Origin of the sequence: Zoogloea sp., from assembly GCF_041908905.1 — a bacterium.
Classification (GTDB): domain Bacteria; phylum Pseudomonadota; class Gammaproteobacteria; order Burkholderiales; family Rhodocyclaceae; genus Zoogloea.
In genome coordinates this window covers 224,211-277,126 of sequence record NZ_JAYREK010000001.1, presented here as the reverse complement: position 1 = coordinate 277,126, position 52,916 = coordinate 224,211, and the positions used below count along the sequence as shown (strand labels likewise).

At 68.2% G+C, this 52,916-nt stretch carries 59 protein-coding genes, 1 tRNA gene, 4 pseudogenes and 1 riboswitch (2 of these 65 cut by a window edge); of the genes and pseudogenes, 31 read left to right on the top strand and 33 right to left on the bottom strand.

The genetic code is table 11. From position 1 onward, the window contains the following. The 4 genes from ACE3OU_RS01365 to ACE3OU_RS01350 all read right to left on the bottom strand — a co-directional run. Positions 1-130: the 5' portion of an FAD:protein FMN transferase gene (locus tag ACE3OU_RS01365; RefSeq protein WP_374239733.1), read on the bottom strand. It extends 929 nt beyond the left edge of the window; the window shows 130 of its 1,059 coding nt (coding positions 1-130); the start codon lies at positions 128-130; the stop codon falls past the left edge of the window. Beyond that, positions 121-1,062, bottom strand: coding sequence for a glutathione synthase (gene gshB / locus ACE3OU_RS01360; protein WP_374239732.1), 942 nt, complete (start codon positions 1,060-1,062; stop codon positions 121-123). Before gshB ends, ACE3OU_RS01365 begins: the two co-directional genes overlap by 10 nt. A gap of 14 nt (positions 1,063-1,076) precedes the next feature. Then, entirely contained in the window at positions 1,077-2,369 is a 1,293-nt protein-coding gene (gshA, locus tag ACE3OU_RS01355; RefSeq protein WP_374239731.1) for a glutamate--cysteine ligase, read from the bottom strand. A 147-nt stretch (positions 2,370-2,516) separates the two neighbouring features. After that, on the bottom strand, positions 2,517-3,758 hold the full coding sequence (locus tag ACE3OU_RS01350; RefSeq protein ID WP_374239730.1) for an Eco57I restriction-modification methylase domain-containing protein: 1,242 nt from the start codon (positions 3,756-3,758) through the stop codon (positions 2,517-2,519). Positions 3,759-4,026: 268 nt separating this feature from the next. Here ACE3OU_RS01350 and ACE3OU_RS01345 point away from each other — a divergent pair, with 268 nt between their 5' ends. Further along, on the top strand, positions 4,027-4,923 hold the full coding sequence (locus ACE3OU_RS01345) for a GNAT family N-acetyltransferase (protein ID WP_374239729.1): 897 nt from the start codon (positions 4,027-4,029) through the stop codon (positions 4,921-4,923). Positions 4,924-5,925: 1,002 nt separating this feature from the next. Here ACE3OU_RS01345 and ACE3OU_RS01340 read toward each other — a convergent pair. Further along, positions 5,926-6,402, bottom strand: a complete 477-nt coding sequence (locus ACE3OU_RS01340; protein ID WP_374239728.1) for a hypothetical protein — start codon at positions 6,400-6,402, stop codon at positions 5,926-5,928. Between the two features lie 604 nt (positions 6,403-7,006). Here ACE3OU_RS01340 and ACE3OU_RS01335 point away from each other — a divergent pair. From ACE3OU_RS01335 to ACE3OU_RS01315, 5 genes and pseudogenes are all read left to right on the top strand, one after another. Beyond that, positions 7,007-7,417 (top strand): TIR domain-containing protein, encoded by a 411-nt coding sequence (locus ACE3OU_RS01335; protein WP_374239727.1) that lies wholly within the window; start codon positions 7,007-7,009, stop codon positions 7,415-7,417. After that, entirely contained in the window at positions 7,414-7,851 is a 438-nt protein-coding gene (locus ACE3OU_RS01330; protein WP_374239726.1) for a DUF4231 domain-containing protein, read from the top strand. The genes ACE3OU_RS01335 and ACE3OU_RS01330 overlap by 4 nt, the downstream gene beginning before the upstream one ends. A gap of 107 nt (positions 7,852-7,958) precedes the next feature. Continuing rightward, positions 7,959-8,330: a hypothetical protein gene (locus ACE3OU_RS01325; protein WP_374239725.1), complete on the top strand. Its 372-nt coding sequence runs from the start codon at positions 7,959-7,961 to the stop codon at positions 8,328-8,330. Positions 8,331-8,411: 81 nt separating this feature from the next. After that, positions 8,412-8,831, top strand: coding sequence for a hypothetical protein (locus ACE3OU_RS01320; protein ID WP_374239724.1), 420 nt, complete (start codon positions 8,412-8,414; stop codon positions 8,829-8,831). Positions 8,832-9,010: 179 nt separating this feature from the next. After that, positions 9,011-9,259, top strand: a pseudogene (locus ACE3OU_RS01315) (type II toxin-antitoxin system HigA family antitoxin); the annotation flags it as partial. A 13-nt stretch (positions 9,260-9,272) separates the two neighbouring features. On the opposite strand, the gene ACE3OU_RS01310 reads toward ACE3OU_RS01315, so the two are convergent. From ACE3OU_RS01310 to rph, 4 genes are all read right to left on the bottom strand, one after another. Beyond that, positions 9,273-9,965, bottom strand: coding sequence for a phospholipase D family protein (locus tag ACE3OU_RS01310; protein ID WP_374239723.1), 693 nt, complete (start codon positions 9,963-9,965; stop codon positions 9,273-9,275). Between the two features lie 183 nt (positions 9,966-10,148). Then, on the bottom strand, positions 10,149-11,366 hold the full coding sequence (hemW, locus tag ACE3OU_RS01305) for a radical SAM family heme chaperone HemW (RefSeq protein ID WP_374239722.1): 1,218 nt from the start codon (positions 11,364-11,366) through the stop codon (positions 10,149-10,151). Positions 11,367-11,388: 22 nt separating this feature from the next. Continuing rightward, entirely contained in the window at positions 11,389-11,982 is a 594-nt protein-coding gene (rdgB, locus tag ACE3OU_RS01300) for an RdgB/HAM1 family non-canonical purine NTP pyrophosphatase (protein WP_374239721.1), read from the bottom strand. 20 nt (positions 11,983-12,002) lie between these two features. Then, positions 12,003-12,743 carry a ribonuclease PH gene (gene rph / locus ACE3OU_RS01295; RefSeq protein WP_374239720.1) on the bottom strand — a complete coding sequence of 247 codons (741 nt, stop codon included), beginning with the start codon at positions 12,741-12,743 and terminating at the stop codon, positions 12,003-12,005. A gap of 241 nt (positions 12,744-12,984) precedes the next feature. Between rph and ACE3OU_RS01290 the strand changes: the two genes are divergently transcribed. After that, complete coding sequence (locus ACE3OU_RS01290) at positions 12,985-13,158, top strand: hypothetical protein (protein WP_374239719.1); 174 nt, start codon at positions 12,985-12,987, stop codon at positions 13,156-13,158. A 96-nt stretch (positions 13,159-13,254) separates the two neighbouring features. Here the strand turns inward: ACE3OU_RS01290 and ACE3OU_RS01285 are convergent, their stop codons facing one another. Both ACE3OU_RS01285 and ACE3OU_RS01280 read right to left on the bottom strand, forming a co-directional pair. Continuing rightward, the gene (locus tag ACE3OU_RS01285) at positions 13,255-14,163 is read right to left on the bottom strand and encodes a PP2C family serine/threonine-protein phosphatase (RefSeq protein ID WP_374239718.1); all 909 of its coding nucleotides are present in this window, start codon (positions 14,161-14,163) and stop codon (positions 13,255-13,257) included. Next, positions 14,160-15,110 carry a serine/threonine protein kinase gene (locus ACE3OU_RS01280; protein ID WP_374239717.1) on the bottom strand — a complete coding sequence of 317 codons (951 nt, stop codon included), beginning with the start codon at positions 15,108-15,110 and terminating at the stop codon, positions 14,160-14,162. Before ACE3OU_RS01280 ends, ACE3OU_RS01285 begins: the two co-directional genes overlap by 4 nt. Before the next feature lie 86 nt (positions 15,111-15,196). On the opposite strand from ACE3OU_RS01280, the gene ACE3OU_RS01275 reads away from it, so the two are divergent. The 6 genes from ACE3OU_RS01275 to ACE3OU_RS01250 all read left to right on the top strand — a co-directional run bounded on the left by ACE3OU_RS01275 (position 15,197) and on the right by ACE3OU_RS01250 (position 20,853). Continuing rightward, a complete protein-coding gene (locus ACE3OU_RS01275) occupies positions 15,197-16,063 on the top strand; it encodes a YicC/YloC family endoribonuclease (protein WP_374239716.1) in 867 nt (288 codons plus the stop codon). A gap of 9 nt (positions 16,064-16,072) precedes the next feature. Continuing rightward, complete coding sequence (gmk, locus tag ACE3OU_RS01270) at positions 16,073-16,687, top strand: guanylate kinase (protein WP_374239715.1); 615 nt, start codon at positions 16,073-16,075, stop codon at positions 16,685-16,687. Position 16,688: 1 nt separating this feature from the next. Further along, on the top strand, positions 16,689-16,904 hold the full coding sequence (rpoZ, locus tag ACE3OU_RS01265; protein ID WP_374239714.1) for a DNA-directed RNA polymerase subunit omega: 216 nt from the start codon (positions 16,689-16,691) through the stop codon (positions 16,902-16,904). A 25-nt stretch (positions 16,905-16,929) separates the two neighbouring features. After that, the gene (locus ACE3OU_RS01260; RefSeq protein WP_374239713.1) at positions 16,930-19,140 is read left to right on the top strand and encodes a bifunctional (p)ppGpp synthetase/guanosine-3',5'-bis(diphosphate) 3'-pyrophosphohydrolase; all 2,211 of its coding nucleotides are present in this window, start codon (positions 16,930-16,932) and stop codon (positions 19,138-19,140) included. Positions 19,141-19,188: 48 nt separating this feature from the next. Then, the gene (locus ACE3OU_RS01255) at positions 19,189-19,377 is read left to right on the top strand and encodes a DUF3460 family protein (protein WP_374239712.1); all 189 of its coding nucleotides are present in this window, start codon (positions 19,189-19,191) and stop codon (positions 19,375-19,377) included. A gap of 66 nt (positions 19,378-19,443) precedes the next feature. Continuing rightward, complete coding sequence (locus ACE3OU_RS01250) at positions 19,444-20,853, top strand: exonuclease domain-containing protein (protein ID WP_374239711.1); 1,410 nt, start codon at positions 19,444-19,446, stop codon at positions 20,851-20,853. Between the two features lie 70 nt (positions 20,854-20,923). Here ACE3OU_RS01250 and mutY read toward each other — a convergent pair whose 3' ends face one another. Next, the gene (gene mutY, locus ACE3OU_RS01245; protein ID WP_374239710.1) at positions 20,924-21,967 is read right to left on the bottom strand and encodes an A/G-specific adenine glycosylase; all 1,044 of its coding nucleotides are present in this window, start codon (positions 21,965-21,967) and stop codon (positions 20,924-20,926) included. 102 nt (positions 21,968-22,069) lie between these two features. Here mutY and ACE3OU_RS01240 point away from each other — a divergent pair, with 102 nt between their 5' ends. The 6 genes from ACE3OU_RS01240 (at position 22,070) to ACE3OU_RS01215 (ending at position 26,359) form a co-directional block, all read left to right on the top strand. After that, positions 22,070-22,564, top strand: coding sequence for a flavin reductase family protein (locus ACE3OU_RS01240; RefSeq protein ID WP_374239709.1), 495 nt, complete (start codon positions 22,070-22,072; stop codon positions 22,562-22,564). A 23-nt stretch (positions 22,565-22,587) separates the two neighbouring features. Beyond that, positions 22,588-23,385, top strand: coding sequence for an alpha/beta fold hydrolase (locus ACE3OU_RS01235; RefSeq protein ID WP_374239708.1), 798 nt, complete (start codon positions 22,588-22,590; stop codon positions 23,383-23,385). A 20-nt stretch (positions 23,386-23,405) separates the two neighbouring features. Beyond that, positions 23,406-23,777 carry a diacylglycerol kinase gene (locus tag ACE3OU_RS01230; protein WP_374239707.1) on the top strand — a complete coding sequence of 124 codons (372 nt, stop codon included), beginning with the start codon at positions 23,406-23,408 and terminating at the stop codon, positions 23,775-23,777. Positions 23,778-23,790: 13 nt separating this feature from the next. Continuing rightward, positions 23,791-24,003: a hypothetical protein gene (locus ACE3OU_RS01225; RefSeq protein WP_374239706.1), complete on the top strand. Its 213-nt coding sequence runs from the start codon at positions 23,791-23,793 to the stop codon at positions 24,001-24,003. A gap of 99 nt (positions 24,004-24,102) precedes the next feature. Beyond that, positions 24,103-25,110 carry a nucleoid-associated protein gene (locus tag ACE3OU_RS01220; protein WP_374239705.1) on the top strand — a complete coding sequence of 336 codons (1,008 nt, stop codon included), beginning with the start codon at positions 24,103-24,105 and terminating at the stop codon, positions 25,108-25,110. A 55-nt stretch (positions 25,111-25,165) separates the two neighbouring features. After that, on the top strand, positions 25,166-26,359 hold the full coding sequence (locus ACE3OU_RS01215; protein WP_374239704.1) for a multidrug effflux MFS transporter: 1,194 nt from the start codon (positions 25,166-25,168) through the stop codon (positions 26,357-26,359). Positions 26,360-26,375: 16 nt separating this feature from the next. Here the strand turns inward: ACE3OU_RS01215 and ACE3OU_RS01210 are convergent, their stop codons facing one another. From ACE3OU_RS01210 to thiS, 4 genes are all read right to left on the bottom strand, one after another. Further along, positions 26,376-26,606 (bottom strand): hypothetical protein, encoded by a 231-nt coding sequence (locus ACE3OU_RS01210; protein WP_374239703.1) that lies wholly within the window; start codon positions 26,604-26,606, stop codon positions 26,376-26,378. Positions 26,607-26,614: 8 nt separating this feature from the next. Next, complete coding sequence (gene trmB / locus ACE3OU_RS01205; RefSeq protein ID WP_374239702.1) at positions 26,615-27,352, bottom strand: tRNA (guanosine(46)-N7)-methyltransferase TrmB; 738 nt, start codon at positions 27,350-27,352, stop codon at positions 26,615-26,617. 85 nt (positions 27,353-27,437) lie between these two features. Further along, positions 27,438-28,223 carry a thiazole synthase gene (locus ACE3OU_RS01200; RefSeq protein WP_374239701.1) on the bottom strand — a complete coding sequence of 262 codons (786 nt, stop codon included), beginning with the start codon at positions 28,221-28,223 and terminating at the stop codon, positions 27,438-27,440. Positions 28,224-28,271: 48 nt separating this feature from the next. Then, positions 28,272-28,484, bottom strand: a complete 213-nt coding sequence (gene thiS / locus ACE3OU_RS01195; RefSeq protein ID WP_374239700.1) for a sulfur carrier protein ThiS — start codon at positions 28,482-28,484, stop codon at positions 28,272-28,274. A gap of 122 nt (positions 28,485-28,606) precedes the next feature. Here thiS and ACE3OU_RS01190 point away from each other — a divergent pair. Further along, a tRNA-Gly gene (locus ACE3OU_RS01190) sits at positions 28,607-28,680 on the top strand. A 125-nt stretch (positions 28,681-28,805) separates the two neighbouring features. Further along, positions 28,806-29,084 (top strand): annotated as a pseudogene (locus tag ACE3OU_RS01185) (transposase); the annotation flags it as partial. A 148-nt stretch (positions 29,085-29,232) separates the two neighbouring features. Here ACE3OU_RS01185 and ACE3OU_RS01180 read toward each other — a convergent pair. Further along, positions 29,233-30,525 carry a hypothetical protein gene (locus ACE3OU_RS01180; protein WP_374239699.1) on the bottom strand — a complete coding sequence of 431 codons (1,293 nt, stop codon included), beginning with the start codon at positions 30,523-30,525 and terminating at the stop codon, positions 29,233-29,235. Here ACE3OU_RS01180 and ACE3OU_RS01175 point away from each other — a divergent pair. From ACE3OU_RS01175 to ACE3OU_RS01150, 6 genes and pseudogenes are all read left to right on the top strand, one after another. Beyond that, positions 30,491-30,835: pseudogene (locus tag ACE3OU_RS01175) on the top strand (DUF4372 domain-containing protein); the annotation flags it as partial. The gene ACE3OU_RS01180 and the pseudogene ACE3OU_RS01175 sit on opposite strands and share 35 nt — an antisense overlap. 1,324 nt (positions 30,836-32,159) lie before the next feature. Continuing rightward, positions 32,160-32,441, top strand: coding sequence for a DUF1778 domain-containing protein (locus ACE3OU_RS01170; protein ID WP_299869406.1), 282 nt, complete (start codon positions 32,160-32,162; stop codon positions 32,439-32,441). 39 nt (positions 32,442-32,480) lie between these two features. Then, positions 32,481-32,966 carry a GNAT family N-acetyltransferase gene (locus tag ACE3OU_RS01165; RefSeq protein ID WP_374239698.1) on the top strand — a complete coding sequence of 162 codons (486 nt, stop codon included), beginning with the start codon at positions 32,481-32,483 and terminating at the stop codon, positions 32,964-32,966. 92 nt (positions 32,967-33,058) lie between these two features. Next, positions 33,059-33,433, top strand: a complete 375-nt coding sequence (locus tag ACE3OU_RS01160) for a MarR family transcriptional regulator (protein ID WP_374239697.1) — start codon at positions 33,059-33,061, stop codon at positions 33,431-33,433. A 102-nt stretch (positions 33,434-33,535) separates the two neighbouring features. Beyond that, positions 33,536-33,742: pseudogene (locus tag ACE3OU_RS01155) on the top strand (IS3 family transposase); the annotation flags it as partial. Positions 33,743-33,876: 134 nt separating this feature from the next. Next, positions 33,877-34,320, top strand: coding sequence for a PaaI family thioesterase (locus tag ACE3OU_RS01150; RefSeq protein WP_374239696.1), 444 nt, complete (start codon positions 33,877-33,879; stop codon positions 34,318-34,320). 208 nt (positions 34,321-34,528) lie between these two features. Here the strand turns inward: ACE3OU_RS01150 and ACE3OU_RS01145 are convergent, their stop codons facing one another. The 3 genes from ACE3OU_RS01145 to ACE3OU_RS01135 form a co-directional block, all read right to left on the bottom strand. After that, positions 34,529-35,158 carry a PEP-CTERM sorting domain-containing protein gene (locus tag ACE3OU_RS01145; protein WP_374239695.1) on the bottom strand — a complete coding sequence of 210 codons (630 nt, stop codon included), beginning with the start codon at positions 35,156-35,158 and terminating at the stop codon, positions 34,529-34,531. 310 nt (positions 35,159-35,468) lie between these two features. Continuing rightward, positions 35,469-36,905 carry an AAA family ATPase gene (locus ACE3OU_RS01140; protein ID WP_374239694.1) on the bottom strand — a complete coding sequence of 479 codons (1,437 nt, stop codon included), beginning with the start codon at positions 36,903-36,905 and terminating at the stop codon, positions 35,469-35,471. A gap of 44 nt (positions 36,906-36,949) precedes the next feature. Then, on the bottom strand, positions 36,950-37,882 hold the full coding sequence (locus ACE3OU_RS01135; protein WP_374239693.1) for a DUF805 domain-containing protein: 933 nt from the start codon (positions 37,880-37,882) through the stop codon (positions 36,950-36,952). A 132-nt stretch (positions 37,883-38,014) separates the two neighbouring features. Here ACE3OU_RS01135 and ACE3OU_RS01130 point away from each other — a divergent pair, with 132 nt between their 5' ends. The 3 genes from ACE3OU_RS01130 (at position 38,015) to ACE3OU_RS01120 (ending at position 43,314) form a co-directional block, all read left to right on the top strand. Next, positions 38,015-38,302: an oxidoreductase-like domain-containing protein gene (locus ACE3OU_RS01130; protein WP_374239692.1), complete on the top strand. Its 288-nt coding sequence runs from the start codon at positions 38,015-38,017 to the stop codon at positions 38,300-38,302. 69 nt (positions 38,303-38,371) lie between these two features. Next, a riboswitch (S-adenosyl-L-homocysteine riboswitch) is annotated at positions 38,372-38,455 on the top strand. A 61-nt stretch (positions 38,456-38,516) separates the two neighbouring features. Continuing rightward, positions 38,517-42,230, top strand: coding sequence for a methionine synthase (metH, locus tag ACE3OU_RS01125; protein ID WP_374239691.1), 3,714 nt, complete (start codon positions 38,517-38,519; stop codon positions 42,228-42,230). A 394-nt stretch (positions 42,231-42,624) separates the two neighbouring features. Further along, the gene (locus tag ACE3OU_RS01120; protein WP_374239690.1) at positions 42,625-43,314 is read left to right on the top strand and encodes a hypothetical protein; all 690 of its coding nucleotides are present in this window, start codon (positions 42,625-42,627) and stop codon (positions 43,312-43,314) included. Positions 43,315-43,329: 15 nt separating this feature from the next. Here the strand turns inward: ACE3OU_RS01120 and ACE3OU_RS01115 are convergent, their stop codons facing one another. The 6 genes from ACE3OU_RS01115 to ACE3OU_RS01090 form a co-directional block, all read right to left on the bottom strand. Next, positions 43,330-44,337: a PA2778 family cysteine peptidase gene (locus ACE3OU_RS01115; protein ID WP_374239689.1), complete on the bottom strand. Its 1,008-nt coding sequence runs from the start codon at positions 44,335-44,337 to the stop codon at positions 43,330-43,332. 2 nt (positions 44,338-44,339) lie between these two features. Then, on the bottom strand, positions 44,340-44,723 hold the full coding sequence (locus tag ACE3OU_RS01110; RefSeq protein ID WP_374239687.1) for a PA2779 family protein: 384 nt from the start codon (positions 44,721-44,723) through the stop codon (positions 44,340-44,342). Between the two features lie 132 nt (positions 44,724-44,855). Continuing rightward, the gene (locus ACE3OU_RS01105; RefSeq protein ID WP_374239686.1) at positions 44,856-45,401 is read right to left on the bottom strand and encodes a hypothetical protein; all 546 of its coding nucleotides are present in this window, start codon (positions 45,399-45,401) and stop codon (positions 44,856-44,858) included. 128 nt (positions 45,402-45,529) lie between these two features. Beyond that, complete coding sequence (locus tag ACE3OU_RS01100) at positions 45,530-46,321, bottom strand: CbbQ/NirQ/NorQ/GpvN family protein (protein ID WP_374239685.1); 792 nt, start codon at positions 46,319-46,321, stop codon at positions 45,530-45,532. Continuing rightward, positions 46,318-46,590 carry a cytochrome C oxidase subunit IV family protein gene (locus ACE3OU_RS01095; RefSeq protein WP_374239684.1) on the bottom strand — a complete coding sequence of 91 codons (273 nt, stop codon included), beginning with the start codon at positions 46,588-46,590 and terminating at the stop codon, positions 46,318-46,320. The genes ACE3OU_RS01100 and ACE3OU_RS01095 overlap by 4 nt, the downstream gene beginning before the upstream one ends. Before the next feature lie 49 nt (positions 46,591-46,639). After that, entirely contained in the window at positions 46,640-47,227 is a 588-nt protein-coding gene (locus ACE3OU_RS01090; protein WP_374239683.1) for a cytochrome c oxidase subunit 3 family protein, read from the bottom strand. 143 nt (positions 47,228-47,370) lie between these two features. Between ACE3OU_RS01090 and ACE3OU_RS01085 the strand changes: the two genes are divergently transcribed. Next, positions 47,371-48,312: a GGDEF domain-containing protein gene (locus ACE3OU_RS01085; RefSeq protein WP_374239682.1), complete on the top strand. Its 942-nt coding sequence runs from the start codon at positions 47,371-47,373 to the stop codon at positions 48,310-48,312. 53 nt (positions 48,313-48,365) lie between these two features. On the opposite strand, the gene ACE3OU_RS01080 is transcribed toward ACE3OU_RS01085, so the two are convergent. The 7 genes from ACE3OU_RS01080 to ACE3OU_RS01050 form a co-directional block, all read right to left on the bottom strand. Next, positions 48,366-48,845, bottom strand: a complete 480-nt coding sequence (locus ACE3OU_RS01080) for an isoprenylcysteine carboxylmethyltransferase family protein (RefSeq protein ID WP_374239681.1) — start codon at positions 48,843-48,845, stop codon at positions 48,366-48,368. Positions 48,846-48,948: 103 nt separating this feature from the next. Next, on the bottom strand, positions 48,949-49,263 hold the full coding sequence (locus tag ACE3OU_RS01075; RefSeq protein ID WP_374239680.1) for a hypothetical protein: 315 nt from the start codon (positions 49,261-49,263) through the stop codon (positions 48,949-48,951). A 119-nt stretch (positions 49,264-49,382) separates the two neighbouring features. Then, positions 49,383-49,868 (bottom strand): hypothetical protein, encoded by a 486-nt coding sequence (locus tag ACE3OU_RS01070; RefSeq protein WP_374239679.1) that lies wholly within the window; start codon positions 49,866-49,868, stop codon positions 49,383-49,385. Beyond that, positions 49,861-50,793, bottom strand: a complete 933-nt coding sequence (locus ACE3OU_RS01065; RefSeq protein WP_374239678.1) for an FAD:protein FMN transferase — start codon at positions 50,791-50,793, stop codon at positions 49,861-49,863. Before ACE3OU_RS01065 ends, ACE3OU_RS01070 begins: the two co-directional genes overlap by 8 nt. Next, positions 50,790-51,362, bottom strand: a complete 573-nt coding sequence (locus tag ACE3OU_RS01060; RefSeq protein WP_374239677.1) for an FMN-binding protein — start codon at positions 51,360-51,362, stop codon at positions 50,790-50,792. Before ACE3OU_RS01060 ends, ACE3OU_RS01065 begins: the two co-directional genes overlap by 4 nt. Before the next feature lie 10 nt (positions 51,363-51,372). Next, a complete protein-coding gene (locus ACE3OU_RS01055; RefSeq protein ID WP_374239676.1) occupies positions 51,373-52,776 on the bottom strand; it encodes a porin in 1,404 nt (467 codons plus the stop codon). Positions 52,777-52,810: 34 nt separating this feature from the next. Next, positions 52,811-52,916 carry the final stretch of a cytochrome-c peroxidase gene (locus ACE3OU_RS01050; RefSeq protein ID WP_374239675.1) on the bottom strand. It continues 1,073 nt past the right edge of the window, so only the last 106 of its 1,179 coding nucleotides appear in the window; its start codon lies off the right edge, out of view; the stop codon is at positions 52,811-52,813.

The following is a 52,916-nucleotide window of genomic DNA, read 5'->3' as shown; positions in this document are numbered from 1 at the left end:
CGACCCGGGTGCCGAAAACGTAGGACTCCTGCTGGTGCAGGCGCTCGCGGGCGCAGCCGGCCAGCAGCAGCGTGGCGAGCAGGAAGATCAGGCCGGCTGCCCGCAGGCCGCCGGCACGCTTCAGGCGCAAACCTGCTCCAGCGCGTCGATCACCGCGCCGGGCACGTCGAAGCCGGTCTGGCTGGTGATCTCGACCATGCAGGTGGGGCTGGTGACGTTGATCTCGGTGAGCCGGTCGCCGATCAGGTCGAGGCCGACGATGAGCAGCCCGCGCTCCCACAGGATCGGGGCCAGGTATTCGGCGATGGCCCGCTCGCCGTCGGTGAGGGGCATTGCCACGCCGCGGCCGCCGGCAGCCAGGTTGCCGCGGGTCTCGCCGGCCATCGGGATGCGCGCCAGCGAGTAGGGGATCACCTGCCCGCCGATGATCAACACCCGCTTGTCGCCCGCGCTGATCGCCGGCAGGTAGGCCTGGGCCATCACGGTGCGGGTCTCGTCGTGGGTGAGGGTCTCGATGATGACGTTGCGGTTGGGGTCGTCGGCCCGCACCCGGAAGATCTGGCTGCCGCCCATGCCGTCGAGGGGCTTGAGGATGGTGTCGCCGTGGGCGTCGATGAAGGCGTTGATGTCGGCCGCCTGGCGGGCCACCCGGGTCGGCGGCGTGAACTGCGGGAACTCGGTGATGGCGAGCTTCTCGGAGTGGTCGCGGATGGCGTCCGGGTGGTTGAAGATGCGCGCGCCGGCCTGCATGGCGCGCTCCAGCAGCCAGGTGGCGGTGACGTACTCGAAGTCGAAGGGCGGGTCCTGGCGCATCAGCACCGCGTCGAAGGCGGTGAGGGGCAGGGTCTGCTCGGGGCCGGGGATGTACCAGGCGTGGTCGAAGTCGGACACCGTCAGCGCGTGGCAGCGGGCCGACACGGTGCCGGCCTCCCAGATCAGCGCCTCGCGCTGGATCGCGAAGACCTCGTGGCCGCGGCGGGCGGCGGCCCGCATCATGGCGATGCTCGAATCCTTGTAGGCCTTGAGCTGCTCGAGGGGGTCGAGGATGAAGGCGAATTTCATGGCGGGCTCCCGGTTCAGGCTTCGGTGGCGACGGCCGGCGCGGTTTCCTCGATCTCGACCGAGGCGGCCAGCAGCGCCAGGCGCGCCACCACGCCGTAGGCGTAGAAGCGGTTGGGGGCGGCGTCGGGCTCCTGGTTGCTGTCGGGCAGGCTGCACGGGGCCTCGAAGGCCAGCGGCTCGAAGTGCATGCCCGGGGCGTTGAGGTTCTCGTCGCGGCCGCGCTGGGTGTGCACCCGGTAGAAGCCGCCCACCACGTAGTGGTCCATCATGTACACCACCGGCTCGGCCACCGCGCCGTTGAGGGTCTCGAAGGTGTGCACGCCCTCCTGGATGATCACGTCGTGCACCTCCAGGCCCTCCTTGACGACGCTCATCTTGTTGCGCTGCTTGCGGTTGAGGCCGATCAGCTCGGCGGCGTCCTTGACCGTCATGACGCCCATGCCGTAGGTGCCGGCGTCGGCCTTGACCACCACGAAGGGCTCGTCGCTGACGCCGTACTCCTTGTACTTGGCGCGGATGCCGTCGAGCATGGCGGCGACCTTGTCGGCCAGCTCCTGCTCGCCGGTGCGGGCGTGGAAGTCGAGGCCGCTGCAGGTGTCGTAGGCCGGGTTGATGCGCCACGGGTCGATGCCGATGGCGGCGCAGAAGTCGCGGGTGACGCGGTCGTAGGCGGCGGCGTGGTTGGACTTGCGGCGGGTGTGCCAGCCGGCGTGCACCGGCGGGATCACCCACTGGTCGTGCAGATCTTGCAGCAGCGCCGGGGTGCCGGCGGAGAGGTCGTTGTTGAGCAGCACCGCGCAGGGGTCGAAATCCTTGACGCCGAGGCGGCTGCCGTGGCGCTCCAGGGGCTCCAGCGTGAGGGTGGCGCCGTTGGTGAGCTCGACCACGGTGGGCTCGGTGATCTCGGGCAGCAGGGTGCCGAGGCGCACCTCGAGGCCGGTGAAGCGCAGGATCGACACCAGCTTGGCCACGTTCTGCAGGTAGAACTGGTTGCGGGTGTGGTTCTCGGGCACCAGCAGGATCGAGCGGGCGCCGACGCAGATGCGCTCCACGGCGGCCTGGGCGGCCTGCACGCAGAGGGGCAGGAAGGCGTCGTTGAGGTTGTTGAAGCCGCCGGGGAAGAGGTTCAGGTCGACCGGGGCGAGCTTGAAGCCGGAGTTGCGCAGATCCGTCGAGCCGTAGAAGGGCGGCGTGTGCTCCTGCCACTGGCTGCGCATCCAGTGTTCGATGGCGGTGGCATTGTCGAGGAAGTGCTTTTCGAGCTCCAGCAGGGGGCCGGTGAGCGCGGTGGTGAGATGGGGGACCATGGAAACCTCGCGGACTGTTCTCAGGTGGGCTGGGCGTCGGGCCAGCGACGTCGGGGAGCACGTCGGTGGCCTGCGCGGCCCGTGTTGGTTCGCACGATCTTACACCATCCACCTGCCGGGCCCCGGTCCGGCTCATCCGGCGGGGCTTCAGGCGGGGTCGGGCAGGAACTGGCGGAAGTGCTCGGGCAGCGGCGCGTTCTCGAGGCTGCGCTGGCTGAACAGGAAGCGCCCGTCGCACACGAAGCCCAGGTCGGCCCAGTCGACGGCGTTGAGGGCCGCGCAGAAGGCGGCGAGGTCGATGTCCTGGCGGTGGGGGAAGATCCCCAGCACCGCGCCGTCGAAGTTGACGCACGGGTGGGTGAAGAAGGGCTGCGGCCGGCGCGTCTTGCTGTTTACGTAGATGCGCGGCGCCTCACTGCGCGGAAAGCCGCGCCCCCAGTGCCACCAGTTGGTTTCGTCGAAGCGCCGGATGCGGCGCGCCAGCAGCCGCTCGCGGTGGGGCAGCAGCGCCGCCGGCGGGCCCTCGCCGGGTTCGCACCAGATCATGCGGCGGGTGCGCCCGCTGCGCCCGGTGGATGAGGTGACGAAGTCGAGGGTGCCGGCGTCCTCGCTGGCGTAGAGGGCGTCGGCGCCGGACACCGCGCCCACCTTGACGCTGGCCACCGCCTGCAGGCTGATGGCGTATTCGTGGCGTGAGAACAGCAGGTGGCCGGCGCATTCGGCGAAGTGGCGCAGCTGCCAGACCGGGTGCGCCAGGCTGCGGGCCAGGTCGTCGCCCTGGCCGATGCGGGCCCAGGACGTGTTGTGGCTCAGGTTGTCCAGCTCGTAGCGCCAGATCAGGCAGTTGGGCAGCGCGTCGGGAAACACCCGGGCGTCGCCCAGGTCGATGGCGTGGGTGATGGTGCCCCGCTCGTGCAGCCAGCGATTGAGCCGGCGGGCGCTGGTGGCCTTGAGGAAGTCCCGTGGGGTGATGAAGATCAGCTCGCCCCCCGGCAGCAGGTGGCGCACGCACTTCTCGATGAAGAACAGGTAGAGGTTGCTGCGCTCGTCGAAACCGTCCTGGCGCAGCAGCCTGCGGGTGGCCGGGCTGATGTCCTGGTAGCGCACGTAGGGGGGGTTGCCGATCACGGTGTCGAACTTCTCGCTCTCGGGGTAGGCGAAGAAATCCATCTGCAGCGCGTCAGGGGGGCACTGGCGCGGGTCGAGCTCGATGCCGACCACGTGGTGCAGCCGCCCCAGGAAGGCGCCGTCGCCGCAGGACGGCTCCAGCGCCCGGCCGGTGTTGTGGCGCAGGTTCAGCATGCAGCGCACGACGGGTTCCGGGGTGAACACCTGGCCGAGGGATTCCAGGGGCAGGGGCGCGGGGGGCGGAGCGAGGGAGGACGGCATGGGTTCGGGGTGGTACGGAAGCCCGGTCATTGTGCCGGAAGTGGGCACGGTTCACCAGCCGCGCCCGGCCTGGGCAGCGCCGGGCGGCCTGGGCTGCCAAGAATTTAACGCCCCGAAAAATAATTTGGTTGCCGCGATATCTGACGACCGATGCTTCTGTACTATCCGTGTTTGTTAAAAAGTTGTTCGGATCCGCCGGGCCATGGGCCGCCAGCCCAGAACGGGCGCGGGTTTTGCCGAGCAAGCATGAAACTCGTGAAAGTGCAGCATGAATCAGCTCCCCGACAGGATCGTCCATCTTCCCATCATCTGGCGCGGCAAGCGCCTGTTCTCCGCCCGCCTGCGCCTGGCCGTGCATGAGGCGGCGCTCCCCGACGTGCTGGCCGGCGAGGCCGCCCAGGCGCTGGCCACCCTGCCGGTGCCCGCCGGCGCCGACGGCCTGCTGCTGCGCTGCGTGGTCGATCCGGGCTGGCGCACCCGCAGCCTGCGCGACGACAGCGTGGCCTTCGTGCTGAGCCGCGACGTGTGGCACTACCTGGCGTGGACCGGGCGCTACGAAGACTTCCTGGAGGGGCGCTACTCGGCCAAGACCCGCGAATCCTACGCCCGCGACGAGGCCCGCCTGCTCGAACGCTGCGGCCAGGCCCTCGACCTGCGCGAATACCGCGAGCCGGCCCAGGTGGACGAGTTTGCCGGCCACCTCGCCCGGCTGCGCGGCCACGGCACGCCCATCGGCCGCCCGGTGGAGCCGGTGGCCCTCAAGGCCACGGCCCAGCGCGGCACGCTTCGCGCGTTCGCCCTCTTCGCCGACGGCGAGCCGGTGGCCGCCCTGGCCCTGGAGGCCCAGGGCGAGGTGCTGCACTACCTGTGCTCCGTCGAACACGACGACTTTCGCCAGTGGTCGGCCGGCACCGTGCTGCACCTGCAGGCGATCCGCCGCGTCTTCGCCGAGCCCGGCCTGCGCTACCTCGACTTCCGCCCCGGCGAATGCGAGGTCAAGCGCCAGTTCGCCAACGGCGCCCTGCGCGGCGCCACCGTGCTGTGCCTGCGCCGCACCCTGCGCCACCGCCTGCTGCTCAAGCTGTACGGCTGGCTCTACGCCACCCCCCGCAGCCCCGGCGCCCAGCCGGTGGTGCCCGACGAGGTGCGCGAGCTGGTGGCGTGAGGGCGCTCCACCGGGGCGGGCAGCGGGGGCGTCGTCTGTGTGCGGCGCCCCCGCTGCCCTCCACCCTGGTGAGGCCGGTGCCCGGTTCCACGGGTGGGTGGGCACGCCTGGCTGCATTCTGTTTGCTGATGGAGACCTGGGGCTTTCCGTTATTTGGCCTTGGATTGGCCGGGTCGCGGTTCCACGGCCGGGTTTGCACGCCCGGCCGGCTTCGGCGGCGCGAAGCGATGCTTCGCGAAACCCCGCCTACGCCCAGCGGGCGGCCTACTTTCTTGCGTCGCCAAGAAAGTAGGCAAAGAAGCGACCCCTGCGCTGCTCGCATCGGGCGGCCGGCGCAGAACTCGCCCGCTGCGCGGGCTCAGACAGCTGCGCCGGAAGGCCCCGCCCGCTGCTGCGCTGCTCGGCGGCTCAGAAGGGGCTTTCCGGAACCTCCGCGTGTTGCAGGGCGTGCGGGTGTGATCGGCGGAAGGGCGAAGGACAGGGAGTGGGTAATGGGGGCTGCGTAGGTCGGGTTAGCCCGCAGGGCGTAACCCGACATCCCCCGTGCAATAACGACACGCCATTGTTCTGCGCGGTGGCTTCGGTTGCTCGTTGTGCCGGATCACCGCAGGCTTCCATCTGCGGGCTGCAGGTCTGGCCAGCGGGCTGATTGCCCGATGGAGATGGGCTCTTCCATCCCGGCGGTGGGTGTGTCCGTCAGCTTGATGGCTTCTTCCGTCGCGCCGACGGGATGGCCCGTCGTGGCGATGGCCTGTGCTGCCATCGAGGATGGAGGGAGCCATCGGCGGGATGCGCGAAGCCATCTGCCGGATGGGCGCGTCCGTGTCGGAGATGGAAGCAGCCAGCTGCAGGATGGGCGGGGGTATTGCAGGAAATGGAGCGTCCCATCCCGTAGATGGCAGGACCTTGCGGCGGGATGGGAGAAGCCATCCAGAAAATGCGACGAGCCATCGCAAGGATGGCTCGGGGGGCAGGCCCGGGCGAGTGGTGCAGGCTGTGGTGTCAGTTCGGGGTGTCTTCGGGGGCCGGGCTGCGCTTGCCGGTGCTGGCAAAGCGCTCGGCGCCGTGCTCCCGCAGCGCGTCGGCCACCGCGCTGCCATCGGCGGCCTTGGCGAAGCGGTAGGCCGCCAGTGCCGCGCTGTACAGGTCGCTGCCCAGCGCCCGCTCGGTGTCCGCCGCCCGGCCGCCGAGCTGACGCAACCGGCTGAAGATCGGCCGCAGATCATCGAGGGCCTTCAGGTCGCGCTGCATCTCTTCGAGGTCGAAGCTGCGCGGCAGGATGTCCGGGTCCTGCTCCAGCGTCGCGAGGCTCTGGCGCACGAAGGCTTCCGACGTCGGCCCCATTTTCACCAGCTCCAGCCGCTGCGCCGCCGTCAGCTCGACCATCGCGCTGAGCTTGTCCTCAAGCCCGGCCAGCATGCCGCGGATGGCGGCGAGATCGTCGTTGGAAAGGGAGATCGAAACGATGTTCTGGGACATGGGCATAGCCTCCGGATCATTGAAACCGGGGGCCTTCGCGCGCCCCCGAATGCGCCGGGGGATTGTAGGAGAATTTGTAATGGATATGTAAATAAGTTTTCAATGTGTTGATGTCATGAGTGGGGCTGTGGGGTGGGAGTCAGTAGGCGGCAGAATCAAGCTGCTCGTCGGGAGTACGGGGCTGGAGCAGACGGGCAGCTGGGGCAACCGGTGAACGGCATGGGTCAGCTGAGTGCGTCTGTCGGATGGGGACGCTGACTTATTTTGGATGGGCAGACTGCGTTGATGACTGGAGGTGTTGCGACGCACAATTGCCTTGCCATGCAGTATGGGTTGATACTGGAGGTCTGGGTACGGCCACAACCGGCCGGTCATCAATCGATCCGGATAGCGGTCATTGCGGCGGGAGGGTATGCTAAACGCCTGTGTCCGGAATCGATCAGACCACACACCATGCCGGCTGCTGCTTTACCGGCGTTGTTATCTTGCATTGCGCGATATTTCTTCTTCTAAACAGAAGGTTGCAGAACATGTTATCCGGCATCCCAATGTTATGCGGCAGAACTGTCGCCCTAAAACAAAGTTATACCCCTAAGGAGGCAATGTGCCCGCACTCAAGAATCGAATGATTTTTATCAGCCACGCGTGGTCCTACAACGAGCACTACTGGACGCTCGTAAATTGGTTCAATGAGGAACCCAACTTTTCTTGGAGCAATTGCAGCGTACCCAGTCACGATGCGCTCCCAGACAAGACTTCGAGAGGTCTTAGCGATGGCATGACGCGCCAAATCTCACCCGCTCAGGTTGTGCTTGTTCTTGGTGGTATGTATGCGGCGCACAGTGCCTGGATTGAGTATGAAATCAAAGAGGCGCAACGGATGAACAAGACGATCATCGGTATTCGGCCTTGGGCGCAAGAACGAGTCCCTCAAATTGTTCAAGACGCTTCAGTCTGCGATCCTGTTGGTTGGAACCGCGCAAGCGTCATCAACGCAGTGAGACTCTACACATGACAGAAGAAGAATACGTCTCCGAACGGCTTGACAATCAAATCGACTGGTATTCGAGAAAGAGTTCGTCCTGTCAAACACGGTACAAGGCGCTACGTTTAGTAGAAATCATTGCGGCTGCCTTGATCCCGTTCCTATCGGGTATGGGAGAGAAGATTCCGGGCGGCCAATGGATTGTCGGTGCACTGGGGGTAATGATTGCACTCGCTGCGGCGGCAGGCTCCCTGTTCAAATACCACGAGAACTGGATTCAGTACCGGGTCACCTCCGAACAACTCAAGCACGAGAAGTTCTTGTTTGCTACACGGAGTGGGCCCTACGCAGATCAAGAACGGTTCCAGTCACTTGTCCAGCGGGTCGAGTCACTCATTTCAAAGGAGGCGGCCACATGGGCGCAGGTAACCAAGCAGCCAGCCAAAGTGGCACAAGGGGTATAACCTTTCGTTCCAGCGGACAGCCTTCGGCAGCCGCTGAACTCAAACGTTAGCCATCCCCCTCGATTTTTTTCAACAAGGAGTACTACATGACAACACGAGATCAATACATGGCTGTAGCACGCGAATTAGCCAATTACATGAATGCTTGGCGTCTTGCGTTCAAGAGCTACGCCATTTCTGAGCTTGACGCAATGATGAAAGCTACCGCAGGGGACGGAGCGCGTGTTTCCACAGGTACCGCAGCTGAAAGTTTTGAAAGTTGCCTACAAGAACGGGGCTTCGTCGTTTTTCCGTCTATTAAAGACAATCAAGAAGGCTATGTGCGCATTTATCGTGCAAGCTCCAAAATTGGTAATTTGCTGAGCGCATTCCGTTACCCTGGCCCCAATGGTGACAACGAACTGTCCTCTCTGTTGTCTTCGTTATCGCGTGCTCGGCGCCCTGATGTAGCCGTCAATGACGAGTCTGAGGCTGGCTAACATTACGCTCCAGCCGACCGTCAAAAAGCTACGCTTTTTGCCGTCGGCTGAGCTAGCACGTTATGTTGCAAAGGAGACTTGGTGAATACCGCCGTCTTTTCGTTAATTGGTCTTGTAGTCGGAGCTGTATTGCAGTTCCTGTTCACCCGGCACCTCGACAATAAGAAGCACCAGCGCGACCTCCGAGCAAAGGCATACTCTGACTATTTGCAGTGCGTAAGTGAGCACGCGAATCTCGGGCACCAAAAAAACTCAACAGAAGGGCGGCAGCTAGGCGCCAAAACCGCAGATGCCAAATGCAGAATCTCACTCTACGGTGCCCCCGCCGTCATTTCAGCATTTGCATCATTTGAACGCTTGGGCGCTGCTATGAATACCAATGAACAGTGCAGCGCCTTCACCGATATGGTGGCTGCAATGCGCCAAGACACGCTCGGTAGTTCATCGGTAGCCCAAGCAGACCTCGAAGCAGTGTTGCTAGGGGTGCGTCGTGCAACATAACAAGTCCGTCAACCGGACCGTCAAAAAGCTGCGCTTTTTGCCGTCCGGTTACGTCCGACGTTGAATGACAGCTTTCCCAAAAGCTCTACGGCTGCTCTGGGTCGTCTCCAGACTTTCAGCAGATCCACTGCTTCCGACTGCCGCGACCGTCTCTTGTGCGCCGCGATATGAGTGCTGACATGGAAATCCGCCCGATTCGCACCGACGCCGACTACCAGGCCGCCCTGGGCGAGGTGTCGGCGTATTTCGACAGTGAGCCGGAGCCCGGCACGCCGGAGGGGGATCGCTTCGAGGTGCTGCTGACCCTGGTCGAAGCGTATGAGGCCAGACACTTTCCCATCGACCTGCCCGATCCGGTCGAGGCGATCAAGTTCCGCATGGAGCAAGGCGGGCTGACGCCGAAGGATCTGGTGCCGGCCATCGGCCGCCCGCCGGGAGGGTTCAGGGCTTGAAGCTCTCCGGCCACAGGAAATACGGGCCAAACTTCGGGCTCATGCGGAACTCGCCGCCGGCTTCCTTGCCTCGGCCGGTGAGGTAGTTCTTGCCGTCGCGGACTTCGAGATGGCCTGTCGCGATGAGCTTCTCGAGCAGCTCCGCCGTCTTCAGGCCGAGCTTTTGCGCCAGCTTGGAGGAGGTGAGCTTGTCGGAGCTTTCCTCCGTTTCGGGCTTGCTCTCCGGCTCGGTCGCCACGCGTTCGAGGGAGATCCGCACCTCGTCGCTGATGCGGATGATGCGCTGCGCCTCTTCGTAGGCGTCCTTGTAGAGTTCGGCGTCGTCGCTGCGGCGGATCAGCACGCCCATCTCGTTGTTGTTGATCTGGCTGAATTCGTAGAGGTTCAGGCTGGTGACGATGCACAGCTCTTCGTTCATGTAGCACTTGGCGTGCAGGTTCTTGCAGAAGCTGGTGCGGACGTAGGTGAGCTCCTTGAGCCAGTTGATCTCTTCGGGCTGCAGCTCGCTCTTGCCATAGACGATGCGGACGTCGATCTTGAGGCGGTTCTTGTCGGCCAGCAGCTCCTTGATGCGGTCGTTGAGCTTGAGGAAGGGGCTGATGAGGATCAGCCTGTCCCTGGCCTCCTTGATCAGTTCTTCGAGGAAGTAATTGGTTGCGCTGGTGTTCAGGAACTTTGCCATGGGTGACTCTCAAATCGCGTAAGGGTATGCGATTGTAAAAGATCGATCCCGCGCAGTGGGAGCGTGGCGGCATGGCGGGGGGGGCGTCCGGGGCGATGCCAGGGGGAGCGATGCCGGCCATGGGATGTCGGGTTGCGCTGCGCGAACCCGACCTACGCTCTGTCGCTCGGGATCCGCCCGCCCTCACTCCGCCAGAAACAACATCAACAGCTCATTCAAAAAATGCCGCCCCCGCGTGGTCGGCCGGATGATGTCGCCGTCGATTTCGACGAGGCCCTGCTGGCGGGCCTTCAAAAGCCCGGGCTCGGCGGCTTCGAAGGGCAGGCCGGTGCGTTCGGTGAACAGCCGGCGCGGGAAGCCCTGGTTGAGGCGCAGGGCGTTCATCATGAACTCGAAGGGCAGTTCGGCGGCGCCGAGGTTGCGGCGTTCCTGCACGAACTGGCCGCTCTGGTGGGCGGCGAGGTAGGCGGCGGGGTGCTTGGGGCGGGTCTCGCGATGGATGCCCTCGTGGGAGGACAGCTTGCCGTGGGCGCCGGCGCCGATGCCGAGGTAGTCGCCGAAGCTCCAGTAGTTGAGGTTGTGGCGGCATTCGCGGCCGGGCTTGGCGAAGGCGGAGGTCTCGTAATGGCGGTAGCCGGCAGCGGCGAGGCGAGCCTCGATGGCGTCCTGCATGTCGGCGGAGGCGTCGGGGTCGGGCACTTCGGGCGGGTTGGCGGCGAAGGCGGTGTTGGGCTCGAGGGTGAGGTGGTAGCAGGACAGGTGGCCGGGCCCCAGGGCGAGGGCGGTGGCGAGGTCGGCTTCGGCCTCGGCGAGGGTCTGGCCGGGCAGGGCGTACATCAGGTCGAGGTTGACGGCCTCGAAGTGGGTGAGGGCGGCTTCGGCGGCGGCGATGGCGTCGGCGCGGCCGTGGATGCGCCCGAGGGCCTTGAGGTGGTGTTCGTCGAAGCTCTGGATGCCCACCGACAGGCGGTTGACGCCGGCCTGGCGGAAGGCCTTGAAGCGGCCGGCGTCGACGGTGCCGGGGTTGGCTTCGAGGGTGATCTCGGCCATCGGGTCGAGCTGCACGCGCATGCGGATGGCGGTGAGGAGTTCATCCAGCCCGTCGGGGCTGAGCAGGCTGGGGGTGCCGCCGCCGATGAAGACGCTGTGCACGCGCCGGCCCCAGATCTGCGGCAGCGCGCTCTCGAGGTCGGCGACGAGGGCGGCGAGGTAGGCGGCTTCGGGGATGCCCTCGTCCCGCACGGCGTGGGAGTTGAAGTCGCAGTAGGGGCACTTCTGCACGCACCACGGGAAGTGCACGTAGAGGGCGAGGGGCGGCGAGGCGGTGAGCTGGGCGGCCCACCCGCCGCCGCCGGGGGCGGCGGCGCGGGGGGCGATGGGGATGATGCGGGGTTCGGGCATGGGGGCAGAAACGGGGCGAGGCTCAGGCCTGCTCGGCGCGCAGGCGTTCGAGGAGCTGGCGCATGGCGCTGCCCCGGTGGGACAGGACGTTCTTGAGGCTGTGGTCGATCTCGGCGGCGGTCTGGTCGAGCTCGGGGACGAGGAACAGCGGGTCGTAGCCGAAGCCGCCGTGGCCGCGGGTGGCTTCGAGGATCTCGCCGTGCCATTCGCCGCAGGCAATGATGGGTTGTGGGTCGTCGGCATGGCGGACGAGGACCAGCGCGCAGTAGAAGCGGGCGCGGCGGTTGGTCTCGCCGGCCAGGCGTTCGAGGAGCAGGGCGTTGTTGCGGGCGTCGGACTTGGGTTCGCCGGCAAAGCGCGCCGACAGCACGCCCGGCGCGCCGCCGAGGGCGTCGACGCACAGCCCGGAGTCGTCGGCGAGGGCCGGCAGGCCGGTGGCGCGGGCGGCGTGGCGGGCCTTGGCGATGGCGTTCTCGACGAAGCTGGGGTGGGGCTCTTCGGCTTCGCTGACGTGGAAGGCGGATTGGGGTAGCACCTCGATGCCGAGCGGGGCGAGCAGCGAGGAGAGTTCCTTGAGTTTGCCGGCGTTGCCGCTGGCGAGCACGAGTTTGTCCATGGCGGGGCTCCGGTGGGGTGTCAGGCGAGGGCGAGGGCGCGCTTCTGCTCGGCGACGAGGCGGGCGATGCCGGCGCCGGCGAGGTCGAGCAGGGCGTCGAGTTCGGCGCGGGAGAAGGGGCTGCCTTCGGCGGTGCCCTGGACTTCGACGAAGCCGCCGCTGCCGGTCATCACGACGTTCATGTCGGTTTCGCAGTCGGAGTCTTCGGGGTAGTCGAGGTCGAGCACGGGCTGGCCCTGGTAGATGCCCACCGAGACGGCGGCGACGAAGTCGCGCATCGGGTTGGCGGGCAGCTTGCCGGCCCTGACGAGGCCCTCGAGGGCGTCATGGACGGCCACGCAGGCGCCGGTGATGGCGGCGGTGCGGGTGCCGCCGTCGGCCTGCAGCACGTCGCAGTCGATGGTGATCTGGCGCTCGCCGAGGGCGTGCATGTCGACCACCGCGCGCAGGCTGCGGCCGATCAGGCGCTGGATCTCCTGGGTGCGGCCGCTCTGCTTGCCCTTGGCGGCTTCGCGCGGGCTGCGGGTGTGGGTGGAGCGAGGCAGCATGCCGTATTCGGCGGTCAGCCAGCCCTGGCCCTTGCCGCGCAGGAAGGGCGGCACGGATTCTTCGACGCTGGCGGTGCACAGCACGCGGGTCTCGCCGAACTCGATGAGGACCGAGCCTTCGGCGTGGCGGGTGAAGCCGCGGGTGATGCGGATCGGGCGCAGTTCGGTGGCGGCGCGGCCGCTGGGGCGGGTGAAGGCGTTGTCTGTGCTCATGCTTGCTCGCTGGAGTCGTCCGCCGTGGGGGGCGGGTGAGGTGGGTGGGGGCGCTCGGCCCGTCAGTCGCCATTGTAGACGCTCCGTGCCCGCCGGGCCGGATCGGGGAACGCGGCGCGGCCCGTCATGGGGATCCGGCCGCGATGAGGAAATTTTTTACAGTATTACCGTATGAGTTGTGCAAGGATGAATGCCGTTGGGGTGACCGGCGACTGCCGGCGATTACAAGAGAGGAGACACCATGATGCGGATCAGACTTGCAGGTTTCGATTGGGGGGCCGTGCTGCGCGCGTGGCAGGCGTGGCTGGTGGAGACGGGCCGGGAGAGCCGCGCGGCGCGGCTGTCCACCCTGGGCCTGCCGGCTGGCGGGCAGGGCGGCGCTTGGTACGACGACTCGTCGCAGCGGATGCGTTGAGACAGCCCGGCCGCGCTGGCGGCCATTGGCTGGAACACGAGGCCGGAACGGGGGCGTTCCGGTGCGGGCTGCGCTCCGGGAGGGGCGCGGCCCGGCTTACTTGAACTTGTGGATCGCGGCGTTGATCTCGCGGATGGCGCGCTCGATCTCGTCCTCGCTGAGGTCTTCCTGGTCGCGGCGGTTGCGCCCGAAGCCTTCCATCTGGGTGGTGTTGGCGTCGGCCGGCATGGTGCGCGTGGACACGGTGTCGGGGATGTCCTCCTGCTGATCGTCGTGCCAGGTCATGGCGATCAGGGTGAGGTTGTCGCACTGGGGGCCGCCGAGGGTCTCGGCTTCGTTCATCAGCTTGGGGACGGCGTCCATGACGCGCCCGTCGGCGAGGGTGCCGACGATGGTCTCGACAGTGAGGGGGCCCCACACGCCGTCGGAGCAGATCGCCAGCACGTCGCCGTTGATCAGCGAGACCCCGCGGGAGAACTCGATCTGCGGCGGGTGGTTGCCACCCAGGCAGCTGAAGATGCGGTTGCGCCCGGGGTGTACGGCGGCGGCCTCGGCGTCGAGCAGGCCCTGGTCGAGCATGAGTTGCACGCGGGAGTGGTCGCGGGTCTGGGCGGCCAGCTTGCCCTTGCGGATCATGTAGAGCCGGGAGTCGCCGGCGTGGGCCCAGTGGGCCACGCCTTCCTGCACCAGGCAGGCCACGATGGTGGTGCGCGGTACGTCGGAGAGCTGCTTGTCGAAGGCATAGTCGAGGATCGCGTGGTGGGCGTTGCTCAGCACCCGCGAAAGGAACAGCACCGGGTCGGAGACCTTGGGGCGGGCTTCCTGCTGGAAGGACTGGGCGATGAACTGCACGGAAATCTGGGCGGCGACCTCCCCGTACAGGTGGCCCCCCATGCCGTCGGCGAGGACGAGCAGCAGCGCGTCGCGGGTGTACGAATAGGCGACGCGGTCCTGGTTGGTCCGGCGCTTGCCGACCCGGCTTTCCTGGAAAATGGTGAATCTCATGTGCGGCCTATCATTGTTTTAAGGCGGGAGCCCAGCCCTTCGAGCCAGGTTTTCTGCTGGGGGGGAGCTTCCCGGTGGCGCTGGGCGAGAACCTTCTGCAAGGCGAAACAGCTCTGGGGGCGCTTCAGGGGGTCGAGCTGAAGGCACCAGTCGATGGTGGCGAGGAAGTGGGGCGAGTACTGGCCCGCCCAGGCTTTTGTGGCCGGCACGACGGTGTCGTGCTTGACCCGTTCGTCGGAGCGCTGCGGCGAAGAGCCCGCCAGGCAGGCGTACATGCTCGCGCCCACGCTGTAGATGTCGCTCCACGGCCCCAGGGCCTCGCGGCTGGTGAACTGCTCGGGCGAGGCGAAGCCGGGGGTGTACATCGGCTTCAGGATCGGCGTGTCGGACATCAGGGTCTGGCGGGCGGCGCCGAAGTCGAGCAGCACCGGGGTGCCGTCGGAGCGCAGGTAGATGTTGGACGGCTTGATGTCGAGGTGCAGCAGCTTGTGGGCGTGCACCTCGCGCAGGCCGTTGAGCATGCGCGTGAACACCCCCCGGATGAAGCGCTCGCGCACGTTGCCCTTGTTCTTCTGGACGTAGTCGTGGAGCGTCCGGCCGCGCTCGAACTGCATCACCATGTACACGGTGCCGTTGGCCCGGAAGAAGTTGAGCACCCGCACCACGTTGGGGTGCACCAGCTTGGCCAGCGCCCGGCCTTCCTCGAAGAAGCACTTCATGCCGTAGCGGAAGGCGCCCTGGTGGGCCTCGGTGACGTGGGGCGTGACCTCGCCCTCGCCGCGCAGGGCCAGGGAGTTGGGCAGGTATTCCTTGATGGCCACCGGCGTGCCGTCCTGGTCGTAGGCCAGGTAAACGATGGAGAAGCCGCCCAGCGAAAGCTGCCGCTCGACACGGTAGTGGTCGAGCAGAAATCCGGGTGGGAGGGCGCAGTTCTGTTGAGTGGCCATCGGGCAGGGCGCTACACTTCGTTTTTTTGTGGCGTTCGGGGTCGTTAGTTTACCTGCGGATTGCCGCACTACACCGGGAAAAACACATGATTCTCAGCATGACGGGCTTTGCCGTCCAGACCCGTGACATGGGCCGCGTGGCCCTGCACCTCGAACTGCGCAGCGTCAATTCCCGCTACCTCGACCTCACCTTCCGGATCGGCGACGACCTGCGCCAGGCCGAACCCATCCTGCGTGAAGCGATCACCGCCCGGCTGAGCCGTGGCAAGGTTGAATGCCGTTTCAATCTGCAAACGAAGGATAGCGCACCTCGCGAGCTTGCGATGAACGCCGTGCTGCTCGGCCAGCTTAAAAATGCACAAATCGCCGTGCAGGCCGCGCTGCCCGGCGCGGCGCCCCTCAGCGTGGCCGAGGTGCTGCGCTGGCCGGGCATGCTCGCCGACGACAGCCCGAGCTTCGAGGCGCTGCAGCCCGAGATCGTCAGCCTCGTCGCCGCGGCCCTCGACGAACTCGTCGCCACCCGCCGCCGCGAGGGCGCCCGGCTGGCCGAGATGATCCGCGGCCGCATCGAGCACATGCGCGGGCTGGTCGCCACCGTGCAGCCGCGGGTGCCGGCCCTCGTCGCCGAATACCAGGACAAGCTCGCCACCCGCCTGCGTGATGCCGCCGCCACCCTCGACGACGACCGCATCCGCCTCGAGGTGGGCCTGTTCGCCCAGCGCGTCGACGTGGCCGAGGAGCTCTCCCGCCTGTCCACCCACCTCGACGAGGTCGAGCGCATCCTCAAGACCGGCGGGGCCAGCGGCAAGCGCCTCGACTTCCTGATGCAGGAGCTCAACCGCGAGGCCAACACCCTCGGCTCGAAGGCGATGGCCGCCGACATGACCGCCATCGCCGTCGAGCTCAAGCTCGCCATCGAGCAGATGCGCGAACAAGTGCAGAACATCGAGTAAGGACGCCCCATGCCCGGCACCCTCTTCATCGTCACGGCGCCCTCGGGGGCCGGCAAGACCACCCTCGTGAGCGGCCTGCTCGAGCGCGACCCGCAGGTTCGCCTGTCGGTCTCGTACACCACCCGCGCGCCGCGCGCCGGCGAGGTGAACGGCCAGCACTACCATTTCATCGACGTGCCCGGCTTCCGCGCCCTGCGCGACAAGGGGGAATTCCTGGAGTGGGCCGAGGTCCACAACAACTACTACGGGACGTCGAAGCGCTGGCTCGAGGAACAGACCCGCGCCGGCCGCGACATCCTCCTCGAGATCGACTGGCAGGGCGCCCAGCAGGTGCGCAAGGTCTTCCCGAAGGCGGTGGGGGTGTTCATCCTGCCGCCCTCGGTCGAGGAACTCGAGCGCCGGCTGCGCGGCCGTGGCACCGACAGCGAGGACGTGATCGCCCGCCGGGTGCTCGCGGCCCGTGGTGAGATGCGCCATGTGGCGGAGTTCGACTACGTTATAATCAACGAAAACCTGCCCACCGCCATTGAAGATCTCGTGGCCGTGGTGCGGGCGTCCCGGCTCCGCTACGCCAACCAGGAGGCGCGCCAGCCGGCGTTTTTCCATTACCTGGAACAGGACTGATATGGCCCGCATTACCGTCGACGACTGCCTGAAACGCATCCCCAACCGCTTCCAGCTCACCCTGGCGGCCACCTATCGTGCCCGTCAGCTGACGGCCGGCGCCACCCCGCAGGTCGAGCTCGACCGCCACGACAAGGACAAGCCCACCGTGATCGCGCTGCGCGAGATCGCCGCCGGCAAGGTCGGCACCGAAGTCCTCAATCGCGGCCAGGCCTGAGCCGGGCCGGCACGAGTGTAATGTCATGGATTCCGCCGCACCGGCTCCTTTCAGTGGCGGCGGCGTTTCCCGACCCCCTGCATCCAGCGTCCTGCCCCTCGATTTCGGGCGTCTCCGGGCGCTGGTCGCTGCCTATCTCCGCCCCGAAGACCTAGGCCGCCTCGAGGCCGCCTACCACTTCGCGGCCGACGCCCACGCCGGGCAGACCCGCAAGAGCGGCGAGCCCTACATCTCCCACCCGGTCGCGGTGGCCGAGATCCTTGCCGGCTGGCACCTGGATTCCCAGGCCCTGTGCGCGGCCCTCCTGCACGACGTGATGGAGGACACCCACATCTCCAAGGCCGAGATCGCCGAGCGTTTCGGGCGGGTCACGGCGGAGCTGGTGGATGGTGTCTCCAAGCTCGACAAGATCGAGTTCCAGTCCCACGAGGAGGCCCAGGCCGAAAACTTCCGCAAGATGCTGCTGGCGATGGCCAGCGACCTGCGGGTGATCCTCATCAAGCTGGCCGACCGTCTGCACAACATGCGGACCCTCGACCACATGCGGCCCGACAAGCGCCGCCGCATCGCCCGCGAGACCCAGGAGATCCACGCCCCGATCGCCAACCGGCTGGGGCTCAACGCGATCTACCGCGAGCTCCAGGAGCTGGCCTTCAAGCACCGCTACCCGATGCGCTTCCGGGTGCTCTCCAAGGCCATCCTGGCCGCCCGCGGCAACCGCCGCGAGGTCGTCGGCAAGATCCTCGCCGCGATTGAAGAGCGCATCCCCCAGTGGAACATCGAGGCCGAGGTGTGGGGGCGCGAGAAGCACCTCTACAGCATCTACCGCAAGATGACCGAGAAGCGCCTCAGCTTCTCGCAGGTGCTCGATATCTACGGTTTTCGCGTTGTGGTGCCCGACGTGCAGACCTGCTACCGCGCCCTCGGCGCCCTGCATGGCCTCTACAAGCCGGTGCCCGGCAAGTTCAAGGACTACATCGCGATCCCCAAGGCCAACGGCTATCAGTCGCTGCACACCACGCTGATCGGTCCCTTCGGCACCCCGGTCGAGGTGCAGATCCGCACCCCCGAGATGAACCACGTGGCCGAGAGCGGCGTCGCCTCCCACTGGCTCTACAAGGAAGACGAGAAAACCCTCACCGAGCTGCAGCACAAGACCCACAGCTGGCTGCAGTCGCTGCTCGAGCTGCAGTCCACCTCGGGTGATTCCAGCGAGTTCCTGGAGCACGTCAAGGTCGACCTCTTCCCCGGCGAGGTGTACGCCTTCACGCCCAAGGGCAAGATCTTCGCGCTGCCCCGCGGCGCCACGGTGGTCGACTTCGCCTACGCCGTGCACACCGACGTGGGCAATCGCTGCGTCGCCGGGCGCGTCAATGGCGAGCTCGTGCCGCTGCGCTCCGAGCTGCGCAACGGCGACCAGATCGAGATCATCACCGCCGCCCATGCCAGCCCCAACCCGGCCTGGCTCGGCTATGTGCGCACCGGCAAGGCCCGCGCCCAGATCCGCCACTTCCTGAAAAACGCCCAGCAGGAAGAAGCCTCGACCCTCGGCGAGCGTCTGCTCAACCAGGCCCTGCGCCCCCACGGCCTCACCCTCGGCCAGGTCAGCACCTTCGCCTGGGACCGCCTGCTGCGCGAGCTCACCCTGCAGGCCCGCCGCGACCTGATGACCGACATCGGCCTCGGCCGGCGCCTGCCGGCCATCGTCGCGCGCCGGCTGGCCGAGATCCAGGACGCCGAGTCGGGCCGCGCCGACGTGGTCAAGCCCAAGCCCGCCGGCGCCATCCTGATCCGCGGCGCCGAGGGCGTGGCCGTCCAGCTGGCGCGCTGCTGCCGGCCGATCCCCGGCGACCCGATCGTCGGCATCATTCGCAAGGGCCAGGGCCTCGAGGTGCACATGCACGACTGCCCCCAGGTCCGCAAACTGCGCTCCGAGCGCGACCGCTGGATCGACGTCGAGTGGGAGCCCGCCAGCGACCGCCTCTTCGAGGTGACCCTGAAGGTGCTCACCCAGAACGTGCGCGGCGTGCTCGGCAAGGTCGCCAGCGCCATCGCCGCCCAGGACTGCAACATCCAGAACGTCAGCACCGAGAGCGAGCAGGGCACCTACGCCTCGCTCTTCATCACCGTCCAGGTCGCCCACCGGCTGCACCTGGCCAAGGTGGTCCGCGAGGTGCGCAACATTCCCGAGGTGGTCCGCATCAACCGCGTCAAGGCCGACCAGAAGGCGGCCTGACGCTGCTAGAATCCCCGCCCATTCAACAGCCTTCCCAGGAGACGAGTCATGGCAATGTACGAATCCGAGCACACCAAATTCATGCGCGAGTGGATGGCCAAGCATCCCGAACAGCGCGAAGTGCAGAAGCAGGGCCGCGCCCTGTGGTGGGACAAGCCCCAGGACGACCAGACCACCCGCGAGTTCGCCGCCGCCAAGGTGCCCGCCAAGGCCTATCCCTACGCCACCGAATCTTGAGCTTCGGTTTCCAGCCTCATCTCCGAGCCGCGCGGTGACGCGCCGCGCCCGCCCGCGTCCCGCCGCATGCACGCCTCGCTCCCCCGCCTTGCCTTCATCGACGTCGAAACCACCGGAGCCAACCCGGTGGTGGATCGGGTCACCGAGATCGCCATCCTGCGCGTCGAAGACGGCGGGCTGGTCGAGCGCTGGTCCAGCCTGGTCAACCCCGGCATGGCGATCCCGCCGAGCATCCAGGGCTTCACCGGCATCACCGACGCGATGGTCGCCGCAGCGCCACCCTTCGCCGACCTCGCCGACGGGGTGCGCGCGCTGCTCTCCGACTGCGTGTTCGTCGCCCACAACGCGCGCTTCGACTACGGCTTCATCAAGAACGAATTCCGCCGCATCGGCCAGGATTTCGACGCGCCGGTGCTGTGCACCGTCAAGCTCTCGCGGGCGCTGTTTCCCCAGTTCCACCGCCACGGGCTCGACGCGCTGATCGAGCGCCACGGCCTCACCTGCAGCGCCCGCCACCGGGCGATGGGCGACACCGAGGCGCTGCACCAGTTTGCCGGCATCGTCGCCGGGCAGTTTGCGCCCGAGGTGCTGGGCGAGGCCATCGTCAAGGCCATGAAGGCCCCCAGCCGCCCGGCGGGCCTCCCGGAGGGCGTGCTCGAAGGCCTGCCCGAAGGGCCGGGCGTGTATTTCTTCTACGGCGAGAACGACCTGCCGATCTACATCGGCAAGAGCGTCAGCCTGCGCTCGCGGGTCATGAGCCACTTTTCGGCCGACCACCGCAGCGGCAAGGAGGCCAAGCTCGCCCAGCAGGTCCGCCGCGTCGAGTGGCAGCAGACCGCCGGCGAACTCGGCGCGCTGCTCCTCGAGGCGCGCCTGGTCAAGGAACGCAAGCCCACCGAGAACCGCAAGCTGCGCGAGGACGAGGCCATCTTCGGGCTGCGCTTCGACCCGGCCCGCAAGCGCGGCCCGGTGCTGGTGCGCGAACTCCTGGGCGGCGCCGACCCGGCCGACTGGGCCGACGTCTACGGCGCCTTCCGCACCAGGAAAGAGGCCGACAACGCCCTGCGCGAGCTCGCCACCCTCTACAAGCTGTGCCCGCGCCGCATCGGCACCGAGCCGTGGGGCAGCGGCGCCTGCCTGGCCCACCAGATGAAGCGTTGCGCCGGCGTCTGCGCCGGCCGCGAGACCCACGCCGAACACGACGAGCGCCTGCTCAAGGTGCTCGAGAGCCTGCGCCTGCGCCGCTGGCCGTGGCCCGGCCCGGTGGCGATCCGCGAACACCACGCCGACACCGGCCGCAGCGCGACCCACCTCGTCGACCGCTGGTGCCTGCTGGGCAGCGCCGAAGACGAGGGGAGCTTCGGCGAACTCCTCGCAGCGCCGCCCGCCCGCGCCTTCGACCTCGACACCTACCGCATCCTGGTGCGCTGGCTCGACAGCCCCGAGGCCCGCGGGGCCGTCACCGTCGTCGGCTGACTGTACCCGGCCGATCCGCCTGCCCGCCGCCGGCGCGCACGCCGGGGCGGTGTTCCGTCCGTTTCCCGTCCTACAGCCGGCCCTGCACCAGCTGCTCCAGCAGCTTCCTGATCGGCGCCGGCAGCGCCGCGTCGGCGAGCTGGTCGAGCCTGTGCCAGACGGCACCCGGCTCGCCGGCCGCCAGCGTGGGCGCGGCCACCTCCACCGCTTCCGGCAGCAGATCCAGCGCGAAGTGGGTGAACACATGGCGGAAGGGCGGCAGCGGCGACACGCGCTCCACCGCCAGCCCGTAGCGGGTCGCCACCCACTCGGCGGCATCGGCGTCCTCGGGCAGTTCGGGCAGGCTCTGCAGGCCGCCCCAGATGCCCGCCGGCGGGCGGCGTTCGAGCAGCACCGCGCCGCCGGCCAGGATCGCCACGAAGCGGCCGCGGCGCTCCGGCACCGCCTTCTTCGGGCGCGGGGTCGGCAGCTCGGCCACCCGCCCGTCCCGCAGCGCCACGCAGGTTGCCGCCAGCGGGCAGCGCCCGCAGGCCGGCCGGCCGCGGGTGCACACGGTGGCGCCCAGGTCCATCTGGGCCTGGGTGTAGATGTCCACGTCGCGCTCGGGCAGCAGGCGCTCGGCCAGCGCCCACATCGCCTGCTCCACCTGGCGGGTGCCCGGAAAGCCCTCGATGCCGAAGGCCCGCGCCAGCACCCGCTTGACGTTGCCGTCGAGGATCGCCGCCCGCGTGCCATAGACGAAGGCGCTGATCGCCGCGGCGGTGGAGCGGCCGATGCCCGGCAGCTCGGCCAGCAGCGCCGGGTCGGCCGGAAACACGCCGCCGTGGCGGCTCATCACCGCCTGGGCGCACTTGTGCAGGTTGCGGGCGCGGGCGTAGTAGCCGAGGCCGCTCCACAGGGCCAGCACGTCCTCCACGGGCGCGGCGGCCAGGCTCGGCAGGTCCGGGAAGCGGGCCAGGAAGCGCCCGTAGTAGGGGATCACCGTGTCCACCTGGGTCTGCTGCAGCATGATCTCGGACAGCCACACGCGGTAGGCGTCGCGGGTCTGCCAGGGCAGGTCGTGGCGGCCGTGGTGGCGTTGCCACTCGACAAGGGTGGCGGCAAATTGGCTCAAGGCGGCGGTTCCTCTCGACGCTGGGCGGCTGGGCGGCGATAATTTGCGGCCCCAGAACAGACGTCCGGCCCTGCGATCGTGGCCGGATGCAGCGCACCCATCATGACTGTTTCCAAAAACGACCCGGCGGTTCGCGCCTTCCGCGACACGCTGGGCATGTTCCCCACCGGCGTCACGGTGATCACCGCCCGCGGGCCGGGCGGCGAACCCATCGGGCTCACGGTGAGTTCCTTCAACTCCGTCTCGCTGACGCCGCCGCTGGTGGTGTGGAGCCTGTCCAGCCACCTGCCCAGCGTGCCGATCTTCGAGAACGCCGCAGTGTACGCGATCAACGTGCTCGCCGAGGACCAGCAGGACATCTCCCAGCGCTTCGCCAGCCGCGGCGAGGACAAGTTCGCCGGCCTCGCCTTCACCGAGGGCGAAGGCGGCGTGCCGCTCCTGGCCGGCTGCTGCGCCACCTTCCAGTGCCGCCCGTTCGCCCGCCACCCCGGCGGCGACCACGTGGTGTTCATCGGCGAGGTGCTGGCCTTCGAGCGCGACGCCGAACGCCGGCCGCTGCTCTTCCAGGGTGGCGCCTACCGCCGCCTGGCCGACTGAGCCTGGCCTGGGAGCGCGTGCCGATGATCACGCCCCACTGGATCGAGAACGGCCAGGGCGACCACGGGCTGGTCTTCCTGCACGGGGTCAGCGGCGGCGCCGATGGCGCCCTCGACCTGCTGCCGCGCCTGGCGCTGCCCGGCTGGCGCGCCCTGGCCTGGGACATGCCCGGCTACGGCGCCAGCGAGCCCTTCGAGGCCGGCACGTCCGAGGGCATGGGCGCCTATGCCGACGCGCTGGTCGAGCTGCTCGACGCGGCCGGCCTCGAGCGCGCGGTGCTGGTCGGCCACAGCATGGGCGGGATGGTTGCGCTGCAGACCGCAGCCCAGCACCCCGGGCGGGTCGCCGGGCTGGTGCTGGCCTGCTGCACGCCGGCCTTCGGCGCCAGCGCGGGCCCGCTGCAGCAGGCCTTCCTGGCCGAGCGCCTCGGCCCGCTGGACGAAGGCGCCGGCATGCGTGAGCTGGCCATCGACCTCATCCCCGGCATGGTCGGCCCCGGCGGCGATCCCGAGCTGGTGCACGACGCGGTGGGCCTGATGGCCAGGGTTCCTCCCGACAGCTACCGCCACGCCCTGCGCGCGGTGGTGGGCTTCGACCAGCGCGCGGCGCTGGCCCGCATTCCGGTGCCGGCGCTGGCGATCGCCGGCACCCACGACAAGGTGTCCGCGCCGCTGGTGGTGCGCCGGATGGCCGAGCGCCTGCCGGCCGGGGTGTATCGCGAGATCGACGCCGGCCACCTGGCGCCCTTCGAGGAGCCGGCGCTGTTTGCGGCGCTGGTGCGGGAGTTCGTCGCCGGCCTCGATCACATCCTTGTCATTTGAGGCGGTCAGGCTGCGTGCCCATGAACGAGAGCCCCTTCAAAGGCAAGACCGGCCTGACCCGCCTGCGCAACGCCTTCTTCTACTCGATGGCCGGCCTGGCCGCCGCCTACCGCAACGAAGACGCCTTCCGCCAGGAGCTGCGCCTCGCCGCGCTGCTGATCCCGCTGGCCCTGTGGCTGCCGGCCAGCGGCACCGGCAAGGCGCTGATGATCGCCAGCGTGCTGCTGGTGATCATCATCGAGCTCCTCAACTCCGGCCTCGAAGCCACCGTCGACCGGATCTCCCTTGACCAGCACCACCTGGCCAAGCGCGCCAAGGACATCGGCAGCGCGGCGGTCTTCGTCGCCCTCGTCAATGTCGTGGCCGTGTGGGGGCTGGTGCTGTTTGCCTGAAGAGACTCTTGCCATGAGCAACGCCGCCGCCCGTCCGGGCCGCAAACCCTGTGTCAATTGCACCTGCGCCACCACCGGCTTCTGCCCGCGGGGCGTGGGGGCCAACATCCCGCCCGAGCTCGCCGCGGCCAACCCGGCGCCGGCCGGCAAGCCCCTGTCGGCCGGCCAGCTGCGCCGTGCCCAGCTCCAGCAACTGCCGGGCAACCGCAGGAAGATGAGGTTCTGAACGCCCCCAGGGGGGAGCAAGGAAACTTGGGGCGGCCCTGCGTTTCCTTGGCGGCTGCCGTGAGAGAATCCCGCCCTTCGATTTTCTGGACCTACCGCCATGAGCCAGGCCACCCACGCCATCTCCCACCTCGTCATCCATCGCCTGATCGCCGGTGACGGCGGGCCGTCGCGGGTCGAGCAGCGGCCCGAGGCCAACCCCCTCGACGATGCCGCCGCCCGCCTCATGGAGCGCGTGTGCCGCGCGCTTGCCGAGCGGCCGGGCAAGGGCTTCGGGCATTTCGAGCGGGACGAGGCCAACTTTCCGATGCCCCGCTGGGTGCGTGCCCACGCCATCGAGGGTAGCCTCGACTTTGCCGGCCTGTCCCGCGAGATGCTCGCCCACCTGCAGCAACGCATCGAAGAGGACAAGGTGGAGGAGGGCGGCTTCGTGCTGTTCGCCCGCGCCACCGTGTTCGGCGCCGACTGCCTGTACGTGGCCCTGCTGCAGGAGACCCTCGGTACGGTGATCGGCGAGGGCCTTGGCATCCACGACAGCCCGCACCTCGACATGGCCGGGCTGCAGGTGGCCGGGCGCATCGACATCAGCGCCTGGCAGGCCGGCGCCGAGCGCTACATCAGCTTCCTCAAGGGCCGCGGCGGCGTGGCCGAATGGTTCAAGCGTTTCCTGGGCTGCACCGACGTGGTGATCGCCCTCAAGGAAACCAAGAAGCTCGTCGAGACCATCAACCACTTCGCCGAAACCCAGCAGCTCGAGGCGCCCCAGCGCGACGAGTTGATGGAGCGCGCCCACCTGGTGCTCGAAGAGATGGGCGAGCGCGGCGACCCGCTCACCCTCAAGACGGTGGCCGAGCAGATCTTCCCCGACGCCCCGGCCCGCCTCGCCGAGACCCTGCAGGACGAGGCCCTCGACCTCGCCACCGGCTTCGTGCCCGACAAGCGCGCCCTGCGCCCGCTGATCCGCTTCAAGGCCGCCGCCGCCGACTGGAAGCTGGAGTTCGAGCGCAGCAGCCTGCGCGGCGGCAGCGTGCACTACGACAAGGAGAGCAACACCCTGGTGCTCTCCAACATCCCGGCCAAGCTCCGCCAGATGCTGCTGGAGGAGTAAGGGCGGGCCCGCTTCCCGCCGCCCGGCCTTGCCCGTGCGGCGCCGGATTCACCGTTTGCCCCCGACCATGACGCCACCGCTGATCATCCTGATCCTGTCGCTGCTGCTGGGCATGCAGCCGCTCACCTCCGACCTCTACCTGCCGGCGCTGCCCGCCCTCACCGACAGCCTGGGCACCACGCTGCCCCGCGCCCAGCTCAGCCTCACCGCGCTGCTGCTGGCCTTCGGCGTGTCGCAGCTCGTGTGGGGGCCGCTGTCCGACCGCTTCGGGCGGCGCCCGGTGCTGCTGGCCGGGCTGACGGGCTATGTGCTTGCGGCCCTCGGCAGCGTGCTGGCCGGCTCCATCGAGGCGCTGGTGCTGTGGCGGGCGCTGCAGGGGGCGTTCATGGGCGCCGGCACGGTGTGCGCGCGGGCCATCGTGCGCGACTGCTTCTCGCCCACCGAGGGCGCCCGGGCGATGAGCAAGGGCCTCACCGGCCTGGGCTTCAGCGCCTGCCTCGGCCCCTTTGCCGGCGGGCTGATCGCCGAGGCCTTCGGCTGGCGCGCCACGCTGTTCGCGCTGGTGGTGCTGGGCGCGCTCATCCTGTACGTGGTGGCCCGCTATTTCCAGGAGACCCTGCCGGTGCGCGACGCCGCCGCCCTGCGCCCGCGGGTGCTGGCCCGGACCGCCGGCGGCATCGTCGGCAACGGCAGCTTCTGGGCCTTTGCGCTGCTCAGTGCGTGCTCGTTTGGCGGGCTGTTCTGTTTCTTGTCCGCCTCGTCCTACGTGTTCATCCGCATTCTCGGTGTCGCGCCGCGCTACTACGGCCTGGTGCTGCTGGTGATGATGATCTTCTACATCAAGGGCACGGTGCTGTGCCGCTACCTGATCCTGCATGGCGGCGTGGTGCGCGCGCTGCGGGTCGGCGGGCTGCTCAGCGTGGGTGGCGGCGGGCTGATGGCCGGGCTGGCGCTGGCCGGGGTGGCCAACGTGTGGGCGATCCTGATCCCGGCCTGCATCTTCAACGTCGGCCACGGCATCAACCAGCCCTGCGGACAGAGCGGTGCGGTGGCGCCCTTTCCCAAGGTGGCCGGGGCCGCGGCGGCGCTGTCGGGTTGCCTGATGATGCTGTTTGCGTTTGCGTCGGGCAGCCTGGTGGGCGCCCTGATGGACGGCACGGCGCTGCCGATGGTGCTGGGCGTGGGCGGCTGGAGCGTGGCCGTGGCGGCCATCGCGTGGGGGTGGATTCCCCGCCTCGGGCGGGCCTAGCCCGGAGCGCCGGGGCTCAGCCCTGCGGCGTGTCCTTGGCCGCCAGCTCGGCCAGCACCAGCGGAAACGCCGCGCTGCCCACCAGCGCGACGCCCGACACGATCAGCACCAGCCCGGCGCCGGATTCCTGCAGCAGCGGGTGCAGCCCGGCCCCGAAGCCGGCCAGCAGCAGCGCCCCGGCGACGAGGCACAGCAGGCCCGGCACGCCCAGCAGCCAGGCGCCGGCGGGGAGGCGTTTGAGTGCCATCGGCCGCCTCAGACCCGCTTGAAGACCAGATCCCACACCCCGTGGCCGAGCTTGATGCCGCGGTTCTCGAACTTGGTGAGGGGGCGGTAGTCGGGCTTGGGGGCGTAGCCGTCGGCGGTGTTGGCGAGCAGCGGCTCGGCCGACAGCACCTCCAGCATCTGCTGGGCGTATTCCTCCCAGTCGGTGGCGCAGTGCAGGTAGCCGCCGGGGGCCAGGCGCGAGGCGATCAGCTTCACGAAGGGCCCCTGCACCAGCCGGCGCTTGTGGTGGCGCTTCTTGGGCCAGGGATCGGGGAAGTAGATGTGCACGCCGGCCAGCGAGCCCTCGGGGATCATGTCGCGTAGCACCTCGACCGCGTCGTGCTGGACGATGCGCAGGTTGCCGATGCCGCCCTCGTCGATCAGCTTGCACAGGCTGCCGACACCCGGCGCATGCACCTCGATGCCGAGAAAGTCCTCGTCCGGCCGGGCCTGGGCGATCACCGCGGTGGACTGGCCCATCCCGAAACCGATCTCGACGATGTGTGGCGCCCGGCGGCCGAACACCTCGTTCAGATCCACCGGCTCGGGGCGGTAGGCCACGCCGACCTTGGGCATCATCTCGTCCAGAAAACGGTGCTGCGCCTCCGACATGCGGCCCTGGCGCAGCACGAAGCTGCGGATCGACTGGGAGGTGAGGCGGCCGGAGGTGGCCTGCTCCTGGGGGGGCTGCTCCGGGGTGGCGGCGGGCTGTTGTTGGTCAGTCATGGCAAGTCCGTAAAACAAGCACGGCGCATGGCGCGCCGTGGAGAATGGGGGTGAAGGGGCAGGCCCGAGGCCGCCCCGGCCGCGCTCAGCTGCCGATCAGCCCGGTGGTTGGCGAGCTGGGGCTGGCGGTGTAGAACTTCTTGGGCATCCGCCCGGCCAGCCAGGCCTCGCGGCCGGCCTCGACGCCCTTCTTCATGGCGCCGGCCATCCTGACCGGATCCTTGGCCAGGGCGATGGCGGTGTTCATCAGCACCCCGTCGCAGCCCAGCTCCATGGCGATGGCGGCGTCGGACGCGGTGCCCACGCCGGCATCCACCAGCACCGGCACCTTCACCGCGTCGCGCACCAGCTGCACGTTCCAGGGGTTGAGGATGCCCATCCCCGAGCCGATCAGCGAGGCCAGCGGCATCACCGCCACGCAGCCGATGTCTTCGAGCATCTTGGCCTGGATCGGGTCGTCGGCGCAGTACACCATCACCTCGAAGCCCTCCTTCACCAGCACCTCGGCCGCCTTCAGCGTCTCGGGCATGTTGGGGAAGAGGGTGTGCGGGTCGCCCAGCACCTCGAGCTTCACCAGCTTGTGGTCGTCGAGCAGCTCGCGGGCCAGGCGCAGGGTGCGCACCGCGTCGTCGGCGGTGTAGCAGCCGGCGGTGTTGGGCAGGTAGGTGAATTGGGACGGCGGCAGCGCGTCGAGCAGGCTGGGCGCGTTCGGGTCCTGGCCGATGTTGGTGCGGCGGATCGCCACCGTCACGATCTGGGCGCCGCTCGCGTCGATGGCCGCCCGGGTCTCGGCGAAATCCTTGTACTTGCCCGTGCCCACCAGCAGCCGGGAGGAATAGCTCTTGCCTGCAATCGTCAGCAAATCGTCCATCGAAGCGCCTGTAAAAATGAGGGGTTGATCGGGAACGTGGCGCCGGCCTCAGCCGCCGCCCACCGCGACCACGATCTCCAGCCGGTCGCCGTCGGCCAGTGCCGTGGTGGCGTGCAGCCCGCGGGGCACGATGTCGCCGTTGCGCTCGACAGCCACCCGCTTGCCCGCCAGGCCCATCGATTCGAGCAGCGAGGCCACCGTTGCCGGCGCCGCGAGGGCGCGAGCCTCGCCGTTGATCGTGAGCGAAAGGGACGCGGACATGGACACGGAAGTGGACGCAGCAGAAGACATGGCATCGCCAGCAAAAAACACGTGGGCGTCGAGTTTACCACGCCTCCCGGTTGCCCTCCGCCCCCGCTGTGCGTACAATCCGGCCTTCCAGAGCGGGCGTCGTATAATGGTAATACCTCAGCTTCCCAAGCTGATGCCGTGGGTTCGATTCCCATCGCCCGCTCCACATCGAATTCCGGCAGGTTGTTGATCTGCAAGCAAAAAGGCCAACCTCGAGAGGTTGGCCTTTTTGTTGTCTGGTCGATATCTGGTCGGAGGGGGGTAGAGCGTAGCCTAGATTCATCAAGCTAGTCCTGGCGCCGTAACTGGCCGAGAATCATCCCGTTCTTCGACTACCCGCCGGAGATCCGCAAGGTTATTTACACGACTAACGCGATCGAGTCGGTGAACATGAGCCTGCGCAAGATCACCAAGAACCGAGGCTCGTTTCCGAGCGATGACGCGCTGCTCAAACTGTTCTACCTGGCGCTGCGCAACATCAGCCGGAAATGGACGATGCCCATCCGGGATTGGAAGGCCGCGCTGACTCGCTTTAGCATGCAGTTCGAAGACCGGATGAACACGCTTTAACCCAAACCCCGTTTACACAAAATTCCGGACACGCTTGCAGGTGGAGCACATCGAGTATCGGAAAGCCGTCTTCGGTAACCGGCAAAGGCGTCTGGCTGGAAGTCATGTTCAAACTGAAAACGTCGGCACGCAAACGGGTTTCTTTCCATTACAAGGGGATCTTGTACTTCTGCAGCAATGGAATGGCCTCTTCCAATCCGTTTGCTTTGGCCCAGTCCGCCGGCCGACCAACATACGACGGAAAGTCGTCTTGAAGGGTCGCTCCTTGCTTGAGCAACCGCTCAAGGATGTCCAGCGCCATCTTCTTTTCACCGAAATGCTCGGAACCCACGGCACATCGTTCTGACCGACTGCGGGGCGTACCACCCAACCCGCCGCCGGAATCCAACGGCAGCGGCTGCCGGGTGTCGATTTCACAGGACTGTGTTGTGAATACGCTTGTCATTGCCAGATACAGCGTTGAAACGCCTCGGGTCGTCGCGTTTACGTTAGCCTTCGCGGCGAGCAGCTTTTTGATAACGTCCCACTGGTCGTCCGCTGAGGCCAAGGCGGTACGGTATTGATCCTTCTGCGCCGCACGAGACATCAGTGCCAAACCGATGGCGTTCTCGACCGGCTTGATTCCTGCCGCAAGCAGCATATCGATCATCGGAACGTTGGCTTGTCCCGCAGCCGCCAAGAGTAGTCGCGGCCCGATCTTTTTGGCGTAAGCCGCATCGCTGTTGAGCACCAGTTTTGCCAGGGCGGCACGTTCTGCCACATCCTTTCGCACGAGCGCATAAAAATCGTCGTCAGGAGCGCCTTTTTCAATCCGAGCAACCACTGCATTGCTGGGAAAGGCTAGTTGCAGAATCAGTCCGTCACGGCGGCTAGGGGGCAACGCGCGAAAGGCGTCGCTGGACATCCAGGAACGCAGAATATCGGCGGAGAGCGCTCCAATCCTGCCATCAATGGACCTCAGCATCCAGCCTTGTTCATCGGCGGGGTGAATCACGGCTTCAGACTTGAGCAGCGATTCGATTTGTGCCTTGTCGTTAGAAGCCAGGATGCGTGCGACGGCATACGAATTAGGTTCGTTGGCGTCGGCCCACACTTGGCCTACAAGTCCGAACAATGCAGAAGACATGGCGACGCGCGTCGCCTTCAGGAGTATCCGATGGGTCATAAAGAGTCGAAATGCGAATTGAAAAAAGGGCAATTTCAAAGCAACTTGCTGGCGGCTGCCCGCTTCGGCATGGGGCCGTTTACGCAAGATAGCTAGAGTCAGTAGTGTCTGGTTAAAACGATATCCATGAGCTTGGAACCAAGAACTGGAGCGGCATTCGGAGGTTTTGGTGGTGTCTCCGATTTGAACGACAAATTGCCGATGAGGCAGTCTTTTGGCTTTGTTTTCGCCGGAGACGCCGATGAACCTCGGCAAGACGTTGTTCGCCCAGCTCATGGACTTTCTACCCTAGAAGACTTTTCATCGCATCGTCGATCGCCACGATGGCGATCGCTACGTCAAATCGATGACCTGAGCCGAGCAGTTCCGCGTAATGGCATTTGCGCAACTGACTTACCGCGAGAGCCTGCGCTACATCGAGGTCTGCCTGTCGGCGCATTCTGCCAAGCTCTACCTCATGGGGTTTCGCCAGGAAATCAAACGCTCGACACTGGCCGATGCGAACGAGGCGAGAGACAGGCGTGTTCATGCGACATTCGCCCAACTCCTGATTGCGCAAGCTCGAAGACTCTACCTCGGCGACAGCCTCCATTGGTAACCACCGCAGACCTCCCCCGCCACCGGCGCAGAAGCCTTTGAGGATGCGGAAGGCGTCGATGCCGGCCTTGACGAGGTCGGAGGCGAGATGCTTGTACGGCTTGCTGGTCATGGTTCTTTCGGTGCGGTTGATGCGCGGGAATCAGCGCTGCCGCAGCAATTCTAGATCAATGCCAAAAAATAATCATTAAGTATATTCAATGAGGCATTTCATGCGCCGGGTGGCGGGCACCCTGCCAGGGTCGCTGCATCGCCGGCTTCCCGGATGCGTCGCCTCCTGCAGGGATTCTTGCGCTCCATCCGGAATGACAGCATCGCCGTGGTCGATGCCCGGGATGGCCGGGCCGCCGCTCACACTGTTTCGTCTCAGGGCACCCGCGCACCTGTGCTCCAAAACTTCCAGAAAGTGAATGCGATTGCACTGGACACTGGAGGATCAAGTCAGGGCTCAACCGTGCGTAAGCCGCACGGGAAAAAGCTCCGGGGGATTCTTCAGGGCCGACCAATTATGGCCGAGCTGGGAAAGCCATGACGGCATGGACGTCGCCAGACATTCAAGGGGTGGGCACGACGCGTAGCGCCCCAAAGGGCCGCCCGAGGGCCACAGTCTCTGAGAAAGTCCTGCCAAGCCACTGCCGAATGAAGGAAGTCCGGGCGACCGCGCAGCGCATCAGCCTGATGGCGGAGGTCGCCTGACGGACATAGCGGGCCAGACTGTCTGGTCACCTTCTGTTCGCAGCGGCGTCAAAGCCGGTCCAATCAGATCCAGATGCGGGGCCTGGCGAGGGCCGTGATGCGACACCCCACCGCAAGAAATAATTTTTATTTTCAATCATTTGAAAACAAGGCGGCGCGACTCAATCAGCGCCACTCGACGTTTTCGATTCCCATCGCCCGCTCCACATCGGATTCCGGCAGGTCGTTGATCTGCAAGCAAAAAGGCCAACCTCAGCGGGTTGGCCTTTTTGTTTTCTGGTCGATATCTGGTCGGAGGGGGTAGGGCGGTGTTGAACCAATGGAATGGACGCCCCCATTCGATGTGGCATTGATGTGCCAGAGTGGAAGCGCTGATCAAACACTCAAGTCGAAGAGGCGTCCATCATGAAGATTACGACAGTAGGAATCGACCTGGCCAAGAGCGTGTTCCAGGTTCATGGTGTCGATGAGCAAGGCTATACACCCCTACGGCGTGTCACCGACCGGCACATAGGAGCCGGGAGTTGGACAATGGCCGCTGACGGGATGAGAGTAGCGCCGACAGATGAAACGTACGGCAATCTGCCGTATAATTTTTCCTGAGGAGAAACAACGCCATGCCCGCAGCCAACACCACCGCCCGGCTTGAAGCCCGAATCAGCACCGACCTTCACGCGATGCTCAAGCGCGCCGCGGAGTTGCAGGGGCGAACCATGACCGATTTCGTGGTTGCCGCGGTGCAGGACGCCGCCCAGCGCGCCATCGAGCAAGCTGAGGTCGTCCGGCTTTCGCTGGCAGACCAGGAGTGCTTTGCTCAGGCGCTGCTGTCGCCGCCCCAGTCCGCGCCGGCCCTGGACCGTGCCTTTGAGCGCCGTCGCAAGCTCCTGCAGGCCGAATGAGCGGGGCACCCTTCCGCGTCGCGCCGCTCGATGCGGCCCATGTTCGCGATGAATTCCGCTGCGGTTCCGCTGCGCTCGACCGGTATCTGGTATCTGCGAGAGCAAGTCACTCAAGACATCCGGCGCCGTGTCGCGGCGTGTTTCGTTGCGCTGACCGGAGAGCTGCGCATCGCAGGCTACTACACCCTCGCGTCGGCAAGCCTGCTGCTGGCCGACCTGCCCCCTGGAATCGGCAAGAAGCTCCCCCGCTACCCGACCGTGCCGGTCGTTCGCATGGGGCGCCTGGCGGTCGATGAAGCCTTCACTGGGCAGGGACTGGGCGGTGCGCTGCTGGCCGATGCACTGGAGCGGGCAATCCGATCGGAGATTGCGGCCTACGCCCTGATGGTCGATGCCAAGGATGACACGGCCGCCACCTTCTACCGACACCACGGCTTCATCCCGCTGCCAGACACGCCATTGACGCTGTTTCTTCCGCTCGCAACTGTCCAGGCGTCGCAGAAAAGGGGCGACGAGACGCACTGATCTGCGCGCGGTTCAAGCCGGAAACTGGATAGGGCGCAGGCTGTCACCCGGAAGCCCTTCGAGCAGGACTGGATCATCTTGAAGGATTGCAAATGAGCAAGCTGACGATCAAAACGGGCACCGAAGACGATTTCTTCCAGCGCGGCCGGCAGCTGGCGCGCGCAGCCGATCGCCGCGAGGCTCTGCCCAGCGAGAGCACGATCAGTTTCGAGGACCCGGCCGACGTGGTAAAGCTGATCACCACCGCGCGGCTGGCCCTGTTCCGTGCCATCAAGGAGATGCCCGGCTCGATCACTCAGATCTCGGAGCGCCTCCACCGCGACCGCAGTGCGGTCAAGCGGGATGTGGATGAGCTGGCGCGGGCGGGTCTGGTTACGGTCTCGGAGAAGGTGCTGCCGGGCCACGGTCGGATGAAAGAAGTCCGGGCAACCGCGCAGCGCATCAGCCTGATGGCGGAGGTCGCCTGACGGACATAGCGGGCCCGACTGTCTGGTCACCTTCTGGTCGCAGCGGCGTCAAAGCCGGTCCAATCCGATCCAAATGCGGGGCCTGGCGAGGGCCGTGATGCGACCGAGAGCTTCTTCAACAGCCTCAAGAACGAGCGAGTGCATGGCGTGCGTTACGCGACACGCGCCGAGGCGGCAAGCGACCTGTTCCAGTACATCGCCGTGTTCTACAACCGGAGCCGCCGCCACTCCACCCTGGGATACCTGTCCCCGACCACGTTCCTGCGGAACTGGATCGAACGACAGGATCAGCAAGAAAAGGCAGCATAAGGGCGACCGGTTGGAACGCGGAAAACGTAGGGCACCTCAGATTCGTTGCGCCCGCCCGCGTAGCCGTCTGTCCGCTTGCTCCGGGTTTGAACATGAATTCAAATGAAGGCCCACAACAGGAGGAGACCCCGCCCATGGCCAGCGCCACCGACCCCGACTTCGCAGACCGCGTCCGTGAGAGCTTTGCGCGCCAGAACGTGATGCATCTGATCCGTGCCACCTTGCCGGTCGTGGAGCCCGGGCGCACGGAGATCCATCTGCCCCACTGGGAGGGGGTCGAGCAGCAGCACGGCTTCGTCCATGGGGGTGTGGTCGGCACGATTGCCGATTCGGCCGCCGGCTACGCGGCGATGACGGTGGTGCCGGCCAATGCCTCGGTGCTCACCGTCGAGTACAAGATGAACCTGATGGCGCCGGCGGATGGGGAGAAGCTGATCGCCCGTGGCGAGGTGGTGCGCCCGGGGCGGACCCTGATCGTGACCCGGGCCGAGGTGTTTGCCGTCAAGGCGGGTCGGGAGACCCTCTGCGCGTTGATGCAGCAGACCATCATGGTCATGCACGGCAAGACCGAGAAATGAGACGGATCGTCCGCTGATCCAGCGGTACGGCGGGCCCTGCGGGGAGCGGGGTGGGCCGGGAGGAGGGCACTTGCGCGCAGGGCGCCTGGACGGCCCCGGCGGTGGGGGCGTTCGTTGCCGGCCGGCAGCCGGGCGCCGTTCTGTCGGCCTGGGTGCCGGCTGCGCCGTGGGGCACGGGCGCAGCACGCCATCGCAGCGGATCGGCGTCTCAGGCCTTGCGGCGGCGAGTCAGGCCGAGGCCGGCGAGGCCCAGGCCCAGCAGCGCCATCGAGGCGGGCTCGGGGACGCTGTTGGAACCGAGGAGTTCGAATGCCAGGCCGTAGCCGACGTTGACCCAGGAGCTCTGGTTGTAGCTGAGCCCGCCGAAGCTCGGGCCGTCGGAGGTTTCCCAGCCCCAGGTGTCCGCCGCGCTGTCGGCGTTGGACAGGCTGATGAAATAGGTGCCGGCGGTCAGGCCGATGTCGGTGAAGCTTGCCTGGTAGGCATATTCGCGATCGCTGCCGCTGACCACGGCGCCGGTTTCGCTGCGGGAGCCGGAGCCCAGCGCGATCGTGTGCAGCAGGTTGCCCGGCATGCTGCCACCCTCGTAGATGCGCAGGGTGAAGTTGTCGGTGCCGGGCTGGCTGGCCGGGTAGCTGATCCCGAACCAGTTCATCTGGTTGGCCGTCACGTTGCCGGCCAGGGCGAAGAACGCGCCGGTTTCGGTGTAGGTGTAGCCGGCATCGGCGAACACCCCTGCGTACTGGTTGGGGGCCCCCCCGTCCACGACCACCGACGGTGCGGCCTGGACGGCCATGGCAGACAGGAACAGGGATGAGGCGAGGAGCAGTTTTTTCATGATGCTTACCTTTGTGTGAATTACCAAAAGCAAGCAGCGCAAGAAGCATGCTTGATTTTTGCCGTTTTGCCGCGTTTTTGGGCGGTGGGTGGCAAGTTCTTTTAAGGCGATGTTTTGCTTTGGCTTTTTGGGGAGCGTGATTTTTTTCGCATTTCCTGATTTGGGTTTTGAATTGTCTGGCTGGAGGATTTCTCCGGCCAATCGCCCCCGGCGATACCCGAGTGTAAAAAATCACGACACACAAAATCACAGGTCTTTTGCCAGGCCAAACCGGCGGGCGGGGGTGAAGCCTGGCGTCGGGTGCCGTGCGTCAGGCCGTTTTGCCGGGGGCCTGGGGGGGCGCGATCACCAGCGCCTTTTCGCTGTCGTCCAGGGCTTCCACCCAGTCGAGCTGTTTTTCGAGAATGGCCACGGTGGCTTCGGAGGCGTCCCCGCGACGGGTCTGCAGGCGGTGCCGGAGTTCGTCCAGCGGTGCCGTGCAGGCCAGGATCGCAAAGCGGGCACCGTGGGCCGCCGCCAGCGCCTGGAAGGCGTGCCGCTCATCGCGCCTCAGGAAGGCCGCGTCGATGATCACCGACCAGCCGGCGGCGAGCAGACTGGCCGCGGTGTCGGCCAGGTGCGCGTAGGTGCGCCGGGTTGCGTCGGCGGTGTAGATGCCGGCGTCGGCCGTCGAGCGGCTGTCGGCCAGCGCGTGCAGTCCGAAAAGGCGCTTGCGTTCCACGTCGGAGCGCAGGCGCAGGGTGGCGGCGCGGGGGTCGGCCCGCAGCAGCGCGCTGCTCCGGGTGGTTTTGCCCGACCCGGACAGGCCGAAGGTGATGGTCAGGCGCGGCGGCGGTGGCGCGGCGAGGGTTTCGGCGAGGCCCAGGTAGTCGTCGGCGCGGGCCGCGTCGCCGCCGAGGGCGGCAACCTTGGCGCGCACCATCGCCCGGTACGCGGCGTAGAAGCGCAGCACCGGCACGGCGCCGAAATCGCCGGATTCGGCCAGCCACTCGTTGAGCAGCCAGCCGGCCAGGTCGGGGTGGCCGCGGTCGAGGAGGTCCACATAGGTGAAGGCGATCTCCGAGGCGACGTCGATCCAGCGCAGCGGCGCGCTGAACTCGATGCAGTCGAAGGGCGTCACCTGGCCGTCGAGGAGCACCAGGTTGCCCAGGTGGAGGTCGCCGTGGCATTCGCGCACCCGTCCGCCGGCCTTGCGGGCGGCCAGCTGGGGCGAGATGCGCGCAAACTCGGCCCGCGTCCAGGCCGCCAGCGCGGCGAGCCGGGGCGCGGCGGCGGGGAGCAGGGGGGCGAGCGTGGTGAAGTTGTCGAGGGCCTGGGCGAGCACTTCGTCCGGCGCGCCGAAGGGGGTGTCCGGCCCGGCCACGGCGGCGGCGGCGTGGAAGGCCTGCAGGCCGCGGGCGAGCCCGCTGAGCTGCGCCAGGCTGAGCCCGCCCCGCGCGCAGACGTGGTCGAGGCGCTGGGCTTCGGGGAAGCGGCGCATCTTCACCGCCCATTCGCCGCTGTCGCCCACCGCCTCCAGCCCCAGGTACAGGGCGGGGGCGAAGCGCCGGTTGAGGCGCAGCTCTTCCTCGCAGCAGCGCCGCCGCAGCGCGGGCGTGCCGTAGTCGAGGAAGGGCAGGGTGATCGGCTTCTTGAGCTTCCAGGCGAACTCGCCGGCCAGCAGCAGCCAGGAGATGTGGGTCTCGATGAGTTCGGCGCCGAGGCGGCGGCGGAAGGCGTCGAGCCAGGCGGGCAGGGGCGTGGTCATGGCCCCATTATCCCGCCGCCCGGGGCCTTTGCGTCACCCCGGGGTCAGCGGGGCAGGCCCAGGAGGCCGGTGGTGAGCAGCAGGAGGGTGTATTTGAGGGGGATGTTGATCGCCGCCGTGTAGGCGCCGGTCACGGTGACCGCGCCGAGCACCGCGGGAATCGCGTTGGCCCGCTCGGGGGGCGTGCCCCAGCGGTTGTCGGCCTGTTCGCCGGGCCAGGCCAGCAGGCCGAGCCACACCAGGATGCCGAAATACGGTGCGCCCAGCGCCAGGGGTTCGAACCGTGAGCAGTAGGGCACCAGCGGTTCCAGGTGGAGGAGGGGGCTGACCAGGGTGCCGAGGCCGGGAAACTGGGCCATGATCTCCCGCACGTGGGGGAGCGAGGCGGCCAGGATCACGCCGGGGGGCAGCAGGGTGGCCAGTGCCCAGGCGCCGCTCAGCCCGAGGTCGTGGAGGCGCAGCCAGGCGGCCCGCAGCGGGTAGAGCAGCAGCAGCAGGGCCAGCACCGCCGCCGGCAGCCCCCAGGCGATGTCGGCGAGCAGCAGGCGCAGCGGCAGGAACAGCCCGCCGGCGACGAGGGTCACGCAGGAGGCCGCGAGGTAGGCGTCCCGCCCGAAGCGCCCGTTCAGCCCGAGGCCGAAGATCGGCGGCCTGGCCGGGTCGGTGTCGGCGGGCGGCCCGTCGCCGGTAGCCGCTGCGCTGCGGTGCGGGCAGGCGGCCGGCGCGGAGGGCTGCGCGCGGGCGCTGAGCGGGGGGTCGATCATCACCTTGAGGCCCAGCTCGTGGAGCTGCTGCCGCCATTGTTCCGCCTCGTCGGCGCTGAGCTGCTCGCGCAGCTTGACCTGCCGGCCGGAGAACATTTCGGTGAGCACGCTTTCCGGGCACTGGAAGGTTCTCTGGATGGCCCGCCGGACGGCCAGCGGGTCGTGGCCGGGGAGGGTCTTGCCAAAGCACAGAATGGCGTGGTCGGTATGCATGTCGGGATCCTGGGCGAGATCACGCATTCTAATCGCGTATTCGTTAAAAATGATGGCGGATGAATGTCCTTGTACCCATTCTTTGCGCCGTGGGCCCGGGGTGCTATCTTTCGGCGCCTTCCGGAGCCCGCCATGACCGTCGCCAGCCCCCCCGACACCAGCCCCCCCGACACCAGCCCCTTCGACACCAGCCCCTTCGACACCAGCCCCTTCGACCGCCGCCCCCGCAGCCTCGCCGAGGCCGAGGCGCAGATCGCCGAGATCCGGGCGCTGCTGGGCGCGGCCGGCCACGCCCACCGCAACCCGCCGCCGCCGCCCACCACCTGCTGCGGCCGGGGCTGCAACGGCTGCGTGTGGGAGGGCTACTACGCGGCGCTGCAGTGGTGGCGCGAGGATGCGCGGGCGCTGCTCGGCGGCTGACGGGCCAGCCCGCCGCGCCCACGCGGCCCACGCTTGGCACTTTCCCTGAAAACCCCGTAAAATCCGCGCCTTGCCGAGGAGCGTTGCGACCTGCTGGTCCGTCGGATTACAAGCAGGCCAGGCTCGGCAACCGATCAACGGCGCTCGCAAACCAACCGGTTTGTCGCGCCGTTTTTCTATTGCGCGCCCCGGCCCGTCTTTTCAAGGAACCGTCATGCAACCCGACCGCACGCCCGAACTCCAGTCCCTTCTCACCCACCGCATCCTGATCCTCGACGGGGCGATGGGCACGATGATCCAGCAGCACAAGCTGGGCGAAGCCGACTACCGGGGCGCCCGCTTCGCCGAGCATGGCAAGGACCTCAAGGGCAACAACGACCTGCTGGTGCTGACCCGCCCCGACGTGGTGGGCGGCATCCACCGGGCCTACCTCGAGGCCGGCGCCGACATCATCGAGACCTGCACCTTCAACGCCACCCGCGTGTCGCAGGCCGAATACGGCCTCGCCGACGTGGCCTACGAGCTCAACGTCGAGGGTGCCCGCCTGGTGCGCCAGCTGTGCGACGAGTTCACCGCCGCCAACCCGGCCAAGCCGCGCTTCTGCGCCGGCGTGCTCGGCCCCACCTCGCGCACCCTGTCGATCTCGCCCGACGTGAACGACCCGGGCTACCGCAACATCAGCTTCGACGCGCTGGTGGACGACTACTACGACTCGGCCAAGGGCCTGCTCGAAGGCGGCGCCGACATCCTGCTGATCGAGACCATCTTCGACACACTGAACGCCAAGGCCGCGGTGTTCGCCGTCGAGAAGCTGTTTGCCGACCTCGGCCAGCGCGTGCCGGTGATGATCTCCGGCACCATCACCGACGCCTCCGGCCGCACCCTGTCGGGCCAGACCGCCGAGGCCTTCTGGAACTCCCTCAGCCATTCGCAGCCGATCAGCTTCGGCCTCAACTGCGCGCTGGGCGCCAAGGAGCTGCGTCAGTACGTGGAGGAGCTCTCCAACGTCTGCGACACCTTCGTGTCGGCCCACCCCAACGCCGGCCTGCCCAACCCCCTGTCGCCCACCGGCTACGACGAGACCCCCGAGCAACTGGCCGGCGAGATCGTCGAGTGGGCCCGCAGCGGGCTGGTGAACATCGTCGGCGGCTGCTGCGGCACCTCGCCGGCCCACATCAAGGCGATCGCCGAGGCGGTGAGCCTGGTCACCCCGCGCACGATCCCCCACGTCGAGAAGAAGCTGCGCCTGTCGGGCCTCGAGCCCTTCAACGTGGGCGCCGACTCATTGTTTGTTAACGTCGGCGAGCGCACCAACGTCACCGGTTCGCGCGCGTTTGCGCGGATGATCCTCGAGGGCCGCTTCGACGACGCCCTGGCGGTGGCCCGCCAGCAGGTCGAGAACGGCGCCCAGGTCATCGACATCAACATGGACGAGGCGATGCTCGACTCCATGGCGGCGATGGAGAAGTTCCTCAAGCTGATCGCCTCCGAGCCGGACATCTCCCGCGTGCCCATCATGCTCGACTCGTCCAAGTGGAGCGTGATCGAGGCCGGCCTCAAGTGCATCCAGGGCAAGGGGGTGGTGAATTCCATCTCGATGAAGGAGGGCGAGGCAGAGTTCCTGCGCCAGGCCCGCCTGTGCCGCCAGTACGGCGCCGCCGTCATCGTGATGGCCTTCGACGAGAAGGGCCAGGCCGACACATTCGCCCGCAAGACCGAGATCTGTCAGCGCGCCTACGCGCTGCTGGTGGGCATCGGCTTCCCGCCCGAAGACATCATCTTCGACCCCAACATCTTCGCCATCGCCACCGGCATCGAGGAGCACGACAACTACGCGGTCGACTTCATCAATGCGGTGGCCTGGATCAAGGCCAACCTGCCCCACGCCAAGGTGAGCGGCGGCGTCTCCAACGTGAGCTTCAGCTTCCGCGGCAACGACCCGGTGCGCGAGGCGATCCACACGGTGTTCCTGTACCACGCCATCAAGGCCGGCATGAGCATGGGCATCGTCAATGCCGGCATGCTCGGTGTTTACGACGACCTGGCCCCCGAGCTGCGCGACAAGGTGGAGGACGTCGTCCTCAACCGCCACCCGGGCGCCGGCGAGGCGCTGGTGGAGTTTGCCCAGACCGTCAAGGAGGGCAAGGCCAAGGATGCCGGCCCCGATCTCTCCTGGCGCGAGCAGCCCGTCGAGGCGCGCCTCAGCCACGCGCTGGTCAAGGGCATCACCGACTTCGTGGTGGCCGACACCGAGGAGGTCCGCGCCAAGCTCGCCGCCGAGGGCAAGCCGCCGCTGGCGGTGATCGAAGGCCCGCTGATGGCCGGCATGAACGTGGTCGGCGACCTCTTCGGCGCCGGCAAGATGTTCCTGCCCCAGGTGGTCAAGTCGGCCCGCGTGATGAAGCAGGCGGTGGCCCACCTGATCCCCTTCATCGAAGAAGAGAAGCTGCGCACCGGCGCCACCAGCAAGGGCAAGATCGTGATCGCCACCGTCAAGGGCGACGTGCACGACATCGGCAAGAACATCGTCGGCGTGGTGCTCGGCTGCAACGGCTACGAGGTGGTGGACCTCGGCGTGATGGTGCCCTGCGACAAGATCCTCGCCGCCGCCCGCGAGCATGGCGCCCAGGCCATCGGCCTGTCGGGCCTGATCACCCCGTCGCTGGAGGAGATGAGCCACGTGGCCGCCGAGATGCAGCGCCAGGGCTTCGCCGACGGCCAGCCCATCCCGCTGCTGATCGGCGGCGCCACCACCAGCCGCGCCCACACCGCCATCAAGATCGCCCCCCACTACGGTGGCCCGGTGATCTACGTGCCGGACGCCTCCCGCGCCGTCGGCGTGGTCACCAGCCTGCTCTCCGAGGGCCAGCGCGACGGCTACGCCGCCGAGGTGGCCGCCGACTACGACAAGATCCGCGCCCAGCACGCCGGCAAGAAGGGCGTCACGCTGGTGAAGCTGGCCGAGGCCCGCGCCAACGCCTTCCGCTGGAACGCCGACCCGGCCTACACCCCGGCCAAGCCGGCGCAGCTCGGCGTGCAGTCCTTCGACATCGACCTCGCCGAGCTCGTCGACTACATCGACTGGGGCCCCTTCTTCCAGACCTGGGACCTGGCCGGCAGCTACCCGAAGATCCTCCAGGACGACCTCGTCGGCGAGACCGCCCGCGAACTCAAGTCCGACGCCGAGGTGATGCTGGCCCGCATGGTCGCCGAGCAGGACACCCGGCCGTGGGTGCGCGCCAAGGCGGTGTTCGGGCTGTTCCCGGCCAACGCGGTGGGCGACGACATCGAGATCTACGCCGACGAGACCCGCGCCGAGGTGCTGATGACCTGGCACGGCCTGCGCCAGCAGCACGAGCGCCCGGCCGGCAAGCCCCACTACTGCCTGGCCGACTTCGTGGCCGGCAAGGACAGCGGGGTGGCCGACTACGTGGGCGCCTTCGCCGTCACCGCCGGCCTCGACATCGAGGAGCGCCTCGCCGCCTACGAGCGCGCCCACGACGACTACCACGCGATCATGCTGAAGGCCCTCGCCGACCGCTTCGCCGAGGCCGCCGCCGAGTGGCTGCACGCCCGCGTGCGCAAGGAGTTCTGGGCCTACGCGCCGGCCGAGACGCTGAGCTGCGACGAGCTGATCAAGGAAGCCTACCGCGGCATCCGCCCGGCCCCCGGCTACCCGGCCTGCCCGGACCACACCGTGAAGGGCCCGCTGTTCAAGCTCCTCGACGCCCCGGCCCGCACCGGCATGGGTCTCACCGACAGCTTCGCGATGACCCCGGCGGCGGCGGTGAGCGGCTTCTACTTCGCCCACCCGGACGCCCACTACTTTGCGGTCAGCAAGATCGGCCGCGACCAGCTGGAGGATTGGGCCCGGCGCACCGGCATGACCGTGGCCGAGGCCGAGCGCTGGCTGGCGCCGCTGCTGTAAGCACGGGCGGCGCTTGTCCGGACGAGCATCTGGGGCGGCTGCGGTCGCCCCAGGTGCTTTTTTGATGCGCAGATTTGAGTCCGTTCAAGTCCTGGCTGCGATTGTTCAGGTCTGGCTTGAACTTTTTCAGCGTTGAGTTGAGCGAGTTCAAGTCGTACCTGAAAAGTTTCAAGTCCAGGCTCGGTGAGTTCAATTTTGACTTGAACCCGTTCAAGTCCGCGCTCGGCGAGTTCAAGTTTTAGCTGCAAAATGTTCAAGTCCGAGCTGAACATTTGCAGCGTCGACGGGAACTTGTTCAAGTCGAACCCGAGTGGGCCGGGCTTGGGGCTACGATGGTTCAAGCCCGACTTGAACCGTGATGGCCCAAAGTTATGCCCTTCTACGGAGAGAGCCCATGCGGTATGCGCGCCTGTTGATCCTGCTGATGCTCGCCGGCACGGCTGCGGTGGCCGGGCCGCTGGTGCTCACCGACCCGGGGGGCGCCTACGAACCGGGCAGCCTGCCGGCGGGGCGGGGCTGGCTGGCGCTGGAGTGCGCGGCAGGCTGTGCGTTGCGCGCCACCGGCCTGCAGCTCAGCCGCCAGACGGTGCTCCATCTCGATGAATTCCGCGTGCCGCTGGAGATCCCGCGGGTCAAGGGCAGCCCGCTGGCGCTCTTTCATGGGCTGGCGCTGGCCCCGGGGCCGGTGGTCCGCTGGCACGGGGCCGAGGGGGACGTGGAGCGCGCCAGCGCGCAGCTGCGGCGGCTCGGGCGGTGGGCCGTTCCGGGGGATGGGCGCCCGCTGGCCCTGTCGTGGGTGCGCCTGCCCGATCAGGGGGGCTTCCGCTACCATCTGGGCGACGGCACGACGCGGCAGTTTTTGTTTGCGACGGCGGCGGAGGGCCATTACGGCGGCGACACGACCCCCCGCGTGTTGTGGGCGGGGGATCTGGACGGGGACGGCCTGGCCGACCTGCTGCTCAGCCTGCCCGACGACGACTGCGGTTTCGACGACCGTTTATATCTTTCTTCGATGGCCGGGCCCGGGCAGCTGGTGGGCCTGGCGGCGCGCTTCGCCGGGCGCCATCCCGCCTGCGGGTGCTGAGCCGGGGCTGGCCCGTCAGCGCCCGGCGGCCTTGTCGCGGGGCGTCCTGCGGCGCGGGCTGGCGGGGGCGGCCAGGCGGGCTTCGATCTGCTGCAGGGTTTCGCGGGCGGCGTCCAGCGTGGGGCCGCCGAGGGCGACGGCTTTTTGCGCCGCATCGCGGGCTTCGCGGAGGCGCTGGCGCTCCAGCAGGAGGCTGGCGAGGTTGTTCCAGGCGGCGGCCGCGTCGTGGCGGCGGGCGGCGGTGCGGAACACGGCCTCGGCTTCGGGTAGCGCGCCGGCCTTGTAGAGGCTGTTGCCGAGGCCCATCGCCAGGGTGAGGCTGCCCGGCCAGCGGGCCAGGGCGCTGCGGTAGGCCGTGGCGGCGCGCAGGGGCGGGGCGGTCTTCTCGAAGGCGACCAGGGCGGAGGTGGTCTGCGCCTCGTCGGCGCTGGCGGCGAGCCGGCCCGGCGGCAGCACCACGAAGGCCCAGCTGCCGGCCCGGGCCCAGGTGTGCTCGAAGGTGTCGAAGGGCAGCAGCTGGCGCTCGAGGGGGCCGGAGCGGAGCAGGAAGGTGCCCTCGTCGAGGTCGTAGCCGATCACCACCGCGTAATGCCACGACGGCGCCCACGTCAGCCCCAGGTTGAGCAGCACCACCACCGGCTGGCCGGCGGCGGTCTCGCGCAGCAGGGCGTCGAGGCGGCCGGGGATCTCGATGGCCAGCGCGCCGTTGCGGCGGGCGCCGGTGAGCATCTCGACCTGTAGCGTGCCCTGCCGCCCGGGCAGGAAGATCTGGCGGGCGAGCTGCTTCGGCGGGGTGGCGAGGCCGGCGGCGCCGAGGGCCATCGCCAGCGCGGCGGGGCCGCACTGGTAGTCTTCCTGGGGGTGGAAGGGCGTCGCCGCCAGCTCGACCCGCCGCGGCAGGCCGGCGGGCGGGGCGCTGCGCAGGGTGGCGCTGCCGGGGGCGCCGAGGCTGGCGCAGCCCGCCAGCCCACCGAGCATCAGCGCGCTGGCAGCGGTGATGAAGCGGCGCCGGTGGGCCACCATCCTCAGCGGATCGAGCGGGTGAACGGGAAGACCTTGGTGAAGCCGAGGATGTCGGTGACCAGCAGCACGAAGAAGACGAACAGGATCACCTCGATGATGCCGCCGGCCGGGGCCTTGTCGATCTCGCCGGCGAGGCGCAGGGCTTCGTCGTCGGTGAGAGCGGCGACGCGCTCGCCGGCGTCGCTGGCGCTGACGCCCAGGGCCTGCAGGCGGGCCTGCACGTCGGCGCGGGCGAAGGCTTCGTTGAGCAGGGCGCGGGCGGCGTCGGCGGAGCGGGCCTGGGCCACCTGTTCGGTGCCGATCATCGCGGCCTGGGCGGTCTGGACGAAGCCGACGTGGGCGGTGCTGACGATGAGCAGGGCGGCGAGGGTCTGCTTGAGGCGCATGGGGGGAGTCTCGTCTGAAAGGGAAAGGCCTGGATCGTCCCATTCCGGGCGGCCGGCTTCAAGCGGCAAGCTGTAACACCCCGTTAAGCATGCCACGCGCCGGCCCGGTGCCGGGAGGCGGGCGGGCCGGTGTCACTTCTTGCCCGGCGCAGCCTCCAGGGTCTTGCCGTCGGGGAGCTGGCTCTCGAGGTAGCGGCGGCAGTCGGCGCTGGCCTGCCCGTAGGCCACGGCGGTGGCGAGGGCGCTCAGCAGGTCGAGGGCGGCGGGCTGGCCGTGGCCTTCGGCAAGGGCGACCATGTTGTTCATCGCGCCCACGTACATGCGTTGCTGGATCGCCGCGCTGCGGCAGGGGGCGGCGGGGCTGTCGGGCGCATCGCCGAAGGTCTTTTCGATCCGCTGCACGAGGGCTTCGGCCTCCCGCTCGGCGGCGAGGCGGGCGGCGACGGGTTTCTTGAACCACAGCCGGGTGGGCTCGATGGGCTTCACGATGTCGGCGTGGAGGGCCCGCAGCTGCTTGAGGTTGAGGGTGGCGGCGGCCGGGGCGGCGGAGGAGATCGCGACGGCGTTGGAGACGGTCCGGGAGTACGTGAGGGTGTAGGTGAGGGACAGCGGGGTGTCCGCCGGGACTGCGATCGCGGGGGCGGACAGCAGCAGGCTGGCGAGCAGGGATCGGTTCATGATGGACAGGGCGTTCGGCATGCGATTCGGGAGCGGAGCCGCCGAGCGGTGGCGGCCAGCCCCGAACATACCCGCCGGCGGCCCGCCTGGGAAGGCCCGCCGGGCGCGGGTTGCGGGGCGGGCGCTGCCTAGCGGCCGAATGTGGCCTTGACCACCTCGAGGAGGGCTTCGGCGACCTCCTGGTCGTCGGTGAGGCTCTCGACCAGCGCCGAGCGGCAGGCTTCCACCGGGTCGAGGCCGACCTTGACGAGCTTGGCCGCATACACCAGCAGGCGGGTGGAGACGACCTCTTCGAGGTCCACGTCCTTGAGGCTGCGCAGGCGCTGGGCGATGGACACCAGCTGGCGGGCGAGCTGCGGGTCGCAGGCGGCTTCACCGAGCAGGATGGACTCTTCGCGGGTGGCGGAGGGGAAGTCGAAGCGCAGGCTGACGAAGCGCTGGCGGGTGGAGGGCTTGAGGCCCTTCAGGAAGTTCTGGTAGCCCGGGTTGTAGGACATCACCAGCATGAAGCGGTCGGGGGCGTGGAGCAGCTCGCCGGTGCGGTCGATGGGCAGCACGCGGCGGTCGTCGGCCAGCGGGTGGATCACCACGGTGGTGTCGCGGCGGGCCTCGACGACCTCGTCGAGGTAGCAGATGCCGCCCTCGCGCACGGCGCGGGTCAGCGGGCCGTCGCACCAAACGGTCTGCCCGTCGCCGAGCAGGTGGCGGCCGACCAGGTCGGCGGCGGTGAGGTCGTCGTGGCAGGCCACGGTGTATAGCGGCAACCCGAGCTTGGCCGCCATGTGGGCGACGAAGCGGGTCTTGCCGACGCCGGTGGGGCCCTTGATGAGCAGCGGCAGGCGGTTCTTCCAGGCCTGCTCGAAGACTTCGATCTCGTTGCCGGCGGCTTCGTAGAAGGGAATGTTGAGGGGCGCGTTCATGGCAGAGCAATCCAGTAGGCAACGGCGATCAGCGCCGAGACGAGCAGCAGCCAGCCGAGCAGCAGGCCGCGCCAGAAGAAGCGGACCCCGCGCAGGCCCATGAAGTCGAGCATCACCAGCCGGCCCTTGACGATGCTGATGGCCAGCAGCGCGGCCATCGCCAGCGGGCCGGCGATGCCGATCTGCGTGCCCACCTCGCCGATGGCGTAGGTGGCGGCGGTCGCGAGCATCAGCACGACCCACACGACATTGAGCTGGCGGGTGTTCATCATCGACCTCCGGGGTGACGGGGCGGACGCACGGGCGCGCGGGGGTTCATCATCGCATCACATAGACCAGCGGGAACAGCACGATCCACACCAGGTCAACCATGTGCCAGTAGGCGGCGCCGCTCTCGATGCCGTTCATGTTGCCCGGCCCGTAGGCGCCCTGGCGGGTCTTCCACCACAGGGCGGCGAGGATCACCAGCCCGAGGATGACGTGCATGAAGTGGAAGAAGGTGAGCGACAGATAGAACATGTAGAAGGTGTTGGTGGACAGGTTGATGCCCGCGGAGAACTTGTCGGCGTACTCGAAGCCCTTCACCACCAGGAAACCGCCGCCGCACAGGATGCCGGCGGCGAGCCAGCGGGCGCCGGTGGCGGCGCGGCTGCGTTCGACGGCCTCGACGGCGCGGGCCACGCACCAGCTGCCGGTGATCAGCAGCACGGTGTTGACGGCGCCGGCCTGGCGGTCGAGGTGCTGCTGCATTTCGTTGAAGAGCGCGACGTTGTGGGCGCGCCCGAAGGCGTAGGCGCCGAAGAAGACGCCGAAGGCCAGCAGCTCGGCCAGGATGAAGAACCAGATCGCCAGGTCGCCCGGCGGGGCGATTGCGGGGACGGGGTCGGGGTCGGGGCGGGTGTCCATGGGTGGGATGATCCCGGAGGCGGTGACGGATGACCTTGATTTGTGACAAGTGCCCGGGCACTCTTGCGATTTGATAAAACCATCAAGTTCACTGGTAATTGGGCGTTTGTTCTGGCCAGGCTTGCTGAAAACAGGGAAATCAGATGCGAGTGCTCTTTGTGGACGACGCCTGTGCGGTCGTAAATGCCTTCACCGCCAAGCTGAAGGCGATGGGGCATGAGGTCGTCGCCGCGGCCAACGGCGCCGAGGCGCTGGAGCGCTTCCGGGAGATCTCCCCCGATCTGGTGTTCATGGACATCGCCATGCCGGTGATGGACGGCTTCGAGACGGTGCGCCATATCCGCGCCTTCGAGGCGACCCGGCAGTGGGCGTGGACGCCGGTGATCTTCCTGACCGCCACCGATACGGCCGAAAACCTCGTCGCCTCGATCCACGCGGGCGGTGACGCCTTCATCGCCAAGTCGGCGCCCACCGAGGCGCTGGAGGCCTACATGATGGCCATGGCGCGGATCGCCGCGCTGCGGGCCGAGCTGTCGCGGGCCAACCGCAAGCTGGCCAACCTGGCCAACCTGGACGGGCTCACCGGCCTGTTCAACCGGCGCTACATGGACCAGCGCCTCGACGAACTGTGGGGCATCCTCGGCAACGAGGGCGCGCCGCTGGGGTTGCTGCTGGTGGATGTGGACCACTTCAAGCAATACAACGACTGCTATGGCCACCTGCCCGGCGACGATGCCCTGCGCATGGTGGCCACCGCGCTGGCGCGGGTGGTCGACGGGGTGAACCGGGAAGGGCTGCCGGACGCCTTCGTGGCGCGCTATGGCGGCGAGGAGTTTGCGGTGATCCTGCCGCGTTGCCCGGCCAAGGGTTTTCCCCGCGTTGCCGAGGCGCTGCGGGCCGCGGTGGCGGGGCTGGAGATCCCCCACGAGGGCAACCAGCCCTGGGAGCGCGTCACCCTCTCGGTGGGCGGCGCCTATCTGCCGCGGACCAGCGGCCCCCTTGCCCAGCTGTTCCGCCAGGCCGATGCCCGGCTCTACGACGCCAAGCGCAGCGGCCGCAACAGGGTCGAGCTGATGTCGGCCTGAGCGCGACACCCTGGGAAACGCCGGGCCTCCCCAGGTTTCCCAGGCCCTGGGGGTTAGTAGATGAAGGGGATCAGCTTGCGGACGCGCCGCCGGTAGTCCGCGTAGGCCGGGAAGCGGGCGGCCAGCCAGGCTTCCTCGCGGCGCGACTTGATGTCGAAGAACACCACCAGCAGCGCGGCCCACAGCAGGCTCAGCCAGCCCTGCGCGTACAGCGCCCAGCCGAAGGCGGCCAGGATGATGCCGCAGTAGATCGGGTGGCGCACCCAGGCGTAGAGGCCGTGCTCCACCAGCTCGCAGCTGTCCTTGGGGTGGGGCAGCGGGGTGAGATGGCGCCCCAGGTTGAGGGCCGCGGCGGCGGCGATCAGGCCGCCGGCGGCAATCAGCGTGATGCCGAGCACCCGGGCGACGGCCGCCAGGGGCGCCGGCCAGGCCGAAGCGCCGGTCGGCCCGAAGACCACCAGCACACACAGCAGCAATTGCAGGCCGACGTACCACTCGCCGCGCCGGCCCTTCCACCAGGGATGTCGTTCCATCGGGGCCTCCGGAATGCCCCGGGGATGGGGCTCGCCGGGGCGCAGTCTGCCACGCCGCGGGGCGGGCCGCCAGGCGGAAGGCGTCGGCCCCCCGGGGCCGGGTTCAGCCGACCACGAAGCCGGGCACGTCGATGCGCACCGCCGGGCGGTCGAGGGCGACGGCGACGCAGGCGGCGAAGCGCCGGGCCCACTCGCCGCCCTGGGCGAAGCGCGGCTCGCCGCCGTACTTGGCGACGTTGAGGATCACGTCGAGGATGAGCACCTTGCCCATCGGGTTGGTCGGGGTGCATTCGAGCTCGTCGAACTCCTCGTGCAGCCATTCCCGCGCGCGGCCCGAATCGAGCCCGGCGACGTCGTCCGCGTGCACGTGGAATTCGTACTCCCGGTCGGCCTGGAAGGCCACGGTGACGGTGTACATGGCGGGTCTCCTCCCTGTCTTGATAGCCTGAGCGCCGCATTTTTCGGCGGCCCGCCGCCGGAAGCAAGTAACCGATTGTACGGATGGTGCTTTTCCGGCCCGTCCGGCGCGTCCGCCGGTCAGGGCCGGGCTGCGGCGGTCATTCTGGCGACCCGCCGGCTGCGCCGCACGGTGAGGACGTGGAGCCCCAGCCCGAGGGGAAGGCCGAAGCCGGCGAGCTGATGGACCAGGCTGAGGGGCGCGCGCCAGTCTTCGTCGGGCACGTAGTACAGCCCGTACCCCGTCAGCAGCAGGAGCAGCCAGGCCACGGCGAGGGAGGCGCCACTCGCCCGGTGCCGGCCGTGCTGCCAGGCGGGCAGCAGGTGGCTTGCCCACAGGCTGCCGAAGACGGCGATGCCGAACAGGGCGGCTGCCCCGTGGATGCGCATGGCCCAGGTTTCCAGCGGATGACGGGCGGCAAACTCGGGGAGCGGCAGCAGATGGTGGGCGACCAGCCACAACAGCCCGCTGCCGAGCAGCAGGCCGCTCCCCAGGTAGTTCGCGCGGCGCTGCCCCTGGCTGGGGCGTACCGGCTTTCGGGGCCGGGTGTGAAGGGTGTCATGCATGGTGGGGTTCCGGCGGCCGGTGGGAGAGTTCGAGGGCGGCCCAGAAGCCCGGGCTGGCGTGCACCCGGGCATCGGGTTCGATGATCGCCGCCTCGCACCCGCAGGCGTCGAGGACGGGCTGGCTGTCCAGGCCCCGCAGGGCGACGATCTTGGTCAGCCCGTCTGCCAGCCAGCAGGTGGGCGCCCAGACGCTGACGCTGCGGGCCCGGGCCGGGCGCAGGCCGGCCCGCGGGTCGACCAGGGGTGACAGCGGGATGTCCGGCCCCGTCCGGCCGAGGACGGTTTCGCCCGAGGTGGCCAGCGCCGCGTTGCGCAGCTGGCCGAACGGGACCAGCGCGGCCGGATCGGCGGGATTGCGCAGCAGGATCGGCAGCGGCCGGTCGGCCGGAGCGCGGCAGGCGTGGCGGAGATCGCCGCCGGCGTTGACGGTGGCCCGGCGCGCGCCGTGGGCGAGCAGGGTTTCGATGGCCTGATCCACCGCGTAGCCCTTGGCGATGCCGCCGAGGTCCAGCCACAGGGGGCGCCCGAAGCCGACCCGCCCGTCATCGAGGAGGTGGATGTCCTGCCAGCAGCCCCCGGTGGGCGGCGTGGCGCCGTCGGGTGGGGGCAGCAGGCGGCCGGCGACCAGCCGGGGGGCGACGCAGGGGTCGAAGGCGCCGTCCGAGAGGCGGGCCAGCGTGAGGGCGTGCTCCAGCACCCGGCGCGTGTCGGGGCCGACGGGCTGGGGCGCGCGGTGGGCATCCCGGTTCAGGCGGCTGAGTTCGCTGCCCGGGTGGTGGAAGCTCATCGCGGCCTCGATGGCGGCGATGCGCGCGAAGGCGGCATCGACGGCCGCCGCCGCGGCGCCGTCGCCGGCGTCGCTCGCCTCGATCTCCACGTAGGTGCCGAGGTACGGGCGGATCCGCCGCAGCGGCGCCGGGTTCATCTGGGCGTGGCCCGGGCCAGCTGGGCGTGGAAGGCGAGCAGGCGCTGCACGCCGGCGGTGAGGTGGCTGCAGGAGAGGGTGGCGCCGCTGATGTTCTTGATGTCGTCGCCGAAGTGGAAGGGCGTGTCGGCCCGGCGCCCGATGAACTGCCGGCGCCAGCCGGGGGTGCGCACCTCGAAGCCGTGGGTCTCCCGGTAGTCCAGGATCTCCAGCCCCCGCACGGCGCCGTCGGCACCGATCGACAGGGCGTAGGTGACCCATTCCACCTTGCCGATCACGTCGTCCACATACAGCGTGCCGAGCAGGCGCGAGCCCGCCCAGGCGTCGATCTGGCGGAGCTCGCCGCGCTGGCGCACCGGCGCGACGGCATCGAGGCTGCGCAGCTGCTCGGGGCTCAGCCGGATGCTGCGGGCGTCGAAGCGGTCGGCCTCGGGAAAGGCGGCGCGGGCGGCCTGGTCCGGGCTCATGGCCGGGGCGGCCCGGGCGGCGGGGACATGCAGCGCGGGGAGCCCGATGCCGGCCAGGGCGACGAGGGGCGTGACGGTCCAGGGGGCGAAGGGGGGCTTCATGCGCAGGGCCTCAGAACTGGTAGCCGATGCCGAGGTCGAGCCGGTCGCGGCTGCGCTCGACCTGGAAGCGCTGCACGTCGGCCTTGAGCACGACGTGTTCGCCCACCCGGAGGTTGGCGCCGGCGGTCAGGACCTTCTCGTCGCGGGCCGCGCCGCTGCCGATGCCGGCGGGGGCGTCGTAGCTCGCCGCGGTGTTGAACACCTCGTAACGGGTGAAGGGGCTCAGCTGGTATTCGTCGTGCTCCCACAGGCGGTAGGCGGCCTGGGTGTACCAGCCGAAGAAGGACTTGGGCACCAGGGTCGTGCCCGGCAGGTGGGCGTTCAGCGCCCCGGTGTCGGTGATGCTGCCGCGGGCGTACAGCGCGGAGAGGTCCCACCTGCCGGGGGTCCAGCGGGCGTGGGCGTCCCACAGGGTGATCCGGGCGTCCGGGGCGTACAGGCCGGCGTTGGCGGTGGACGGGTCCTTCAGCTTGTGGGATGCCTGCCCGGTGAACACGCCGGCCCCCACGTCCAGCCCGGGGGTGCCGCGCCAGGAGAGGGCGCCATAGACCGACAGGTTGTTGGCCCGGGCGAGCTGGCCCTCCTGGTGGATGGCGCCGAGGGGCGACTCCCGGCCTTCGGTGCCGGTGGCGTTCCATTTGTTGAGGTCGAAGCCGCTGGTCAGGCCGACGTCCCAGCTCAGGCCGGCCTCGGTGGCGCCAAAGGCGGACAGGCCGACCTCCCGCCAGGTGGAGGGGATGATCGCGGTTTCGACGAAATTGCGTTCGACGCCGTAATAGGTGGTCGGCTCGTGGCGCAGGTTGAGCCGGCCCAGCGGGATCAGGAACAGGCCGCCCTTGAGGCCGAGCCCGTCGCTGAGGCGGTGTTCCACGTAGGCCTGCTCGACGGAGGCTTCCCCCGAGTCGGTGGCGGACGTGACCCCGTGCTCGAACTCGAACTCGGTGACGATGCGGGTCCGCTCGGAGGCCTGGTGGCTCACGCCCAGCACGATCCGCCGGACATCCATCTGGGTCTGGCTCTGGTCGCGGAAGGGGCGGTTGTAGTTGATCTCGCCGTAGCCGAAGAAGCTGGTGGGGTTGGCCGGCGCGGCGGTGTAGGCATCGGCGCCGGCCATTCCGCCGGCCAGGCCGGGCAGGGCCTGGGGCGCGGGGGCCGCCGGGGCGGAGGTGACGACCGGGGCTATCGGCGCAGCAGGGGCAACCGGCGTGGCGGGGGCTGCGGTCACGGCCCGCGCCGGGGCTTGTGGGGGCGTTGCGGCGACCTGGGCCTTGACGGTCTTCAGCTCGGCCTTCAGGGATTCGATCTCCGCGACCATCTTCTCGAGTTGGGCGCGTAACCTGGCATCGCCGGCGGCGTGGGCGCTCCCGGTGGCGAACAGGGCGGCGAGGGCCAGGCAGATGGGCGTGGATTTCATGAAAGGCTCCGGTGGGGAATGGGGGCGGTGCGCGTCAGGGGGCGAAGCCGTCCGTGAGGGTCTGCAGGAAGCTCACCAGGTCTGCGATCTCGGCTTCGTTGAGCGCGGGGGCGTCGCCGGGCTTGCGGTTGTAGGGGGCT

Coding starts and splice junctions, on each gene's coding strand:
- gshB (WP_374239732.1), bottom strand. CDS start 1,062: ATGAAATTCGCCTTCATCCTCGACCCCCTCGAGCAGCTCAAGGCCTAC.
- gshA (WP_374239731.1), bottom strand. CDS start 2,369: ATGGTCCCCCATCTCACCACCGCGCTCACCGGCCCCCTGCTGGAGCTC.
- ACE3OU_RS01350 (WP_374239730.1), bottom strand. CDS start 3,758: ATGCCGTCCTCCCTCGCTCCGCCCCCCGCGCCCCTGCCCCTGGAATCC.
- ACE3OU_RS01345 (WP_374239729.1), top strand. CDS start 4,027: ATGAATCAGCTCCCCGACAGGATCGTCCATCTTCCCATCATCTGGCGC.
- ACE3OU_RS01340 (WP_374239728.1), bottom strand. CDS start 6,402: ATGTCCCAGAACATCGTTTCGATCTCCCTTTCCAACGACGATCTCGCC.
- ACE3OU_RS01330 (WP_374239726.1), top strand. CDS start 7,414: ATGACAGAAGAAGAATACGTCTCCGAACGGCTTGACAATCAAATCGAC.
- ACE3OU_RS01325 (WP_374239725.1), top strand. CDS start 7,959: ATGGCTGTAGCACGCGAATTAGCCAATTACATGAATGCTTGGCGTCTT.
- ACE3OU_RS01310 (WP_374239723.1), bottom strand. CDS start 9,965: ATGGCAAAGTTCCTGAACACCAGCGCAACCAATTACTTCCTCGAAGAA.
- hemW (WP_374239722.1), bottom strand. CDS start 11,366: ATGCCCGAACCCCGCATCATCCCCATCGCCCCCCGCGCCGCCGCCCCC.
- rdgB (WP_374239721.1), bottom strand. CDS start 11,982: ATGGACAAACTCGTGCTCGCCAGCGGCAACGCCGGCAAACTCAAGGAA.
- rph (WP_374239720.1), bottom strand. CDS start 12,743: ATGAGCACAGACAACGCCTTCACCCGCCCCAGCGGCCGCGCCGCCACC.
- ACE3OU_RS01290 (WP_374239719.1), top strand. CDS start 12,985: ATGATGCGGATCAGACTTGCAGGTTTCGATTGGGGGGCCGTGCTGCGC.
- ACE3OU_RS01285 (WP_374239718.1), bottom strand. CDS start 14,163: ATGAGATTCACCATTTTCCAGGAAAGCCGGGTCGGCAAGCGCCGGACC.
- ACE3OU_RS01280 (WP_374239717.1), bottom strand. CDS start 15,110: ATGGCCACTCAACAGAACTGCGCCCTCCCACCCGGATTTCTGCTCGAC.
- ACE3OU_RS01275 (WP_374239716.1), top strand. CDS start 15,197: ATGATTCTCAGCATGACGGGCTTTGCCGTCCAGACCCGTGACATGGGC.
- gmk (WP_374239715.1), top strand. CDS start 16,073: ATGCCCGGCACCCTCTTCATCGTCACGGCGCCCTCGGGGGCCGGCAAG.
- rpoZ (WP_374239714.1), top strand. CDS start 16,689: ATGGCCCGCATTACCGTCGACGACTGCCTGAAACGCATCCCCAACCGC.
- ACE3OU_RS01260 (WP_374239713.1), top strand. CDS start 16,930: ATGGATTCCGCCGCACCGGCTCCTTTCAGTGGCGGCGGCGTTTCCCGA.
- ACE3OU_RS01255 (WP_374239712.1), top strand. CDS start 19,189: ATGGCAATGTACGAATCCGAGCACACCAAATTCATGCGCGAGTGGATG.
- ACE3OU_RS01250 (WP_374239711.1), top strand. CDS start 19,444: ATGCACGCCTCGCTCCCCCGCCTTGCCTTCATCGACGTCGAAACCACC.
- ACE3OU_RS01240 (WP_374239709.1), top strand. CDS start 22,070: ATGACTGTTTCCAAAAACGACCCGGCGGTTCGCGCCTTCCGCGACACG.
- ACE3OU_RS01235 (WP_374239708.1), top strand. CDS start 22,588: ATGATCACGCCCCACTGGATCGAGAACGGCCAGGGCGACCACGGGCTG.
- ACE3OU_RS01230 (WP_374239707.1), top strand. CDS start 23,406: ATGAACGAGAGCCCCTTCAAAGGCAAGACCGGCCTGACCCGCCTGCGC.
- ACE3OU_RS01225 (WP_374239706.1), top strand. CDS start 23,791: ATGAGCAACGCCGCCGCCCGTCCGGGCCGCAAACCCTGTGTCAATTGC.
- ACE3OU_RS01220 (WP_374239705.1), top strand. CDS start 24,103: ATGAGCCAGGCCACCCACGCCATCTCCCACCTCGTCATCCATCGCCTG.
- ACE3OU_RS01210 (WP_374239703.1), bottom strand. CDS start 26,606: ATGGCACTCAAACGCCTCCCCGCCGGCGCCTGGCTGCTGGGCGTGCCG.
- trmB (WP_374239702.1), bottom strand. CDS start 27,352: ATGACTGACCAACAACAGCCCGCCGCCACCCCGGAGCAGCCCCCCCAG.
- ACE3OU_RS01200 (WP_374239701.1), bottom strand. CDS start 28,223: ATGGACGATTTGCTGACGATTGCAGGCAAGAGCTATTCCTCCCGGCTG.
- thiS (WP_374239700.1), bottom strand. CDS start 28,484: ATGTCCGCGTCCCTTTCGCTCACGATCAACGGCGAGGCTCGCGCCCTC.
- ACE3OU_RS01180 (WP_374239699.1), bottom strand. CDS start 30,525: ATGAGCTGGGCGAACAACGTCTTGCCGAGGTTCATCGGCGTCTCCGGC.
- ACE3OU_RS01170 (WP_299869406.1), top strand. CDS start 32,160: ATGCCCGCAGCCAACACCACCGCCCGGCTTGAAGCCCGAATCAGCACC.
- ACE3OU_RS01165 (WP_374239698.1), top strand. CDS start 32,481: ATGTTCGCGATGAATTCCGCTGCGGTTCCGCTGCGCTCGACCGGTATC.
- ACE3OU_RS01160 (WP_374239697.1), top strand. CDS start 33,059: ATGAGCAAGCTGACGATCAAAACGGGCACCGAAGACGATTTCTTCCAG.
- ACE3OU_RS01150 (WP_374239696.1), top strand. CDS start 33,877: ATGGCCAGCGCCACCGACCCCGACTTCGCAGACCGCGTCCGTGAGAGC.
- ACE3OU_RS01145 (WP_374239695.1), bottom strand. CDS start 35,158: ATGAAAAAACTGCTCCTCGCCTCATCCCTGTTCCTGTCTGCCATGGCC.
- ACE3OU_RS01140 (WP_374239694.1), bottom strand. CDS start 36,905: ATGACCACGCCCCTGCCCGCCTGGCTCGACGCCTTCCGCCGCCGCCTC.
- ACE3OU_RS01135 (WP_374239693.1), bottom strand. CDS start 37,882: ATGCATACCGACCACGCCATTCTGTGCTTTGGCAAGACCCTCCCCGGC.
- ACE3OU_RS01130 (WP_374239692.1), top strand. CDS start 38,015: ATGACCGTCGCCAGCCCCCCCGACACCAGCCCCCCCGACACCAGCCCC.
- metH (WP_374239691.1), top strand. CDS start 38,517: ATGCAACCCGACCGCACGCCCGAACTCCAGTCCCTTCTCACCCACCGC.
- ACE3OU_RS01120 (WP_374239690.1), top strand. CDS start 42,625: ATGCGGTATGCGCGCCTGTTGATCCTGCTGATGCTCGCCGGCACGGCT.
- ACE3OU_RS01115 (WP_374239689.1), bottom strand. CDS start 44,337: ATGGTGGCCCACCGGCGCCGCTTCATCACCGCTGCCAGCGCGCTGATG.
- ACE3OU_RS01110 (WP_374239687.1), bottom strand. CDS start 44,723: ATGCGCCTCAAGCAGACCCTCGCCGCCCTGCTCATCGTCAGCACCGCC.
- ACE3OU_RS01105 (WP_374239686.1), bottom strand. CDS start 45,401: ATGAACCGATCCCTGCTCGCCAGCCTGCTGCTGTCCGCCCCCGCGATC.
- ACE3OU_RS01100 (WP_374239685.1), bottom strand. CDS start 46,321: ATGAACGCGCCCCTCAACATTCCCTTCTACGAAGCCGCCGGCAACGAG.
- ACE3OU_RS01095 (WP_374239684.1), bottom strand. CDS start 46,590: ATGAACACCCGCCAGCTCAATGTCGTGTGGGTCGTGCTGATGCTCGCG.
- ACE3OU_RS01090 (WP_374239683.1), bottom strand. CDS start 47,227: ATGGACACCCGCCCCGACCCCGACCCCGTCCCCGCAATCGCCCCGCCG.
- ACE3OU_RS01085 (WP_374239682.1), top strand. CDS start 47,371: ATGCGAGTGCTCTTTGTGGACGACGCCTGTGCGGTCGTAAATGCCTTC.
- ACE3OU_RS01080 (WP_374239681.1), bottom strand. CDS start 48,845: ATGGAACGACATCCCTGGTGGAAGGGCCGGCGCGGCGAGTGGTACGTC.
- ACE3OU_RS01075 (WP_374239680.1), bottom strand. CDS start 49,263: ATGTACACCGTCACCGTGGCCTTCCAGGCCGACCGGGAGTACGAATTC.
- ACE3OU_RS01070 (WP_374239679.1), bottom strand. CDS start 49,868: ATGCATGACACCCTTCACACCCGGCCCCGAAAGCCGGTACGCCCCAGC.
- ACE3OU_RS01065 (WP_374239678.1), bottom strand. CDS start 50,793: ATGAACCCGGCGCCGCTGCGGCGGATCCGCCCGTACCTCGGCACCTAC.
- ACE3OU_RS01060 (WP_374239677.1), bottom strand. CDS start 51,362: ATGAAGCCCCCCTTCGCCCCCTGGACCGTCACGCCCCTCGTCGCCCTG.
- ACE3OU_RS01055 (WP_374239676.1), bottom strand. CDS start 52,776: ATGAAATCCACGCCCATCTGCCTGGCCCTCGCCGCCCTGTTCGCCACC.